At 61.6% G+C, this 57,022-nt stretch carries 53 protein-coding genes (2 of these 53 running past the window's edge); 24 read left to right on the plus strand and 29 right to left on the minus strand.

What is annotated here, in order from left to right:
- The 5 genes in view from V1273_RS13045 to V1273_RS13065 are tightly spaced (at most 48 nt apart) and all read right to left on the minus strand, a layout consistent with a single transcriptional unit that may run on beyond the window.
- Positions 1-35: the 5' portion of a hypothetical protein gene (locus V1273_RS13045; protein ID WP_028350821.1), read on the minus strand. Its footprint begins 310 nt before the window's first position; 35 of the gene's 345 nt are visible here — the first part of the coding sequence; it begins with the start codon at positions 33-35; its stop codon lies off the left edge, out of view.
- Between the two features lie 34 nt (positions 36-69).
- A complete protein-coding gene (locus V1273_RS13050; RefSeq protein WP_334368058.1) occupies positions 70-864 on the minus strand; it encodes a pentapeptide repeat-containing protein in 795 nt (264 codons plus the stop codon).
- A 48-nt stretch (positions 865-912) separates the two neighbouring features.
- Entirely contained in the window at positions 913-1,641 is a 729-nt protein-coding gene (locus V1273_RS13055) for an ABC transporter ATP-binding protein (RefSeq protein WP_334368059.1), read from the minus strand.
- A complete protein-coding gene (locus V1273_RS13060) occupies positions 1,631-2,368 on the minus strand; it encodes an ABC transporter permease (protein ID WP_334368060.1) in 738 nt (245 codons plus the stop codon). The genes V1273_RS13055 and V1273_RS13060 overlap by 11 nt, the downstream gene beginning before the upstream one ends.
- Position 2,369: 1 nt before the next feature.
- Entirely contained in the window at positions 2,370-3,344 is a 975-nt protein-coding gene (locus tag V1273_RS13065) for an ABC transporter substrate-binding protein (protein ID WP_334368061.1), read from the minus strand.
- An 86-nt stretch (positions 3,345-3,430) separates the two neighbouring features.
- Here V1273_RS13065 and V1273_RS13070 point away from each other — a divergent pair, with 86 nt between their 5' ends.
- Entirely contained in the window at positions 3,431-3,790 is a 360-nt protein-coding gene (locus tag V1273_RS13070) for a hypothetical protein (protein ID WP_334368062.1), read from the plus strand.
- A 163-nt stretch (positions 3,791-3,953) separates the two neighbouring features.
- On the opposite strand, the gene V1273_RS13075 is transcribed toward V1273_RS13070, so the two are convergent.
- A complete protein-coding gene (locus tag V1273_RS13075; RefSeq protein ID WP_334369239.1) occupies positions 3,954-4,772 on the minus strand; it encodes a quinoprotein dehydrogenase-associated SoxYZ-like carrier in 819 nt (272 codons plus the stop codon).
- Positions 4,773-4,828: 56 nt separating this feature from the next.
- Positions 4,829-5,755, minus strand: coding sequence for a quinoprotein relay system zinc metallohydrolase 2 (locus tag V1273_RS13080; RefSeq protein WP_334368063.1), 927 nt, complete (start codon positions 5,753-5,755; stop codon positions 4,829-4,831).
- 281 nt (positions 5,756-6,036) lie between these two features.
- On the opposite strand from V1273_RS13080, the gene V1273_RS13085 reads away from it, so the two are divergent.
- Both V1273_RS13085 and V1273_RS13090 read left to right on the plus strand, forming a co-directional pair.
- Positions 6,037-6,879, plus strand: a complete 843-nt coding sequence (locus V1273_RS13085; RefSeq protein ID WP_442894152.1) for a substrate-binding domain-containing protein — start codon at positions 6,037-6,039, stop codon at positions 6,877-6,879.
- Positions 6,876-7,451 carry a PQQ-dependent catabolism-associated CXXCW motif protein gene (locus V1273_RS13090; protein WP_334409844.1) on the plus strand — a complete coding sequence of 192 codons (576 nt, stop codon included), beginning with the start codon at positions 6,876-6,878 and terminating at the stop codon, positions 7,449-7,451. The genes V1273_RS13085 and V1273_RS13090 overlap by 4 nt, the downstream gene beginning before the upstream one ends.
- Before the next feature lie 3 nt (positions 7,452-7,454).
- Here the strand turns inward: V1273_RS13090 and V1273_RS13095 are convergent, their stop codons facing one another.
- The 7 genes from V1273_RS13095 to V1273_RS13125 all read right to left on the minus strand — a co-directional run bounded on the left by V1273_RS13095 (position 7,455) and on the right by V1273_RS13125 (position 13,507).
- Positions 7,455-8,066, minus strand: a complete 612-nt coding sequence (locus V1273_RS13095; RefSeq protein WP_442894085.1) for a hypothetical protein — start codon at positions 8,064-8,066, stop codon at positions 7,455-7,457.
- On the minus strand, positions 8,063-8,911 hold the full coding sequence (locus V1273_RS13100) for an ABC transporter permease (RefSeq protein ID WP_028350832.1): 849 nt from the start codon (positions 8,909-8,911) through the stop codon (positions 8,063-8,065). The genes V1273_RS13095 and V1273_RS13100 overlap by 4 nt, the downstream gene beginning before the upstream one ends.
- Positions 8,908-9,657, minus strand: a complete 750-nt coding sequence (locus tag V1273_RS13105) for an ABC transporter ATP-binding protein (protein ID WP_334369242.1) — start codon at positions 9,655-9,657, stop codon at positions 8,908-8,910. The genes V1273_RS13100 and V1273_RS13105 overlap by 4 nt, the downstream gene beginning before the upstream one ends.
- A gap of 68 nt (positions 9,658-9,725) precedes the next feature.
- Complete coding sequence (locus V1273_RS13110) at positions 9,726-10,730, minus strand: YVTN family beta-propeller repeat protein (RefSeq protein ID WP_442894086.1); 1,005 nt, start codon at positions 10,728-10,730, stop codon at positions 9,726-9,728.
- On the minus strand, positions 10,715-11,896 hold the full coding sequence (locus V1273_RS13115) for an ABC transporter substrate-binding protein (protein WP_334409845.1): 1,182 nt from the start codon (positions 11,894-11,896) through the stop codon (positions 10,715-10,717). Before V1273_RS13115 ends, V1273_RS13110 begins: the two co-directional genes overlap by 16 nt.
- Before the next feature lie 112 nt (positions 11,897-12,008).
- Positions 12,009-12,854, minus strand: coding sequence for an S-formylglutathione hydrolase (fghA, locus tag V1273_RS13120; RefSeq protein WP_334368067.1), 846 nt, complete (start codon positions 12,852-12,854; stop codon positions 12,009-12,011).
- Complete coding sequence (locus V1273_RS13125; protein ID WP_334382830.1) at positions 12,851-13,507, minus strand: response regulator transcription factor; 657 nt, start codon at positions 13,505-13,507, stop codon at positions 12,851-12,853. Before V1273_RS13125 ends, fghA begins: the two co-directional genes overlap by 4 nt.
- A 184-nt stretch (positions 13,508-13,691) precedes the next feature.
- Here V1273_RS13125 and V1273_RS13130 point away from each other — a divergent pair, with 184 nt between their 5' ends.
- Together V1273_RS13130 and V1273_RS13135 are read left to right on the plus strand one after the other, a co-directional pair.
- On the plus strand, positions 13,692-15,041 hold the full coding sequence (locus tag V1273_RS13130) for a histidine kinase (protein ID WP_334409846.1): 1,350 nt from the start codon (positions 13,692-13,694) through the stop codon (positions 15,039-15,041).
- A 162-nt stretch (positions 15,042-15,203) separates the two neighbouring features.
- Complete coding sequence (locus V1273_RS13135) at positions 15,204-17,651, plus strand: TonB-dependent receptor (protein ID WP_334409847.1); 2,448 nt, start codon at positions 15,204-15,206, stop codon at positions 17,649-17,651.
- 74 nt (positions 17,652-17,725) lie between these two features.
- Here V1273_RS13135 and V1273_RS13140 read toward each other — a convergent pair whose 3' ends face one another.
- On the minus strand, positions 17,726-18,694 hold the full coding sequence (locus V1273_RS13140; RefSeq protein ID WP_057847777.1) for a helix-turn-helix domain-containing protein: 969 nt from the start codon (positions 18,692-18,694) through the stop codon (positions 17,726-17,728).
- A gap of 355 nt (positions 18,695-19,049) precedes the next feature.
- On the opposite strand from V1273_RS13140, the gene V1273_RS13145 reads away from it, so the two are divergent.
- The 6 genes from V1273_RS13145 to V1273_RS13170 all read left to right on the plus strand — a co-directional run bounded on the left by V1273_RS13145 (position 19,050) and on the right by V1273_RS13170 (position 24,936).
- Positions 19,050-19,721, plus strand: a complete 672-nt coding sequence (locus V1273_RS13145) for an outer membrane protein assembly factor BamB family protein (protein ID WP_334409848.1) — start codon at positions 19,050-19,052, stop codon at positions 19,719-19,721.
- The gene (locus V1273_RS13150; protein ID WP_334409850.1) at positions 19,603-20,910 is read left to right on the plus strand and encodes a PQQ-dependent dehydrogenase, methanol/ethanol family; all 1,308 of its coding nucleotides are present in this window, start codon (positions 19,603-19,605) and stop codon (positions 20,908-20,910) included. Before V1273_RS13145 ends, V1273_RS13150 begins: the two co-directional genes overlap by 119 nt.
- A 113-nt stretch (positions 20,911-21,023) precedes the next feature.
- A complete protein-coding gene (locus tag V1273_RS13155) occupies positions 21,024-21,491 on the plus strand; it encodes a c-type cytochrome, methanol metabolism-related (RefSeq protein WP_334369244.1) in 468 nt (155 codons plus the stop codon).
- A gap of 97 nt (positions 21,492-21,588) precedes the next feature.
- Positions 21,589-22,695, plus strand: coding sequence for an S-(hydroxymethyl)glutathione dehydrogenase/class III alcohol dehydrogenase (locus V1273_RS13160; RefSeq protein ID WP_065748431.1), 1,107 nt, complete (start codon positions 21,589-21,591; stop codon positions 22,693-22,695).
- Between the two features lie 34 nt (positions 22,696-22,729).
- Complete coding sequence (gene gfa, locus V1273_RS13165) at positions 22,730-23,299, plus strand: S-(hydroxymethyl)glutathione synthase (protein ID WP_334409851.1); 570 nt, start codon at positions 22,730-22,732, stop codon at positions 23,297-23,299.
- 440 nt (positions 23,300-23,739) lie between these two features.
- Complete coding sequence (locus tag V1273_RS13170; protein WP_334368074.1) at positions 23,740-24,936, plus strand: fumarylacetoacetate hydrolase family protein; 1,197 nt, start codon at positions 23,740-23,742, stop codon at positions 24,934-24,936.
- A gap of 15 nt (positions 24,937-24,951) precedes the next feature.
- On the opposite strand, the gene V1273_RS13175 is transcribed toward V1273_RS13170, so the two are convergent.
- The 3 genes from V1273_RS13175 to V1273_RS13185 all read right to left on the minus strand — a co-directional run bounded on the left by V1273_RS13175 (position 24,952) and on the right by V1273_RS13185 (position 26,181).
- Positions 24,952-25,302 carry a hypothetical protein gene (locus V1273_RS13175; RefSeq protein ID WP_334409853.1) on the minus strand — a complete coding sequence of 117 codons (351 nt, stop codon included), beginning with the start codon at positions 25,300-25,302 and terminating at the stop codon, positions 24,952-24,954.
- A 226-nt stretch (positions 25,303-25,528) separates the two neighbouring features.
- A complete protein-coding gene (locus tag V1273_RS13180; RefSeq protein WP_334412205.1) occupies positions 25,529-25,969 on the minus strand; it encodes a cytochrome c oxidase assembly protein in 441 nt (146 codons plus the stop codon).
- Positions 25,897-26,181: a hypothetical protein gene (locus V1273_RS13185; RefSeq protein ID WP_334412319.1), complete on the minus strand. Its 285-nt coding sequence runs from the start codon at positions 26,179-26,181 to the stop codon at positions 25,897-25,899. The genes V1273_RS13180 and V1273_RS13185 overlap by 73 nt, the downstream gene beginning before the upstream one ends.
- Before the next feature lie 189 nt (positions 26,182-26,370).
- Between V1273_RS13185 and V1273_RS13190 the strand changes: the two genes are divergently transcribed.
- Together V1273_RS13190 and V1273_RS13195 are read left to right on the plus strand one after the other, a co-directional pair.
- Positions 26,371-26,793, plus strand: a complete 423-nt coding sequence (locus V1273_RS13190) for a DUF6766 family protein (RefSeq protein WP_334368077.1) — start codon at positions 26,371-26,373, stop codon at positions 26,791-26,793.
- A gap of 181 nt (positions 26,794-26,974) precedes the next feature.
- On the plus strand, positions 26,975-28,144 hold the full coding sequence (locus V1273_RS13195) for a Gfo/Idh/MocA family protein (RefSeq protein WP_334409854.1): 1,170 nt from the start codon (positions 26,975-26,977) through the stop codon (positions 28,142-28,144).
- A gap of 150 nt (positions 28,145-28,294) precedes the next feature.
- Here V1273_RS13195 and V1273_RS13200 read toward each other — a convergent pair whose 3' ends face one another.
- A complete protein-coding gene (locus V1273_RS13200) occupies positions 28,295-29,605 on the minus strand; it encodes an ABC transporter substrate-binding protein (RefSeq protein ID WP_334409855.1) in 1,311 nt (436 codons plus the stop codon).
- Between the two features lie 240 nt (positions 29,606-29,845).
- Here V1273_RS13200 and V1273_RS13205 point away from each other — a divergent pair, with 240 nt between their 5' ends.
- The 3 genes from V1273_RS13205 (at position 29,846) to V1273_RS13215 (ending at position 32,576) form a co-directional block, all read left to right on the plus strand.
- Positions 29,846-30,049: a hypothetical protein gene (locus tag V1273_RS13205; RefSeq protein WP_334409856.1), complete on the plus strand. Its 204-nt coding sequence runs from the start codon at positions 29,846-29,848 to the stop codon at positions 30,047-30,049.
- A gap of 135 nt (positions 30,050-30,184) precedes the next feature.
- A complete protein-coding gene (locus V1273_RS13210; RefSeq protein ID WP_334409857.1) occupies positions 30,185-30,778 on the plus strand; it encodes a QcrA and Rieske domain-containing protein in 594 nt (197 codons plus the stop codon).
- 67 nt (positions 30,779-30,845) lie between these two features.
- Entirely contained in the window at positions 30,846-32,576 is a 1,731-nt protein-coding gene (locus V1273_RS13215; RefSeq protein ID WP_334409858.1) for a methanol/ethanol family PQQ-dependent dehydrogenase, read from the plus strand.
- A gap of 71 nt (positions 32,577-32,647) precedes the next feature.
- On the opposite strand, the gene V1273_RS13220 is transcribed toward V1273_RS13215, so the two are convergent.
- The 9 genes from V1273_RS13220 to V1273_RS13260 all read right to left on the minus strand — a co-directional run bounded on the left by V1273_RS13220 (position 32,648) and on the right by V1273_RS13260 (position 43,322).
- A complete protein-coding gene (locus tag V1273_RS13220) occupies positions 32,648-34,966 on the minus strand; it encodes a xanthine dehydrogenase family protein molybdopterin-binding subunit (RefSeq protein WP_334409860.1) in 2,319 nt (772 codons plus the stop codon).
- A 2-nt stretch (positions 34,967-34,968) separates the two neighbouring features.
- Positions 34,969-35,421 (minus strand): (2Fe-2S)-binding protein, encoded by a 453-nt coding sequence (locus V1273_RS13225; protein ID WP_334409861.1) that lies wholly within the window; start codon positions 35,419-35,421, stop codon positions 34,969-34,971.
- Between the two features lie 421 nt (positions 35,422-35,842).
- On the minus strand, positions 35,843-36,931 hold the full coding sequence (locus tag V1273_RS13230) for a mandelate racemase/muconate lactonizing enzyme family protein (RefSeq protein ID WP_334409862.1): 1,089 nt from the start codon (positions 36,929-36,931) through the stop codon (positions 35,843-35,845).
- Between the two features lie 126 nt (positions 36,932-37,057).
- Positions 37,058-38,341, minus strand: coding sequence for a cystathionine gamma-synthase family protein (locus V1273_RS13235; RefSeq protein ID WP_334409863.1), 1,284 nt, complete (start codon positions 38,339-38,341; stop codon positions 37,058-37,060).
- A gap of 188 nt (positions 38,342-38,529) precedes the next feature.
- On the minus strand, positions 38,530-39,315 hold the full coding sequence (locus tag V1273_RS13240) for an ABC transporter ATP-binding protein (protein ID WP_028350860.1): 786 nt from the start codon (positions 39,313-39,315) through the stop codon (positions 38,530-38,532).
- Positions 39,312-40,085, minus strand: coding sequence for an ABC transporter permease (locus tag V1273_RS13245; protein ID WP_334369245.1), 774 nt, complete (start codon positions 40,083-40,085; stop codon positions 39,312-39,314). Before V1273_RS13245 ends, V1273_RS13240 begins: the two co-directional genes overlap by 4 nt.
- 86 nt (positions 40,086-40,171) lie before the next feature.
- A complete protein-coding gene (locus tag V1273_RS13250; RefSeq protein ID WP_334409864.1) occupies positions 40,172-41,116 on the minus strand; it encodes an ABC transporter substrate-binding protein in 945 nt (314 codons plus the stop codon).
- A gap of 98 nt (positions 41,117-41,214) precedes the next feature.
- On the minus strand, positions 41,215-41,967 hold the full coding sequence (gene hutC, locus V1273_RS13255; RefSeq protein WP_334409865.1) for a histidine utilization repressor: 753 nt from the start codon (positions 41,965-41,967) through the stop codon (positions 41,215-41,217).
- Positions 41,964-43,322: a formimidoylglutamate deiminase gene (locus tag V1273_RS13260; RefSeq protein ID WP_334409866.1), complete on the minus strand. Its 1,359-nt coding sequence runs from the start codon at positions 43,320-43,322 to the stop codon at positions 41,964-41,966. The genes hutC and V1273_RS13260 overlap by 4 nt, the downstream gene beginning before the upstream one ends.
- Positions 43,323-43,410: 88 nt before the next feature.
- Here V1273_RS13260 and hutI point away from each other — a divergent pair, with 88 nt between their 5' ends.
- From hutI to upp, 6 genes are all read left to right on the plus strand, one after another.
- Positions 43,411-44,625, plus strand: coding sequence for an imidazolonepropionase (gene hutI / locus V1273_RS13265; protein ID WP_334409867.1), 1,215 nt, complete (start codon positions 43,411-43,413; stop codon positions 44,623-44,625).
- Positions 44,622-46,199: a histidine ammonia-lyase gene (gene hutH, locus V1273_RS13270; RefSeq protein ID WP_334409869.1), complete on the plus strand. Its 1,578-nt coding sequence runs from the start codon at positions 44,622-44,624 to the stop codon at positions 46,197-46,199. The genes hutI and hutH overlap by 4 nt, the downstream gene beginning before the upstream one ends.
- The gene (hutU, locus tag V1273_RS13275; RefSeq protein ID WP_334409870.1) at positions 46,196-47,866 is read left to right on the plus strand and encodes a urocanate hydratase; all 1,671 of its coding nucleotides are present in this window, start codon (positions 46,196-46,198) and stop codon (positions 47,864-47,866) included. Before hutH ends, hutU begins: the two co-directional genes overlap by 4 nt.
- Positions 47,867-48,039: 173 nt before the next feature.
- Positions 48,040-49,290, plus strand: coding sequence for a GTP cyclohydrolase II (locus V1273_RS13280; RefSeq protein WP_334409871.1), 1,251 nt, complete (start codon positions 48,040-48,042; stop codon positions 49,288-49,290).
- 21 nt (positions 49,291-49,311) lie between these two features.
- Positions 49,312-50,550 carry a URC4/urg3 family protein gene (locus V1273_RS13285; protein WP_334412206.1) on the plus strand — a complete coding sequence of 413 codons (1,239 nt, stop codon included), beginning with the start codon at positions 49,312-49,314 and terminating at the stop codon, positions 50,548-50,550.
- Positions 50,551-50,644: 94 nt separating this feature from the next.
- Entirely contained in the window at positions 50,645-51,274 is a 630-nt protein-coding gene (gene upp / locus V1273_RS13290; RefSeq protein WP_028350870.1) for a uracil phosphoribosyltransferase, read from the plus strand.
- Between the two features lie 24 nt (positions 51,275-51,298).
- On the opposite strand, the gene V1273_RS13295 is transcribed toward upp, so the two are convergent.
- Positions 51,299-52,801 (minus strand): AMP nucleosidase, encoded by a 1,503-nt coding sequence (locus tag V1273_RS13295; RefSeq protein WP_334382806.1) that lies wholly within the window; start codon positions 52,799-52,801, stop codon positions 51,299-51,301.
- Between the two features lie 118 nt (positions 52,802-52,919).
- On the opposite strand from V1273_RS13295, the gene tenA reads away from it, so the two are divergent.
- Together tenA and V1273_RS13305 are read left to right on the plus strand one after the other, a co-directional pair.
- A complete protein-coding gene (gene tenA / locus V1273_RS13300) occupies positions 52,920-53,594 on the plus strand; it encodes a thiaminase II (protein ID WP_334409872.1) in 675 nt (224 codons plus the stop codon).
- Positions 53,595-54,179: 585 nt separating this feature from the next.
- Positions 54,180-57,022: the 5' portion of a DEAD/DEAH box helicase gene (locus V1273_RS13305; RefSeq protein ID WP_334409873.1), read on the plus strand. The gene runs 262 nt beyond the window's last position; the window shows 2,843 of its 3,105 coding nt (coding positions 1-2,843); the start codon lies at positions 54,180-54,182; the stop codon falls past the right edge of the window.

Consider the following 57,022-nt stretch of genomic DNA (forward strand, 5'->3'; position numbering starts at 1 on the left):
GACAGCAGTGCCACCAAAGCCAGTATCCATCGCATCGGTCATCCTTTCGTCGCGGGGCGCCCGGAGCCGTCATTGCCTGATCAGACGGTCTCGATTTTTGATTTTATCGAAGTTTCTTGCCCGATCGAGACCGATCGGGGCGATCAACCGGGCCGTATCGAGATCGGCACCCTCGAAATCGGTATCGACGACGGTGATGCCGGTCAGGTCGGCTCCGCCCAGTTGGGCACTCTTGAGAGAAGCGCCGGTGAGGTCGCCGCTCTTCAGCACCGCAAATTCGAGATCGACGCGAGACAGATCGGCGCCGCGCGCGTTCAGGCGTTCCAGATTGGCCGATTTCAGCACCGCGCGCATCAGGCCCATCGATTGGTTGCGCATGTCGGCACCGAGATTTGCGCCCGCGATCGAAGCGCCGACGAGGCTCGCACCGGTGAGGTCGGCAGCGACGCGTGCTCCCGAAAGGTCGGCGCCGTCGAGGCGGGCGCGAGCCATCTGCGAAGCGAACAGATTTGCGTTCCTGAGGCTTGCGCCGGTCAGGTCGGCTTCGACCAGCCATGCCTGGTCGAGGATTGCGCGGTCGAGCCTGGCGCCGGCGAGCTTTGTCTTGTTGAGCCGGGCCGCGCGGAAAGTTGCGCCGGACAGGTTGAGTCCCGACAGGTCCAGGCCGGATAATCTCTTCCCGGTGAAATCGGCGGGCGCGGCGATGGTCGCTGCGGCGAGCGCGGCCTCGACCTCTCCGCGGGTCAATTCGGCCGAGACCATATCGGGCGACGACAGGTCAATATGACGCATCATGTCCTGGGCTGTTGCCGTCATCGCGACAAGAGCAAGACCGAGTGCTGCAGTTCCGATCGAGCGTTTCATCGTCAACCCCAACCGATCACGCATCCTAGCACCGGCCTAAGGCACTGCCTATGACCCATCCTGCTTGGTGGGACAGCCATCGATCCGCCGCATGATTTCCGATTTGATTGCGGCGATCTCGACCTCTCCGCGTGCGCTTCGCGGCGTGCGGATAGGCAGGTCCGCGAGAACCCGGGCCGGGCGCGGCGACAGCAGGATCACGCGATCGCCGAGACGAACCGCGTCGTCTACATCATGGGTGACCAGCAGCGTTATCACGGAGCGACCGTCCATCAACATGGCGATCTCATCGCGCAGGCGGCTCGCAAGAGCGGCATCGAGCGAGGCTAGCGGTTCGTCGAGAATGAGCAACTCCGGCTCAATAGCGAACGCGCGGGCGAGCGCAACGCGCCGCGCGAGGCCGAGCGATAACTCGCCGGGAAAATGGTTGCGATGTGCCTTCAGCTCCAGAATTTCGAAGAGTGCTGAAAGCTTCGGTTCATCGGCAAGAGGCGCGGCAAGTCGCACATTCTCCTCGACCGACCGCCACGGCAGCAGCCGCGGCTCTTGGAACACGAAGCCGATCCGCGCGCCGGCGGGTCGAGAGACGCGCCCTTGAAAGTCGGGGTCGAGACCGGCGAGGATCCGAAGCATCGTACTCTTGCCGCAGCCGGACGGGCCGACCAATACACCAACCTCTCCTGCATTAAGCGCAAAGGCGACGCCCGCGATCACGTCGTGCTGTTCGCCCGCCGCGCTCTTGAACGTTTTGCTGGTGATTTCGACCTCAAGCCGCACGGGGACGCCACCGGGATGACCGGGCCTCGAACGGCTGCACCAACAAGGTTTCAATGAGGAGCACGACTGCGGCGAAGCTCAGCGAGTAGGCAAGCAACAGCGGAATGTCGAATAGCTGGAACGCCACGCCGATCTCGAAACCAACACCGTTTGGACGTCCAAGCAATTCCGCAACAAGTACGATCTTCCAGACCAGGGAAAGTCCTGATCGGGCGGCGGCTGCGATGTAGGGCGCCAGTTGCGGCAAAATGACGTGTCGAAACCTGCTCCAGTGGGGCAACGCGAACACCGTCGCCATTTCGTCCAGCGCCGCGTCGAGGGCACGTGCTCCCTCGCGCAGCGTAACGATGGCGGTCGGGAGCTTGTTGATGGCGATTGCCGCAATTGCAGCGACTTCAGTCAATCCGGCCCAGATGTAGGCGAGCACGATGACCACAAGCGCCGGCAGATTGAGCAGCAGGATCAGCCAGGGGTCTCCAAGCCGATCGGCAAGCCGCACCCGGCCCATCAGGTATCCAATGGCTGCGCCCAGCGCCATCGCCAGCGTGAAGGCGAGCGCAACGCGCGCTAATGTCGCGCCGAGATGGAAGAACAGGTTGCCCGACCTGGCTTCCGCGATCATGGCCGTGAGCACGGTGGGCGGAGGTGGCAGCTTCGCGTCACCGGCAAACAGCGAAGCGATCCACCAGATTGCGACGAACACGGCGAATGACAGCAGGCGAGCCACCTCAATCTCCCGGGATCGCGTGATAGAATGTTCCGGCATCCAGTTCAGGCGCTGGCCCGACAAGTTCACGACCGCCTATTTCAGCCAGCACGCGGTAGAGAACGCGTGCGTCGGCTTCCTCGTCGGCGATCGGGCGACGCGGAATTCCCTCTCGATAGCGATTACGATAGGCGCGCAACGTTGCGGCGTCGGGAGCGCCGGTCAGTGGCGCGATTTTCTCCCACTCGGCATCCGAGGTCGACAGAATCTCCTTCGCCGCGCGGGTCATGGCGATGAAGCGGGCAATTTTGTCCTGGTTTGTGTTCGCCCATGTTTCGTCGAAGACGTAGCCGAGCATCGCAGTGCGGCCTTTGGCGCCCAGTTTCGGCAGCAGGTCCTCGATGCCGGCGATGCGGCGGAAGCCTTTTGCTTCCAGTGCCGCACAGAAATTCCAGTAGTTCACGGTCGCATCCATTTCGCCGCTGAGCGTCTTGGCTGCCAATAGCGGCGGTGCGCCGTAAGCGATTGTTGCGTCGGACTTCAGGTCGATGCCGCCCTGTTTCAACCATGCCAAAAGCAGCAGCCAATTCTTGTCGATCGGCCCGCCCGCGACGGCGAGCTTTCGGCCTTTGAGATCGGCCAAGGTCTCGATCGGGGATGAGGCAGGGACCATCACGGCGCCGAGCGCGCTCGAATAGGGATAGAATGTCAGCTTGGCGCCAAGCCCGCGTTCGCGCGACACCCAAAGCCAGTCGGTGACCACAATGTCGGCATTCCCGGCGCGAAGCGCAATCTTGCCCGCCTCGGGGCTCGCCAGTTCGAGAACCTGGACCGAAAGGTTGGCCTGCTTGTCGAGGCCGTGCGCGCGGATCACTGCAAGTTCCCAGGCGAATGTTCCGGTCTTCTGTACCGCAACGCGTAAGGCCTCGGCGCCGCAGCACGTGCCGAGCGAGACCAAGACAATCGTAGCGAGCAGCGTGCGAACAAAATGCGTCATGGCGCCTTGAGCCGTATCCTTGAACGTCTGCTTTTCAGCGCGCCAGTCATAGCATAGCTTCCACGGTTAACAGCGGGAGGAAGACGATGACGCTTGTCGGATGGGTACGACGTATTGTCGCCACGTTGACAGCGCTGATGACGATTGCGGTGGTCGCGCACGCTCAGGACATCAATGATTATCCGACATCGGCGCGCGTCGAATATGTTTTCGGGTGCCTGAAGGCAAATGGCGAGACGCGGCAGGCGATCGAGCAATGTTCCTGTTCGGTCGACGTCGTGGCTTCACTCTTGCCCTACGAGCGCTATGTCACGGCCGAAACCGTGCTCAGTATGTCGCAGGTCCGGAGCGATCTGGGCGGCCCGTTCCGCACGTCGGAGCAGGCGGCAAGCGCACTCAACGAGCTTAGGCGAGCCCAGGCCGAAGCGGAGGTCCGTTGCTTCTGAATGCGAAGCGGCCGCCGCTTCGAAGACGCGTCCAGGGGCAGAGTGGCATCCGTGTCCCGGACGCGGTGCGCGCTGGTGACATGGGCCCCGCTCTGCAGCGCATCACTCCGTGTTGCGCTGCGTCCGGGGCACGAGAGAAACGGCTGACGCCTGATGGTCGGTATCAAGTCCCTGAATTATCTACCTTCCATTCGCGCTGGAAGACGTGCCCCTCGGTGTCCTTTGCCTCGGCGCGGAAACGTTTCGCACCATTGGAGACGTAGGTGAACCTGATATTGGGGTCTTCTGAAATGGAAATGCCGCCTTCCATCGTCAACACCAGGCTGTCGTCCTGCCAGAGCCGCAGTTCATTGATGAAGAAGGCCGGGACATAGAGGTGCGTGACCTGGTCCATCTGCAGGCCGGAATTGCTGGGATGGCCGATCATGATCTGGGCTTCGCGCGCGCCACCGGCCGGCCCTTCGCCGGCCTTTGCGAACTGCCGATAGCGCATCTGGCCCAGCCTGGCCTTGGCTTCGTCGGCGTTCTTGGCCGCAGGCGCCGAACAGCCGCCGGAGGCCTTCACATAGGTTTTAGTCATGTAAAGTTTGCCGTCGCTGAGTTCGGCCACCGCATGGACATCGGTGTAATTGTTGACGCGGACGCGGGTGGAGATTTCCGAGACGTTGGCGTCCGGTCCAAGCTGGAACTTCGCCGCCATCGGCGCGGGATTCTGGTCGATGACCAGCGTAATGCTCAGCACCTGCCGGCTATCGCCGGGCGAAAGCTTCGTTCGCAAAGTGACCGGGACGATTGCGGCATCCTCGGCACGCGACGGCATTTCGATGCCGATCACGTCGCTGCCATCGTTCATCGGACGATTGTTGAAGATGTCCTGCACCAGTCCGGGCCAGAGATCATTTGCCTCTGCCGCGAGCGCCATCGGTGCGCCGCAGAGTAGCAAACCAACGACGCCGAAGAGGCGGAACAGATATCCGGACATGGTCACGACCTTCGCGCGGATGGAAGCAACGCACGCAATATAGGGCAATGCGCATGCTATTCCCATTCAATTTCGGAGAATGCTGCAGTTGCGTTGCGGGCGTTGAAGTCGTCGAACAATTCCCACCGGGATCGCTCGGAGCTTGCTGCAGTACCCGCTGCTGCCCCTATCGGTTCGCCGCGGGTGATGAGCCCGCGTATATCCGAGGCCAGCGTTTCGAGATAACGACGCTGGTCGGCGAGGGCGGCCGGCCATCCGCTCACGGGACCGTGACCGGGAACCACGCGCTCCGCAGGCAAGGCGCCGAGCTCACCGATGACGGACAGCCAGCCGCGGATGCTGCCGTCCAGCACAGGCGTGTGGGTGAGAAACACGAGGTCGCCCGCGAACAGGGTGCCGGTCTTTTCATCCAGCACCGTGAGATCGCAATCGCTGTGCGCGGCAGGCCACGCCCGTACGGTGAGGATTCGTCCGCCGAGATTGAGCTGGAGCGTGCCGCTGACGAGCAGCGTCGGCGGCACGATGCGTATTTCGTCGATCAATTGATCACCCATCGTGCGGCGAAATGCGTCGAGATAGAATTGACCGCGCGCCGCCAGCGCGCGCGGCAGGTTCGCGTGGCCGACAAACGTTGTTCCGTCCTGCACGAAAGCGCCGTTGCCGAAGATGTGGTCGGGGTGGCCGTGCGTATTGATGACGTAGCGGATCGGCTTGTCTGTCCGGGCGCGAATGGCCGCCAGCAATTGCCGTCCCTCGCGAAGGCTGCCGCCCGTATCTATCACCGCGACGGCATCCTGGCCAACGATGAACCCGACATTGGCGATCGCGCCAGCGTTCTCGCGCGTCATCTGCGCGGTTTGGCCGTTGTGTACGAATACGCCATCCGCAATGGAGTTGACGGGCAGCTCCTGTTCCTGCGCGAAAGAAGCGGTGATTGTCGCGCTCATCGCGAGCGCGGCAAGGATCCATGCGGGCTGAGCCATAATTCGGCCTTCGTCTCTCCACCAAGCGCAGCCGGTAATTCAACGTTTCATTGCGGCTGCGTTTGCGTCGCAGCACGGGCGGCGATTTCGCCAGGATTATTCCTGTTGCGCGCCCCAATTGACAAGCATAGCATTTTGCTTGTCTGCGGCTTCAACGGAACTCTGTTCGTCGAGGTTGCCGATATCTTTTGCGAGTTGGCAACAATAGCGAGCCGGAAGTGCAGCAGCTTTCCATGACATGCGCCAGACAGAAGCGCTGGCTGGCGATCTCAACCTTGGTGATGCTCGCGGTTTTCTTCGGGCGCGATGCTGATGTTGCGCGCGCGCAGATCAAAGAAGGCGGCGATCTGTCGATTGAGCTCGTCGATCCCAAGGTGCTGCGCGTCTGCGCCGACCCGCACAATTTGCCGTTTTCCAACGACAAGGGCGAGGGATTCGAGAACAAGCTCGCCGAACTGTTCGCCGAGAAGCTGAACAAAAAGCTGGATTATATGTACTTCCCGCAGGCGACGGGCTTCGTCCGGATGACGCTTGGCGCCCATCGTTGCGATGTCATCATGGGCTTCCCACAGGGAGATGACCTGGTCCAGGGCACCAATCCCTATTACCGCACCGCCTACGCGCTGGTCGCCAAGAAGGGCAGCGGCCTCGACGAAGTGACCACGCTGGAAGACGAGCGTCTCAAGGGCAAGCATATCGGCATCGTGGCCGGAACACCGCCTGCCACGAATATGGCGGTCAACGGCCTGATGGCGAATGCCAGACCGTATCAGTTGATGGTCGATACCCGTTTGGATTCGTCAGCGGAGGCCATGATAGCCGACCTAAAGTCCGGTAAGATCGACGCCGGCATTCTCTGGGGGCCGATGGCGGGCTTCTATGCGAAGAGGGCGGACCCGCCGCTCCATGTCACGCCCCTCGTGAAGGAAAAGTCAGGCCCTCGATTGGCGTACCGTATCGGCATGGGAGTGCGTGCCGCCGACCAGAACTGGAAGCGGCAGCTCAATCGCCTGATCCAGGAAAACCAGCCGGCCGTCAACAAGATACTGCTGGACTTCGGCGTTCCCTTGCTCGACGAGAATGACCGGCCGATCGGCGCGGAGACGGCAACCAAAACGCCATGAGAGCAGCGCTCGCAGGCCTGATCCTTGCGACATTCCCATTCATCGTCTCGACCTTCGCGCAGGAGAGGCCTCCCGAGCCCGACGGGTATCGCATGGGAGACTACCGTGCGCCGGTTCCCGCGACCCTTGCCGGTGTGCGTGTGCTGACCACCGCAGAGGCCGAGGCGATCTGGCGCGCCAAGGCCGGCGCATTCATCGACGTCATGCCTCGCGCGCCGAAGCCGCAAAATCTTCCCGAAGGCACCATCTGGCGCGACAAGCCGCGGCTCAACATTCCCGGCAGCGTGTGGCTGCCGGACACCGGCTACGGAAGGCTCGCAGCCGTAACGGAAGACTATCTGCAGCGCGGGCTTGTCCGCGCGACGGCAGGCAACAATGCCGCGCTGGTGGTGGTCTACTGCGTTGCCGATTGCTGGATGTCCTGGAACGCGGCCAAGCGCATCCTCACTTACGGCTATTCCAACGTGGCGTGGTACCCTGACGGGACCGATGGCTGGGAACGGGCCGGTCTGGCGCTGGTGGAGTCGCAACCGGAGCCGCGGACAGGCGAGGAGATCGCATCGCCGCGTTAGCGACTACTCGATCTCCTGCTGAATCGTCCGCCCGAGGGCGAACAGCCGCTGGTCGATCGCCGTCGGGACCTCGCAGACGAATTTGATGACGTTCCGCCGGTCTTCGAAGATGCGCGTTTGCCAGACGAGCTGATTGCCGAGCTCGTCGATCTTCGCCTGGTCGGGCGGCGTTTCGCCCTGCAGCGCCTGCAAGGCCAGCGTGTCGGCGCGGATCTTATCTGCCGCTTCGCGCTGTTTGCGGGTGACGCGCTCCAAGCCGTTCATAACCTGGGAGCGTTGGGCATTGAGGGATTCGAACAGGCCGGCAAACAGCAGTTTCCCGCTTGCGGTCTTGTCGGCTGCACCGTTCAGATATTCCGTGATTGCCTTTTGTGCCTCCTCGAGCGGGGTCCGCCTTGCCGCGAGCTTCGCGACCAGCGCGCTGACCTTGGCATCGTCCTTCCACTTGCCGGAGACGTCGTCGAGCGGCGGACCTGCCCACACCGCGGCGACGGATATCTCGGGCACCTTGGCCTGCGTGCACGGCCAGTCCGGATAGCGCGGATCGGCGGCATGGCCGTGTCCGCTCATGGCCGTAATGGCGAGGAGCATGGCGATCGCGATCCGGTATTTCATGTCTCGCCTCCGGCCGGGCCGCGGCGGATCAGGCCGCGCGATGGATCGTACGCGAGGATGGCGCCGATCATGAAGGCGATCGTGCAGCCTCCGACCACCGCGAGTGCGATCCAGTTCATTTGCCCATACAGCGCAAAACGAATCAGCTCCACGGCATGCGTGAACGGATTGAACAGGCAGACATAGTAGAGCATCGGGCTGCTCTCCAGGATGCGCCACAGCGGATAGAGCGCCGAGGAAGCAAAGAACATCGGAAAGATGACAAAGTTCATCACGCCCGCAAAGTTCTCGAGCTGTTTGATGCCGGACGAGATCAGCATGCCCAACGCGCCGAGCATCAGGCCTGAGAGGACCAGCGCCGGCAGCACCGTAAGATAGCCGGTCGGGGGCGCTGCGATATCCCAGAACCAGGCGATCAGCAGGAAGGCATAGACCTGAAGCAGCGAGACCGCGGTTCCCGCCAGAAGCTTGCAGGACAGGAGGAACCATCGCGGCAGCGGGCTCACCAGCAAGGTCCGCATATTGCCCATTTCGCGGTCGTAAACCATGGAAAGCGAGGACTGCATGCCGTTGAAGAGCTGGATCATCGCCATCAGCCCGGGCGCGATATAGACCTCGTAAAGAATGTAGGTCTCATATGGGGGGATGATGGAGAGGCCGAGCACCTGACGGAAGCCGGCGGCGAAGATGAACAGCCACACCAGGGGGCGCACGAGCGCGGAGATGAAGCGTTCGCGCTGGTGCAGGAAGCGAAGCGCCTCGCGCCACACGATGCCGTTCAGGCAGATCAGATATTCGGCCGCCGAGAAGCCGCGCTGGATTGGCGTCATGGCTGCCGATGTCATGACGTTGAACTCCCGCTCTGAGCGGTGGAGCCGGTCAGCCGCATGAACGCCGTGTTGATATCGCTGCCGCCCGCATCGGCGATGACCCGCGCCACTTTGCCCTGGGCCAATACGCGGCCCTGATGCAGCACGACGAGATCGTCGTTCGAACCGATCTCGTCGAACAGATGTGTCGCCCAAAGCACGCTTATTCCCTGTTCGGCAACGAGCTGCCGAACGTGATTGAGGATGTCGGCGCGCGCCTTGACGTCGAGGCCGACGGTTGCCTCGTCGAGCAGGAGCAGGCGCGGGCGATGCAGCAGCGCCCGCGCGATTTCCAATCGTCGCATCTGGCCGCCGGAGAGATCGCGCACCTTGCTGCCGGCGCGGTCGGCAAGGCCGATGCGCGCCAGCACCTCACCGCTGCGCGCGCGGGCATCGCGCCTGCCGATGCCGTGCAAGGCGGCGTGATAAAGCAGATTCTGCGTCACCGAGAGGTCGAGATCGAGCGTGCGGGGCTGAAACACCACGCCGAGCAGCCGCAAGGCTTCGCCGGGTGTCTGCGCGACGTCATGGCCGAAAATCCCGATACGTCCGTGCTGGATTCCGAACAGCCGCGTGATCAGCGAGAACAGGGTGCTCTTGCCGGCGCCGTTCAGGCCGAGCAACGCGGTGAAACTTGCCGGCGCGACGGAAAAGCCGATCTCGATCAGCGCGCGCCGGGTGCCATAGGCATGGCTGACGCCTTCGATCGACAGCGCAGGCATCTCCACGGCATCGGGCCGGGGAGGGAAGCCTTGCGTGCTCTGACCGGCGGAAAAGGCGTCAGTGGCCGTCATGGTTGTGCAATCGTCATACCCCAGGGCAGTTCGCCGACCTGGATCGTCTTGATGACCTTTTGGGCTGCGACATCGATCACCGAGACGTCGTTCGATACGCCATTGGTGGTCAGTAGATATTTCTCGTCGGGCGTGAATGCGAGGTGCCAGACACGCTGACCTACCAGCAGATATTTGGTGACCTTGTGGCTAACGGCGTCGACGACGGCGACGCGATTGGCCGGGCCGAGTGCGACGAAAGCGGTCTTGCCGTCCTTGGTCATGCCGATGCCGACCGGCTGGATGGCTTCGCTTCGCAGGCCGGGAATTTCGAACGAAATCTTTTTCGTCACCTCCCGCTTGGCCGGGTCGATCACCGAAATGGTACCACCGATCTCCGACGATACCCACACCTCGGAATTGTCACGTTTGAACTCCGCGAAGCGCGGGCGCGCATCGACCAGAACGTTGGCGACGATCTCGCGCGTCGTGGTGTCGATGAAATGCGCCATGTTGGTCGTCTCGGACGTATTGATCAGGATTTTGCCGTCCGGGCTGATCGCCATGCCCTCCGGTTCTACGCCGACCTGGATCTCGCCGAGACGGGCGCGCTTCTCGACGTCGATGATGGTCACCGTATTGTCGTTCTCATTGGCGACATAGAGAATCTTGCCATCGGCATCCAAGGCGAACAGCTCGGGGTCCGGGCCGGAGGGCAGGGAATCGACGACTTCCTGCTTCGCAACGTCGATGACCTGAATGCTGTCATCGTCGCCGACCGCGACGAACACAAACTTGCCGTCCCTGGTGAACTCGATGCCGCGTGGCCGCTGGCCGACCTTGATGGTCTTGGTGACGGTCCAACTGTTCGTATCGATCACCGATACGGTGTTGCTCTTCTCGTTGGACACATAGGCGATGAAGGCCGATGCAGGCGTCGCCGCCGCGAGCCAGGCAGCCACCCCAAAAAACAGGCAATGACGCCACATATGCAATCCATCCTCCTTCAATTCAGCTTGCATTTGGTTTCCGGCCGATCGACGCCAAGCGTGTCGAGCTCCGACACCTGATGCAGGAATCCCTCCTGCGGAGAAACCGAGACCACCATGCGTCCATCGACCAAAAGGATCGGCTGGCGAAGCTGCAAATTCCAGTCCCGCAGCGTCAACCGCCGGCCTTTGAACGCTGCAACGGAAAAGTCTTTCCCTCTAAGAAAATCCGACACCACCTTTGGGTCGCCGGACTTGGTGCGCGACGCAGCTTCACCGACCATGCGTGCTGCCGTCCAGGCCTGCATGTCCAATGCGGTCATCTGTCGCGAGTTCAGTTTGGCGAACCGGTTCTGAATCTGGATCGCGCCCCACTGATCCTGCGCGGCGTGCCAGCTGGTCGGAACGAGGCCCGCCGAGCCGGCAACCGGGCGCGGATCCCAGGTGCGGTAGGGTAGGTAGGACGCGAACACCTCGCTTTCGTCGGCTGCCACGAGGACGTCATAGGCCGGTGCTTGCTGGGTGAATACCGGAATTTGCCGCTGGATCAGGGTGACGCCACTGTCTGTGCGGCGCGCGCCGCCGGTATCGTCAAAGGTTCGCTCCTGAACGATCTTGGCGCCAAAGCGCGTGGCCGCGCGCCGCAGTGCGTCGGCGTAGAGCTTGTCCTGATCATGCGAGCCGACCACGAGCAACCAGCGCTTCCATTGCTTCCACACCAGATATTGCGCGAGCGCATCCGCAAGCATCGAGCGCGTCGGCGCGACATGGATCACGTTGGCGCGGCAATCCTGCTCGCGCAGGCGGTCGTCGATTGCTCCGGCATTCAACAGCAACGTCCCACGTTCGCGAAGCGCGTTGGCGGCCTTCAGCAAGTCGTCTGCCGGAAGGTCGGCAATGATGAAGCCGGTGCGCTCGGCAAGCACCGCCGCCGCCTTCGCGACGTCTTCATCGTCCTTGAGTCGGACCTCTTCCAGCGTGAAGCGCTGATTGAGGAACTTGCCCGTGGTGTTGTTGTCCTCGATGGCGAGGCGTGCACCGGCAAGCCCATCATTCTCCGCCGGCAGTTCGACGAGGGACAATTTCGCCTTGATGCCGGCGCGGCCAAGATAGCCGACGCCGATCTCGATAGGGTCGGCCGCGAGCACCGAGGTAGCTGCAATGCTCAAGCCGATCGCAGCGACCAAGCATCGGATCATGGCTTCTCCCTGACAGGTCTTCTCGACTTGGTATGGAAGACCTTTGGCTTTGAACCATGACCGAATTGTCTAGGCTTGCAACTCAATTCTGTTGCGCCGACTACGTGTCGTTTCAGCCCTTCAGGCGTGCGGCGTGCCAACGCAGATGATCGGCCATGAATGTGGAGATGAAGTAGTAGCTGTGGTCGTAGCCAGGCTGTCGGCGCAAGGTGAGGGGGATTTTGGCTCTCTCGCAGGTGCCTTGCAGCAGCTCCGGGCGGAGCTGTTCGGTCAGAAACTGATCGGCATCGCCATAGTCGACCAGCAGATCGGGTAATCTGGCGCCGTCCTCGATCAGGGCTACCGCATCGTGCTTGCGCCATGCTTGCCGGTCGCTACCGAGATAACCGCCGAGCGCCTTGATGCCCCATGGCACCTGTGAGGGAGCGACAATCGGCGCAAAGGCACTGGCAGCGCGGTAGCGGCCGGGATGGCGCAGGGCGATCGTCAGTGCGCCGTGGCCGCCCATGGAATGGCCAAGAATGGATTGCCGGCTTGCGTCGACAGGAAAGCTTTCGGCGACCAGTTTGGGCAGTTCCTCCGTGACATAGCTCCACATGCGGTAATTGCGGGCGAACGGCTCCTGCGTCGCATCGACATAGAAGCCGGCGCCAAGCCCGAAATCGTAGGCATTGGCTGGATCGCCCGGCACGCCTTCGCCGCGCGGGCTGGTGTCGGGCGCAACGAAGATCAGGCCGAGTTCGGCGCAGGCGCTGCGGAATTCGCCCTTTTCCGTCACGTTGGCATGGGTGCAGGTCAGGCCTGAGAGATACCAGACGACCGGCAGCCTGGTGCCCGCGGCGTGCGGAGGCACATACACCGAGAACGTCATGTCGGTCCGGGTTTCGCGGCTGGCGTGCCGGTAGACGCCTTGCGTTCCGCCATATGCCTTGTTCAGTGAAACCGTCTGCATGCTCATGGCCTTGCTACTCCGGCGCTGTGCGGCAGGCTTACGCCAATGCCACTTTCGATTGCCAGCCGCACCAGTTCGGCGGAAGTTCGCACGCCGAGCTTTTGGCGCATGATCGAGGATGTGTTGGCAACGGTTTTGTACGAGGAATGAACCAGCCAAGCGATCTCGGAAAGACTCTTGCCCGCGCTGAGCAGGCGCAGGATCTCCATCTCCCGCGAGGTGAGTTTTGCAAGCGGACTGCGAGCGAAAGCCGGTCCGGCGAATGCGATGCTCCGCGCGATTGCGAAGGGCAGGTAGACCCCGCCCTTGCCGACTTCACGGATGGCCTCGACCAGATCCTGCGGATCGCCCGTTTTCGCGACATAGCCTTTGGCGCCGATCTCGATGGCGCGCGCGGCGAAGACAGGATCGTCGTTCATGCTGAACATGATGATTCGTGCCGACGCAGTTCGCGCAAGAATGCGCCGCGCCAGTTCAAACCCAGAGACGGTCGGAAGGTTGATATCGATCACGCAGATGTCGGGACGTTCGGCGACGAATACGCGTTCGCCGCTCTCCGCGTCGGCGGCCTCCAGCAGCACGACCTCCGGTTCGTCGGCAAACACGGTGCGGCAGCCCGAAGCAACGATGGGATGATCGTCGACGATCAGTACTCGCATGGCATCGATCCCCGATAGCTGCTTCGATTGCGTTGCTGCATCGCGTCAAGCTGCATCGACATCGGCGAGCCCGGTCATGCAACGCCGACACGATTGCTGTACGCTTCAATCTGATCGTCGGTTTTTCGACTGTCAACGGTCCTCTCGACGGGGAACGGATTGCGACGCGATTGGGGCAAACCTCATGTGGCAAAAATTATCGTTGCGCGGGCGGATCAATTTGCTGCTGGCGCTGGGGCTCACGCTTGGCCTGGCGATCAATATCGCGCGGCTGGTGGTCGAAGCGGCGCCCCGTGTCCGGGCCGAAGATCAAAGCGTCATCCGGCTGGCACGCGAATTCGTGGAGACGATCGTTCCCGGCCTGAACGAGGCGGCAGATCCGGAGGCGCGGCTGAACCAGATCGTCCACGACCTCAGCAGGCTCCGTCACGTCAGTATCACACGGCAAGGCGATGCGACCGTGGCCGAGCGCTCGGGCGATGGCGGCGACGAACGATCGCCGCCGGCATGGTTCATCGCGCTCGTGCATCCGGAAACGACCACCGTAAGCGTACCGATCACGATCCACGGAAAGCCGCAGTCGCTCCTGATCACCTCGCATCCAAACGACGAAATGGCCGAAATCTGGGACGGAATCGTCACCCAGCTGGCGGTTAGTTCCGCGCTCGCCATCGCGCTCTTTCTGGTTACGATAGTCGTGGTTGGCCGCGCGCTGGCGCCGCTGCAGGCGCTTTCGCAGACCATGGCAAACATCGAGGCCGGGCACTATGGATCACGCGTCGAGCCCGGCGGCACGCCCGAACTGGCGGCGATCTGTGCCAAGCTGAACCACCTCGCGGGCGCCCTTGGCGAAGCTGTCGAGGACAAGCGGCGGCTCGCCGAGCGCACGGTCTCGCTGCAGGATATGGAACGCAAGGAGATTGCGCGCGAGCTGCATGACGAGTTTGGGCCCTATCTCTTTACGCTGCGTGCCCACGCCGGCGCCCTGATGCGGCTAGCGGAGGATGGGCGCGCGCCGAGCGCGGATGCGTTACGCAAGCATGGCACCGCAATCATGGAGCAGATCAACGCGCTCCAGCAGTTCAACCGCAGGGTACTGGAAAAGCTGAAGCCCGTTGGGCTTGCAGAGCTTGGATTGCGCGAGGCGCTCGGCGTGCTCTTGCGTTTGTGGCGTGAATCCCGTCCCGACGTAACCATCGACGCGAACATCGCCTGCGCTCCAGGCGAGACCGGAGAAGTCGCGGACTTGACGGTTTACCGCATCGTCCAGGAAGCATTGACGAATGCCTTCCGCCACGCTGAGGCGACCGCCGTCAGCGTCACGGTGGAACACGCTGCAGGAATGCAGGGAAATCGCGCCTGCGCCTTGGTGCGCGTCAGCGACAACGGCCGCGGTTTGGCGCCGGATCACAAACTCGGTTTCGGCTTGATCGGCATGCGCGAGAGAATACTGGCGCTGGGCGGTACGCTGAATGTCGTCTCCGGCAACGGAGGCCTCACGGTAGAGGCGGTCGTTCCCCACGGATCGCACTGAGGCGGCGAAGCGATGGGCGGGAATTTTTCCCGGTTTCTTCGGGAAGGAGGACATTTGGGAAGCCCGACCTTTTGCGGCTAGCGCGTGTCGATGTCTTCTCACTAGTATCGTCCGCATCGAGCCGGCATCGCCAATGCGCCGGAATGTAAGTGGGGTGGGGATATGGGGGTACGCGTACTGGTGATCGGGACAATCTCACTGTGCCTGGTTCCCGGGATCGACCGTGCCGAGGCCCAAACCGCATCTGGCGAGAGTGAGGTCTTGCCCGCCATCGAGGTAGTCGCCCCGCCGACATCAGCCAGACCAGCGGCTAGACCAGCCCGCGGCAGTACCGCACCTCGAGCCACCCGAAATGTGCGCAGGGTCTATGTTTACCCGACCGCGCCTACGCCGACGGCGCGATCGGGAATGGATGTCGATAAGGTACCGGCAGCGATCAACGCCGTAGGCGCCGGGCAAATCGCGCGTACTGACTCGCTGAACATCGCGGATGCATTACAGCAACGGGTGCCGGGCATCGTCCTCAGCGATTCGACCGGAAATCCGTTTATGCCCGACGTACAATTTCGAGGTTTCGTTGCATCTCCGGTCTCCGGTACGCCTCAGGGGCTTGCGGTGTACCAGAACGGGATGCGCATCAATGAAGCGTTCGGCGACACCGTCAATTGGGACTTGATCCCGACCGCTGCGATCAGGTCGGTCACCGTCGTAACCAACAACCCCGCGTTCGGCCTCAACGCGCTCGGCGGAGCTGTCAACGTATTGATGAAGGATGGCTTCAATTATCAAGGCGCTGAAATCAATACGATGGGCGGATCTTTCGGACGGATCCAGAGCTCGGCACAGTATGGCAAGCAGATCGACAATTTTTCCGTCTATGGCGCGCTCGAGGGCGTGCGTGACAATGGCTATCGCAATTTTTCGGAGTCGGCGATTCGCCGGTTTTACGGCGATGTCGGTTATCGGACCGACGGCAGTGAGTTTCACCTCAACGTGGGCGTCGCCAAGAACAATTTCGGCGCGGCGGCGGCTGTTCCAGTTGAGCTGCTCCAGAGATATTGGGGGGCGACCTATACGACGCCGCAGACTACCGACAACCGCGTTGCCTACGCCAATCTGACCGGAAAGGTCGAGGTGACGCCGACCTGGACGATCGAAGGCTCGGCGCGCGTCCGGGCATTCCGGCAGAAGACGGTGGACGGAAACCCGACCGAGACGGCGCCGTGTGACGCCGATCCAATGCTGCTTTGCTTCAACGAGGACAACACCACGCCGGGAGCGCCGGCGAACGGCCTCAACGGAGTCCAGCTTGCAAATCCATTCCCCGCTGACTCGGTACTGGGCCAGATCGACCGTACAACGACCCGTTCGACGACGACTGGCGCAACGCTGCAGGCAACCAACACCGACCAGTTGTTCGAACATAACAACCAGTTCATGGTTGGCGCCAGTTTCGACTCCGGCGTTACCCGCTTCGGGGCCAGCGCGGAACTGGGCACGATCGGCTCGAACTACGTCGTCAGCGGCAGCGGCATATTTCTCGGGCGGTCTGGCGAGCCTGTATCCATCGGCCCGGTCTCGCTCCGCGCCACCAACCGGTACACCGGCCTCTATGCGCTCGACACATTCGACGTGACGGACGCGTTCTCTGTCTCGGGCGGCGGCCGGTTCAACTATGCAAACATCGTCCTTCAGGATCTGATCGGCACTGACCTCAACGGCAATCACACGTTCAGTCGCTTCAATCCGATGATTGGCGGCACCTACAAGATCACGCCGGGCTTGACGGCCTATGCTGGATATTCCGAAGCTAATCGCGCGCCGACGCCCTTGGAGCTCGCATGCGCCGACCCTTCGCGCCCCTGTATCGCTGCGGCATTCCTGATCGCGGACCCGCCGCTGAAACAGGTCGTCTCCCGCACCATAGAGGCAGGTTTCCGCGGAACGAAGGAGCTGAATATCGGAACACTCGGGTGGAAAGTCGGCGCGTTCCGCGCCACCAATGCCGATGACATCCTGGCGATTCCGAGCCCGGACTTGCAGGGATTTGGCTATTTCCAGAACGTGGGGAGCACGCGGCGCCAAGGTATCGAGGCTCAGGTCAATCTGACGTCGAAGACGCTGCAACTTTATGCCAGTTATGCCCTCGTGGATGCGCGCTTCCTCGATCCCCTGACGCTCAACTCCCACAGCCCGTTCGCCGATGCCGACGGGAATATCCAGGTTCTGCCGGGCAATCGCATTCCGGCGATACCACGCAACCGGGTCAAGGTTGGCATCGACTATTCGGTCACGGACGCCTTCAAGGTCGGTGGCGATGCATTGTTCGTCGGCAGCCAGTATTTTGTCGGCGATGAATCCAACCAGGCAGCCCGGCTGCCAGGGTATTCCGTTTTCAACGTGCACGCCTCGTATCAGATCAACAAGACGTTCCAGCTCTATGCCCGCGTCGACAACATCTTGGACCACCGCTATGCGGTTTACGGGACGTTCTTCGAGACCGGTGATGTGCCCAATTTCACCAACGGCGGCCAGGACTTTACCGACGCCCGCTCGGTCAGTCCGGCCCGGCCGCGCGCCTTTTACGCGGGCCTGAAGGCAACCTTCTAGAGAGCGGGAGGCGCAAAGGCGGCTCAGCGAAGATGCGCGGCTGTTCAGCTTGCCGCGCCACCGGGATGTTCTCGTCAGGAAACATCCGGCGACGGATCGACGCAGTGCGCCTTGTGGATCGCGGACGGAACGAAGCCAAAATGCTTCCGGAACACACGGCTGAAGTGCGACGAACTCGAAAAGCCCCACGAAAATGCGACATCGGTGATCGTCTTGCCGTGTTGGGTCTCCAGCTCCTGCCGGCAGTGCAGCAGTCTCGCCCGCCAGATGTAATCGCTGACGGTCATGCCCTTGTCGCTGAACAGCATGTGCAGATAGCGCTTGGTGCAGCCCAATGCCGCGGAGATCTGGTCGATGCAAAGATCCGGGTCGCGCAAATGTTCGCGGATGAAGGCTTGCGCGCGAATGTACATCGCTTCGGGACCGACGCGATCGAACATCGTGTCGGCCTCGCGCAGCGGTAACAGCAAGAGATCGATGAGCGAATCGGCGACGCCGATGGCGTTGTGAGGCGACAGTCGCTTTGCTTCATCAAACGCGGTGTGCACGAAGTCATAGGCGATGCGGCCGGTGCCGTTTCGCGCGGAGAGCTTGCAAGGCAACATCTTCGCCGTGCGGAAGCCGCGCTCGTGGAGCAGCTCCTTCGGGACAATCACAACCTCGTGCCGGGTCAATGAGGGGCTCACGATCGTGTGCGGACAGGAGACGTCATAGGCAAGACAATCGCCGGGCATGATGTCGATGCGGCGGCCGTTCTGTTCGAAATGCGAGATGCCGTAGGTCTGGAACAGTATCTTGACGTAGGGATGTTCGCTCAGCTTTGTGCCCGAGATCGTATGCGCGATACGATGCTGGCTCGCCTCGATCTGACAGAGTTTGAGCTGCGAGACGGTCGTGTAATTTATCCGTCCCTCCAGCGAGGAACCTTCCAGCGGATCGACATCAAACTGGCCGCATAGATCGGTCAGTGCGTCTGACCAAGTTTGGATCTGCTTCTTCGGCGCCAACCCGGAAGTGCTGAGTGAACGAACTGTATCAGGCATTGCCCAGCCACCGATTTGAGAACAGACTGCTACCTCCGCCGAGGCGTCGGTCAGATGGTCGCGACATTTGGCCCCAATTTAGGCAGTCGTCAGGAAGCGCGCAGATTCTTCCCAATATCCCTTTGACAATCCTCCAACTTAGTTTCGGCGGCGTCAAGGGAAACCTAGACCGAGAGTCGCGCAGGGAAGGCCATGGGAACACGCCCACGGCATCATGCTTCGCAGCATCACGAGAGCCGAAACAGCGCGTCCAGCGCGAAATTAAAAAATTCAGTTGGGTTTCGCTATTGAGCAAACCCGCTTCGCTCTTGGGCAAGTTTCCCATCTCCGGGCGGGATAGGAATAGGGACCAATAATGGAAGAATGGGCCGTTTCGGCGGAAACCCAAAACTCGTATCCTGGAGGAAACACTATGCGCAAGGTGCTATCCGCAGCCTGTCTTGGCGCTATGGCGACATTCGTTGTCGGCGTCGCATACGCCAACGAAGAACTGATCAAGATGTCGCAGAACCCAAAGGACTGGGTGCAGCCGGCCGGCGACTACGCCAACACACGTTACTCGAAGCTTAACCAGATCAACGCATCCAACGTCGGCAAGCTTCAGGTCGCCTGGACCTTCTCGACCGGCGTGCTGCGCGGCCACGAAGGCGGCCCGCTCATCATCGGCAACATGATGTACGTCCATACGCCGTTCCCGAACAAGGTCTATGCTCTTGACCTTTCGCAGGACAACAAGATCGTCTGGAAGTACGAGCCGAAGCAGGATCCGAACGTCATTCCGGTGATGTGCTGCGACACGGTGAATCGCGGCGTGGCCTATGGCGACGGCAAGATCTTCCTGCATCAGGCCGACACCACCTTGGTCGCCCTCGATGCCAAGACCGGGCAGGTCGCTTGGAGCGTCAAGAATGGAGATCCGGGTAAAGGCGCTACCGGTACCCTCCTCGCCGCTGGTCGTCAAGGACAAGGTTCTGATCGGCATTTCAGGCGGCGAGTTTGGCGTGCAGTGTCACGTCACGGCCTATGACCTCAAGAGCGGCAAGCAGGTATGGCGCGCCTTCTCTGAGGGGCCGGACGATCAGATCATGTTCGATGAGAAGACCACCGAGCACGGCAAGCCGGTCGGCAAGGACTCGAGCATCAAGACCTGGCAGGGCGATCAGTGGAAGATCGGCGGCGGCTGCACATGGGGCTGGATGTCCTATGATCCAAGTCTGAACCTCGTCTATTACGGTTCGGGCAACCCCTCGACCTGGAACCCGAAGCAGCGTCCGGGTGACAACAAATGGTCGATGACCGTTTTCGCCCGCAATGCAGATACTGGCGTTGCGCGCTGGGTCTATCAGATGACGCCCCATGACGAGTGGGACTATGACGGCGTCAACGAAATGATTCTCAGCGACCAGAACGTCAACGGCCAGGAGCGCAAGCTGCTGACCCATTTCGATCGCAACGGTTTGGCTTACACGATGGACCGTGCCACCGGCGAACTTCTGGTAGCCGAGAAGTACGATCCCAAAGTGAACTGGACCACCGGCGTCGACATGAACAAGAGCTCGCCGACTTATGGTCGTCCCAAGGTCGTCGATCAGTATTCGACGGAGAAGGGTGGCGAGGACAAGAACACCAAGGGTATCTGCCCGGCCGCGCTCGGCACCAAGGACCAACAGCCGGCAGCCTATTCGCCCGATACGCAACTGTTCTATGTTCCGACCAACCACGTCTGTATGGACTATGAGCCGTTCAAGGTGAGCTACACCGCGGGTCAGCCCTATGTTGGGGCAACGCTCTCGATGTATCCGCCCCAAGGCGAAAGCCATATGGGCAACTTCATCGCCTGGGACAACAAGACCGGCAAGATCGTGTGGTCGAACAAGGAGCCGTTCTCGGTGTGGTCAGGTGCGCTCGCTACCGCTGGCGGCGTGGTGTTCTACGGAACGCTCGAAGGTTACCTCAAGGCGGTCGATGCCAAGACGGGCAAGGAGCTCTACAAGTTCAAGACCCCGTCCGGTATCATCGGTAACATCAACACCTATGAGCAGGGCGGCAGGCAGTATGTTGCAGTGCTGTCCGGTGTTGGCGGCTGGGCGGGTATCGGCCTTGCCGCAGGTCTGACCGAGCCAACTGAAGGCCTCGGCGCAGTCGGTGGCTACGCCGCGCTGGCCAACTACACCGCGCTCGGCGGCACGCTCACGGTGTTCGCGCTGCCGCAGTAAGTGCTAACTTCGTTCCGACGCGTGGCTCGTGCCACGCGTCGGTTCGTCTGCCATCGAATATTGAGGACAATCTCTTGCGTATAATCTGGTTGTTGGCGGCCACTCTCGTTTTGATGGCCTCCGGAAAGCTCGTTCTAGCCGATGACGCGGTCGATCCGAAGGCCGTCAAGTCCGAGGACGGAAAGTATCTCGACAAGGAAGGCAGTCCTACCTTCAATGTCGGAGCCGACGGTACCGTCGATTGGTACACTTATTCGGGATTTCGTCGCTATCATTCGGAATGCCATGTCTGCCATGGCCCTGACGGGATGGGGTCGACCTACGCGCCGGCGCTAAAGGATTCGCTGAAGACGATGAGCTACGGCGACTTTGTCGGGGTCGTCGCGAGCGGCCGCAAGAACGGCAACTCCGTCATGCCAGCCCTCGGCGACAACCCCAATGTCGCCTGCTACATGGACGACTTTTATGTGTATCTGCGCGCCCGCGCCCATGATGCCGTCGGGCGCGTTCGTCCCGCCAAGAAGGAAGACAAGCCCGACGCGTACACCGAGACAGAAAAGTCCTGCATGGGAAGCAAGTGATCATGCCGAACATGCGAGGTTCACGTCCTGGTACGTCCGTGCAGCGATTTGAAAAGCAAATGTGGAGCTTAAGATAAAAGCAAATGTGGAGCTTAAGATGAAGACCCGCGCCGCTGTCGCGTTCGAAGCCAAAAAGCCTCTTGAAATCGTTGAGGTTGATCTTGAGGGCCCAAAAGCTGGCGAGGTTCTCGTCGAGATCAAGGCGACTGGAATCTGTCATACCGACGCTTACACGCTTGATGGGTTCGACAGCGAAGGAATCTTTCCTTCGATACTCGGTCATGAGGGCGCGGGCATCGTCCGCGAAGTCGGGCCGGGCGTGACGTCGGTCAAGGCCGGCGATCACGTGATTCCGCTCTACACGCCGGAATGTCGCCAGTGCAAAAGCTGCCTGAGCGGCAAGACCAATCTCTGTACTGCCATTCGCGCCACCCAGGGCAAGGGGCTGATGCCTGACGGCACCTCGCGCTTCAGCTATCAGGGCAAGCCGATCTTCCATTACATGGGCTGCTCGACGTTTTCGAACTTTACCGTGCTGCCGGAAATCGCGGTGGCAAAGATCCGCGAGGACGCGCCCTTCGACAAGAGCTGCTACATCGGTTGTGGGGTGACGACGGGCGTTGGCGCCGTGGTTAATACCGCCAAAGTGACACCGGGCGCCAACGTCGTCGTTTTCGGTCTCGGCGGCATCGGCCTCAACGTCATCCAGGGCGCGAAGATGGTAGGCGCCGACAAGATCGTCGGCGTCGACATCAACGATTCCAAGGAGGACTGGGGCCGCCGTTTCGGCATGACGCATTTCGTCAACCCGACCAAGGTCAGTGACATCGTCCAGCATCTGGTCGGGCTCACCGACGGCGGCGCCGATTACACCTTCGATTGCACCGGCAACACCACCGTGATGCGGCAGGCGCTCGAAGCGTGCCATCGCGGCTGGGGCGTCTCGGTCGTGATCGGGGTCGCTGAGTCCGGCAAGGAGATCGCCACCCGGCCATTCCAGCTCGTGACCGGCCGTGTCTGGAAAGGCACGGCCTTTGGCGGCGCGCGCGGCCGCACGGACGTGCCGAAAATCGTCGACTGGTACATGAACGGAAAGATCGAGATCGATCCGATGATCACGCATGTCCTCAAGCTTGAGGAGATCAACAAGGGATTCGACCTCATGCACGAAGGCAAGTCGATCCGTTCGGTTGTCGTATTCTGAATCGGGGAACTTCAAGCACAAGGAGGATAGGCCTATGACTGTTCATATCCACCCATCGATTGACAGCGGCGTAAAGCAGGGGACTGGCAACTTCGCCGGCGGCACCCTGGTCTGCAAATGCCAAGACAAGCCGGTCAAGGTCGCCATCAAGGGCGACGTGGCCCACAACCACGCCTGCGGCTGTACCAAATGCTGGAAGCCCGAGGGGGCGATCTTCTCCGTCGTCGCCGTCGTCCCGCGCGACAATGTGAATGTAGTCGAGAACGGCGACAAGCTGCAGATCGTCGACCAGGCGGCGGCAATTCAGCGTTATGCCTGCAGGGCCTGCGGTACGCATATGTACGGTCGGATCGAGAACACGGGGCATCCGTTCTATGGGCTCGACTTCATCCATCCCGAACTGTTCCAGGAAGGCGGATGGGCAGCTCCTGGGTTTGCCGCGTTCGTGTCGTCCGTGCTGGAGTCCGGTGTTCAGCCCGGTGAGATGGATGGCATCAGGGCCCGGCTGAAGGAACTTGGACTGGAGCCGTATGATTGTCTGTCGCCGCCCTTGATGGATGCGATCTCGAGCCACGTAGCCAAGTCCAAGGCCAGGGCTGCTTGAATAAGGCAGCTTGAACAGGGCGGCTTGGACGGGCGCCAGCCTGAGCTCGCGCGATACCAAACAAAGTTGCGCTGATGGCGGTCGCCGTCGGCGCAACCGCGCTCTGAGAGTACGGCGGGGCGGTCCCATGCCTTTCCGTTGGGCCGACAGGTGAGCAGGCCTGCCGGCCTCTAGTCGCTCGGCGATCGGGCCGGCGGTGCGTCCCGCGCCTAATTCCCAGACATCGAAGTCTTCGCGCAGTCGCCATGCGACATGGTTGTTGCAGGGCGTGCAATCGGCTGCACTTGACCGATCGTCTGATTTTGCATGCTGCGGTGCGGTGGCCTTGTCATGGCGGCCGCGATGCTGGAGACGGACATTCCCCGGGAGGTGTTGACCCATTGAGCGGTTCCCTTCTATGGACGGTGCTGACCGCATAGATGCTCGCGAGGATTCCCACGATGCCAATCGTCACAGACGCCGCCTTCATTCTGCCCGACGATTTCGCCGGTGCCGCGCTGATGGGGCGCGTCTGGCGTCCCGATCTTGCCGGCCCGTCGGTGGTCGCGATCCGCCAGGACGGCGTGTTCGACATCACCGAGGACTTCCCCACCGCCAGCGAGCTTGCCGCTGCTGCCGATCCGGCCGGGGCGCTGCGCGCCGCGCGTGGCGAGCGCCTTGGCGCACTGCAGGATCTCCTAGACAACACGCCGCCCGACACCCGCGATCCGACCAGGCCATGGCTGCTCGCCCCGATCGATTTGCAGGTGATCAAGGCTGCCGGCGTCACGTTCGCCGTGTCGATGCTGGAGCGAGTGATCGAGGAGCGGGCACGCGGCAATCCGGATTCGGCCGAGGCGATCCGGGCCGAGGTGACGCGGATCGTCGGCACCGACCTGTCGCAACTGAAGCCGGGCTCGGCCGAAGCGCAGCATGTGAAGGACGTGCTGGTTTCCCAGAACGCCTGGAGCCAGTATCTCGAGGTCGGCATCGGGCCAGACGCCGAGGTGTTTACCAAGGCGCCCGTGCTGTCGGCGGTCGGTACATGCGTGGATGCGGGCCTGCATCCGAAATCGACCTGGAATAATCCGGAGCCGGAGGTCGTGCTGGTGGTGGCGAGCGATGGGCGCATCGTTGGCGCCACGCTCGGCAACGATGTCAATCTGCGCGACTTCGAGGGGCGTTCGGCGCTGCTCCTGTCCAAGGCAAAGGACAACAACGCCTCCTGCGCCATCGGGCCGTTCGTGCGGTTCTTCGACGCGAGCTTCACGCTCGATGACGTGCGGAGAATGGAAATTTCGCTGGAGGTGAAGGGGCCGGAAGGCTTCGTCCTGCACGGCGCATCCTCGCTGACTCAGATCAGCCGCGACCCGGCCGACATCGTCGGGCAGACGATTAACGAGAACCATCAATATCCCGATGGCTTTGTGCTGTTCCTCGGCACGATGTTCGCGCCGATCCAGGATCGTGCCGCGAAGGGACAGGGGTTCACCCATGTCGAAGGCGATTTGGTGACGGTCGCCACGCCGAAACTAGGCCGGCTGACCAACCGGATGCGTCACAGCGGCGATTGCGAGCCCTGGCAGTTCGGCTTGGCCGATCTCTTCGCCGCATTGATGCGCCGTAAGGGCGCCGCCCGAAGCAGCAATAGCAGATAGAAACGGACTGGGAATCTATGCGCAAGTGGGCAGGAAGATAGTCGGCAGGATCGTCCACGCGATCCCAAGAAGCGAAAGCAGGATCAGAAGGTGTGATACGCCACGCAGGAACCGAGAGCTGCCGAGGCTCTGGGTGGGCCGGGCACTACCGCGATGGAGCGTCCATGCCGTCAGGAGGAGGGCGGTTAAAGCTGCGGCAGTGGCAAGAGTAATCGTCCAGGCCATCATGGTAGCCGCTGCGGCCACTGGTCCAATGCAGATCAGCGCTTCGGTGGCGTAGACGGTCGTCAGATGCAGAAACCAGATAAGGGGCGGAGCAAGCACCTGCAGAAGATTGCCAAGGGATGGCTTGATAGTGTCGCTCATCCTGCAAGCCTCGGAAATCCGTGCACGAGGAGAAGCCCCAGCAGGCCGGAATTGCGCATTCCGAATGTAAGAATGGCGTTGGTCAGCGCGAAGTGGCCCCGACTTGCCGCAACGCTGTAAAGACCGGACCATGCGAAGAGAAAGCCGCCGAGCGCGATTGCGATCAGGCCATAGAGAATGAAACGGATGGTTCGTATCAGGCGTGGGCGTGAAACAAGGGGCATCGCTAGCGGCCGATGGGGAGCCTGCCGTCCGGCATGGGAGCCGCGGATACTTCCGCGCGTGTTATTAACTGCACGGTGATGATCACGGCCGCGACCAGATAGCTGAGTGGACAGGCTATGATCATGAGCAGGCCGGCTAGATGTTGATCCTCCAGCGCGTGATGCAATGAGACATGTCCAGGAGCGTCAGCAAGATGGCCTGAGAACCTATAGAGTGTTCTCGGCGCGAAGATGAGCAGCGCCGCAAGCAGACATGTCAGTTTTCCAGTAATCAGGAGCGCCGGAATTGTCTGCCACCGCGATGCGGCGGAAGTGGTCAGCAGGGACAACCAGAAGAAGAGCGCGGCCAGCAATAGAGTTGCGTGGAACGTCAAACCAGCTGGCGGAGACCGGAGGAGAAGGTGATGGACCGCGGGCGAATGCCACGTCCAGAGCAGAACAATCTGAAGGAAAGTCGCAGTCCAGAGCCAGAACGGTCGGGTGCCGCCGATAGCCGGCGGGTAACGATCAACGCGGCGACCGAGGGCGCGATGATATTCATCGATGCGATATGCAGCACCATATGGGTCGAGAAATGACTGAGATCGTAAACCAAAAGCACCGCCGCCCCAGTCAAGAGAACGGCAGTAGCGCTCGCGATGGCGGGACTGGTCATCCGGACGTTCAATGTCCTGGCTTATCGCCCTCAACGGGCATCAAAGCATCAAGTCCAAGTTCCCAAAGATGTTCCCCCCATCGCGCGGCGCCGCTTGGCGCAGCAGCACCACCTAAAGGAACTTACGGAACAAAACGGCATTGAAGATGCGGCGTTCATGGCTCGCAAAACGCGAAGCAGGAGCATGATATGGCTCGGAGATCGATCTGGACGCGGTACGGGTTCGCCTGGGTTACTGGGGCTTTATTTCTGATTACGCTGACCGGTCACTGGATATTCGGTTGGTATGCCTACGCGAACGAGCAGCTTGCTCTCAAGCAGCCAGTTGAAATCAGCGACTACACCATGCAGATGATGCGTGACATGCTGGAGAACTGGCAATCTGAGTTTTTGCAGTTGCTTTGGCAGGTTGCCGGTCTGGCCATTCTGCTGCACGTCGGCTCGCCGCAATCCAAGGAGGGCGAGGACCGGATCGAGGCCAAGATCGACGCTATATTGCTTGCTGTGGAGCCGAAGAAAGGCGACAGCCTCCTGAAGGAAATCGATGACGAATATGAAGGGCGTCATACGGACTCCGGCTTTGTACGGAAGCTGGAGCGTCTACATAGCTGAGCCCACCGTCGGGCGGCCGCACGTTTGGTGCATGTCGAGCTCGCAAGCGGTATGATGTCCGCGAGCCTATCAAGCCAGCCGCGGGCCGGCACATGTGAGCGGCATCGCTGTCGGCGAGAGTGACGTGCCCTGATTCCCTGTTGTACGATCCCGATCAACGACAACCTGGGATGTATCTGCAATGGCGAAAATCAGGATCGGTCTGGCCGGCTGCGGCTTCGTGTCCGAGCTGCACATGCATGCCTATCGGCGCGTTTATGGCGTGGATGTCGAGGTCAGGGCTGTTGCAGCGAGGGGCAGTTATGTCCTCGAGTTTGCCAATCGTCACCAGATCCCGGCGGTGTACCGCAGCTTTGGCGATCTGATCGCCGACAGCGATCTCGATGTGATCGACATCTGCACGCCGCCCAACTTGCACACTTCAATGATTGTCGATGCGATGCAGGCCGGCAAACACGTTATCTGCGAAAAGCCGTTCGCCGGCTATTTCGGCCGGGATGGTGACAAGGCGCCGATCGGCAAGCACGTGCCGAAGGCATTAATGTATGAGCGCGTGCTGGACGAAATGGCGGAGACCCGCGCGGCGATCAACAGGACCGGCAAGCTCTTCATGTATGCGGAGGACTGGATTTACGCGCCGGCGGTGACCAAGACCGCCGAGATCCTCAAGGCCACGAAAGACAAGATCCTGTTCATGAAGGGGGAGGAGAGCCACTCCGGCTCGCATGCGGCGCACGCCGCGCAGTGGGCGCTGACCGGCGGAGGCTCGCTGATCCGGATGGGATGTCATCCGCTTTCGGCGGTGCTTTATCTCAAGCAGGTTGAGGCGAAGGCGCGCGGAGAGACGATCAGCGTTGCGAGCGTGACGTGTGACGTCGGCAATGTCACGGCTATCCTCAAACCGGAGGAGCGCACCTACATCAAGGCCAATCCGGTCGACGTCGAGGATTGGGGCACGCTCACGGTGACCTTCTCCGACGGCACCAAGGCGACGGTGTTTTCCGGCGACATGATCATGGGAGGCGTCCGCAACCTGATCGAGACCTATATCAGCGGCGGCTCGCTGTTCGCCAACATCACGCCGAACACGCACATGATGAGTTACCAGACCAGTGAGGAGAAGCTCGCCGGCGTCTATATCACCGAAAAGGTCGACCGCAAGACCGGCTGGCAATATGTCTGCCTCGAGGAGGAATGGACGCGCGGCTATACGCAGGAAATCCAGGACTTCATGGAGTGCGTCGCCAGCGGCCGGCAACCGCTCTCCGATCTGGCGCTGGCCTTCGAGACGATCAAGGTCAACTACGCCGGCTATTGGGCGGCTGAGGAGGGACGGCGCGTCACGTTGTGAGCCCGCTGGCGAATGATCCGATCGTGGCGCGCCCGCCACATGGTGCGAGACGCCGCTTCGCGGCTCCTCACCATTAGGGTCTGGGAGCTTGCGCGATGCGATACCTCATCCTGAGGAGCGCGCGTCTCGAAGGATGAAGCCCCGAACGTTCTACGCCGCGTAGACCGATGACTTCGGCAGCGGGAACACTGGATCCCGCGTCCTGATATTGGTGGGCCAGACCACCGAGATATGCTCGCCGGCATTTTGCATCACGACCGGGGTCGAGCGCTCGTTCTGGCCGGAAAGCGGCGTGCCGGGCCGATAGAATTTCACGCCGTAGCCCTGGATAGTGCCGCCCGGCGGGATGTCCACGTCGAGCGCCGCCTTGCGAACCGCTTCGGGATCGAAGCCGCCATATTTCTCCTTTGCCACGGGCAGTACGTTGTTGAGCAGGATCCAGGTCTGGTTGAAACCCATCGAGCAATGCGGCGGAACGTCGGTCGCGCTGGTTTTTTCCTTGTAGCGGGCGACCATGACCTTGGTGAGATCGCCGATCCCGGGCGCGAGTTTCGCGGGATCGAGCAATTGGGCCGGCACCGGATCGATGTTGCAGAAGTTGTCGATGTCCGCACCGAAGGTCGCGCGCAACTTGTCGAGCTGGCTGTAGCCTGCGCCGGCGCCGAACAGCATCTTGAACTTGAGGCCGTTCTCGCGCGCTTGCCGCAGGAACAGAGTGATGTCCGGATTGTATCCGGCATGGGAAATCACATCAGCCCTGGCGCGCTTGATCTTGGTCACCAGCACCGAGAGGTCGGGGGCGGACGCAGAATAGCCTTCCTTGAGCACGACTTGCAGGCCGGCCTCCTTCGCATAGGCTTCGTCGGCCACGGCGACGCCGACCCCGTAAGGGCCGTCCTCGTGAATCAGCGCGACCTTGACGTCCTTGGGCTCCATGCCGAGCTTGGTTTTGGCGTGCTCGCTGATGAAGCTCGCAAAGGCCTGGCCATACTGATCGGAATGAATCTGTGCGCGGAAGACGTATTGCAGGTTCTTGTCCTTGAAGACGGCAGTCGAAACCGCAGTCGTGATCCAGAGAATCTTTTTCTGCTGCTCGACCTTGGCCGAGAGCGGAACCGCGTGCGAACTCGCATAGACACCGTTGATGATGTCGATCTTCTCCTGGTCGATCAGGCGATTGGCCTCATTGATCGCCACATCCGGCTTGCTCTGGGAATCGGCAGCGACAGGGACAACCTTGTACTTGCCGCCGATGCCGCCCTTTTCGTTGACGAGATCGATGGCAATCTGCGCGCCGATCGAGGAGGCGACCGACCCGCCCGCGGCAAAAGGCCCGGTCAAGTCGTAGATCAGGCCGATGCGTACCGTCTCGGCTTGTGCCTGCGCGCGGGTCCAATCGAAGCTGAATGCAGCGGCGGCCGCCGCAGAAGTCTTCAGCAGTGTTCTGCGTGAAGTCGGCATCGTGTCCTCCCACTGAATTATTATTATCGCCGGGACTGGTTCTTCCGGGTTTTCAGTCAAGTATTTGGAGAATACGGCGAGAAGTCAACCTGCGCGCATGCTCGTCATGGGGCGCTTGTGGCAGTGCAAACGTGTGGTTGGGCAAGCGCAGGGCAGGGCTCGCCGACTAAAGTCTGGTAGAGGATGGATGTGGAGCAAGGAGATCGCGCCGCGTGCATTTTCGTGTATCGGGAGAATCCGATGTTGATGATGACCAGCACGGGCGCGGCGATCACAGGCGACTGCATTGAACGCCATGTCGAAGGCGATCGGGGTGAACTGACCGAGGTTGCGTTCGAACTGACTGCCCGCTTTCGGGCGAAGGCTTGCCGATCTCGCGCAGCGCCTGGAGCGCAGCAAAATGCAATTTGCTGCGGTTGGGTCAGACAAACCGAGTGGTGTTGAAAACAGGAAGGCTGCACGTGACAATTTGTCCGCTGCCTCTTTTTGGCCGGGTTCGCCCTTTCAGTTTGTGATATCTGAATCCACTTACGCATTACACCATCGCCCGATGGCATCAATGCAGAACGCGAGACGAAAATGTCATCGCCTTCAGATCAGACCCGGCGCACGATTATCCTGACCGCTCTTGCCACCGCGGTGCACGCAGCGGCGCCTAGACCGGCCGCGGCCGAGGAGGACCAGCCCGGCAGCGACCTGCGACCCCAAAAAGCCGACGTCCTGGTCTTCGCCGAGGGGGATCATGCGGGTGAGGTCATCAAGCCGCAGGACCTGAAGGTTGGCGAACCGTTCGTTCGCGCCTGGCCAAAGGATCCCAAAACTTCGGTGGTCCGAAAAGGTTCGCGGTTGAATGAGGTGGTGGTCGTAAAACTTGATCCGGCCGAACTTGATGACGACACGCGCGCGAGGTCGGCTGACGGCATCGTTGGGTATTCGGTGATTTGTACCCACGCCGGGTGCCCTATCACTGCCTGGGGCAAGGCGGCGCAGGGCGAAAAAGACGTGCTCAAATGCGTTTGCCATAATTCCGAGTTCGACCCCCGGCAAAACGCGCAAGTGGTGTTTGGACCGGCGCCTCGACGCCTTGCGGCACTTCCGTTGGCGATAGCTGACGGTTCGCTCACCGTCGCTGGAACATTCGTTGGAAAGGTAGGAGCACAGCAAGGAGGGTGATCGCAGTCCGCATCAAATGCCGCACAACCACCAAGAAAGATGAAGAAACAAACGGGAGGTAGCGTCTATGACCATGAAGCAATGGCTATTGTCGAGCTTTGTCGCGTCCACGTGCCTGTTTCCAATCGGTGCCTTTGCCGGCCCGATTGAGAAATACACTCCGGTGACAGCCGATCGCCTGAAGAACCCGGAACCCGGCAACTGGATGCTCTATCGCCGAACCTATGACGGCCAGGGATACAGCCCGCTCGACCAGATCAATACCTCGAACGTGAAAGACCTGGTACCGGCGTGGACCTTCTCCACCGGCGTGGTTGAAGGGCACGAGGCTCCCCCGATCGTGAATAACGGCGTGATGTTCGTCGCGACTCCGATGGGCCAAGTGATCGCCCTCAACGCCAAGACAGGCGAAGAGTACTGGCGTTACAAACGCCAGCTCCCCGACGATCTCTTCCAATTGCACCCGACCAACCGCGGGGTGGGATTGTGGCAAGACAAGCTGTACCTGGCTACAACGGATGACCATGTGGTCGCGCTCGATGCCAAAACGGGCAAGGTCCTCTGGGATACCAAAGTCCAGGACTACAAGAAGGGTCAGTACCTGACTCTGATGCCGCTGATTGTCGACGGAAAGGTTATCGTCGGTGCTGCCGGCGGTGAATTCGGCGTGCGGGGCTATGTCGTCGCGTATGATGCCAATGACGGCAAAGAGTTGTGGCGGACCTTCACCATTCCCGGAAAAGGCGAGCCTGGCAACGAAACGTGGAGCGGCGACGACTGGAAAACGGGTGGCGGCTCTGCGTGGATGACGGGCAACTACGATCCCGACACCAGGACCATTTACTGGGGCGTTGGCAACGCCGCACCGTGGCCGGGAGATACTCACCCCGGCGACAATCTTTACACAACCTCGGTGCTAGCGCTCGACCCGGATAGCGGCAAGATCAAAACCTATTTCCAGTACCATCAAAACGATTCCTGGGATTGGGACGAGGTGGAAGCACCAATGCTGGTCGACGTGCAGAGGGATGGACGCATCTTCAAGGGCCTCATCCATCCGGGACGCAACGCGATCTTCTGGGTACTCGAGCGCAAGCCGGACAGCATCAAGTATGTAGCCGGCTGGCCTTATGTCTATACCGACGTCTGGAAGGGCATTGAGCCCGAGACCGGCAAGCCGATTGTCGATCCGGCTCACAAGCCAGTTATGGGCAAGCGGGTTGACTTCTGTCCGTCATTATGGGGCGGCAAGGATTGGCCGTCGGCGGCCTATAGTCCGAAGACCCGCTTTGTCTATGTTCCGGCCAACGAGAATTTCTGCGGCGGCTTTACCGGCGAGAAGGTGCCGTTGGTTCCCGGTCAGCTTTGGCTCGGGACCAAGCCCGAAGATATCGGCCTGAAGGTTCGCTCCGGCGCCACTCATTTTGGCGAGCTGCAGGCCTGGGATCCGGGCACGGGAAAGAAGGTCTGGTCGCACAATTTCCCCAGATCGCAGCTGTTTGGTTCGGTGACGGCGACCGCGGGCGATCTCGTCTTTGTGGGCGGTACCAATGACCGGATGTTCCGCGCCTTTCATGCCAAGACAGGCGAACTGCTTTGGGAGCAGAAGACCAACTCCGGCATCGTGGGTATGCCGGTCGCGTATGAAGTCGATGGGACGCAATATATCGCTGTCCAGTCGGGCTGGGGCGTAGACGCGCAGCGCATCCAGGACTCATTGGTGACTCAGAACAATGTCGGTCTTGAGAATAACGTGCCCCAGGGCGGCGTTGTCTGGGTATTCGCCGTCAAGAAGTAACTGGCGATAATCTAAAGAAGAGCGGCGGACGAGATGCCCGCCGCTCTTTTGCTGCAACCGGCTAACCCGCCTCAGGCTTCAAGTTGCTTGCCGATCGGCAGCGCGCGGATGCGCTTGCCGGTCGCGGCGAAGATCGCGTTGATCAGCGCCGGCGCAACGGGCGGCAGCCCTGGCTCGCCAACGCCACTGGGCGGCGTGTCGGGGTCGGCAGGCGCGATATAGACGTTGGTCACGGCAGGGGATTCGTCGATCCGAATTACCGGGAAATCGTCGAAATTGCCCTGTTGCACCTTGCCGTCCTTGAAAGTGATCTCGCCATACTTGGCGAAGCTCATGCCCATGATTACAGCGCCTTCCATCTGCGCCTGGATTCGCTCCGGATTGACGTGGGTTCCGCAATCGATCGCGGTATCCACCCGGGGCACGGTGAGCTTGCCCTTGTCGTCGAAAGCTACCTCGACAATGGTCGCGATGTAGCTGACGAAACTGCGGTGCGCGGCAATGCCAAGCCCGTGGCCCTTGGGCACAGACCGTCCCCAACCGCCCTTGTCCGCGACCAGCTCAACGACCTTGCGAAGACGTGCCGTGTCGATCGGATAGCTGTCATAGGGTTCGCCGTAGTTCCAGAGGTCTTTTACCGAATCGAGCTTGACGATCCGGGGCGAGCCGATCAGCTCCAGCAGCATGGTCTTTTGATCGCGGTTGGTGGCATGGGCGAGTTCGCCCACCATCGATTGCACCGCAAAGGCGCGCGGGATATTCGACACCGAGCGGAACCAGCCGATCCGGGTACGCGCGGCCGCTTCCGGATTCTCGCACTGGACGTTGGCGATCTCAAAGGGCATGTCGACCAGCCCCATGCCGAGTTCGAACGGCGCCTGATGCAGCGCACCGGCGGCAAATGTCGAGGCGATGCTCGGCGCGACGCTGCGATGCCGCCAAGCCGTCACCTTGCCGTTCTTGTCGAGGCCAGCCTCAATGCGTTCGACCGAGACGGTGTGCAGGAAGCCATTGCGAATGTCGTCTTCCCGCGTCCATTGCACCTTGACGGGGGCCCCGAGCTCCTTTGAAAGCAGTGCCGCCTCGAGGGCGAAATCGCACTTCGACTTGCGCCCGAAGCCGCCGCCGAGCAGCGTGACGTTGACGGTGACATTCTCCTGGGGAATGCCGAGCGTTTTGGCGACGTCTTCGCGCGTTCCGCCCGCGCTTTGCACTGGTGCCCAGATCTCCGCCTTGTCGCCCTTGACGTCCGCGACCGCGACCGGCGGTTCCATGCTGGCATGGGCATGATGCGGCACGTAATACTCACCGACGATCACCTTGTCGGCGCCCTTCAAGGCGGCCTCGACGTCGCCCTCCTTGCGTACCACCAGGCCGGGTTTCCGTGCGGCTTGCTCCAGTTCGGCGCGGTAGGCGACCGACTCGTATTTGCCGTTGGCGCCATCGTCCCAGACGATCTTCAACGCGTTGCGGCCCTTGATGGCCGCGCCGGTGTTGCGCGCGATCACAGCGATCCCGCCGAGCGGCTGGAATTTTGAAGGCCACGGCCAGCCCCTGACTTCCATGACCTTCTCGACGCCGGAAACCTTCATCGCTTCCGCCCCATCGAACGACGCGACCTTGCCGCCGGTCACCGGCGGCCGGGCGATGACGGCATATTTCATGCCGGGCAGGCGGACGTCGGCGCCGTAGCGCGCGGTGCCCACCGTGATGTCGCGACCGTCGACGATGCCGATCTGGCCTTTGCCCAGATAACGAAAATCCTTTGGGTCTTTCAGCCTCAGGCCTTCGACACTCGGCACCGACTCCCTGGCGGCATCGGCTGCCAGCTCGCCGAAGCCGATGCGGCGTCCGCTCGCATTGTGGACGACCTCGTGATTGATCGCCTTCACTTCGGTCGCTGGCACGCCCCAACGTTTCGCCGCTGCGGTTTCGAGCATCGTGCGGGCCGAAGCGCCGATCTGGCGCATCGGCATCAGATAGTGCCGCGTGCTGCGCGATCCGTCGGTATCCTGGTTGCCAAATTTGACCTCGTCGCCAGGCGCCTGCTGGACGCGAACGCGCGACCAGTCGGCTTCCATCTCTTCGGCGACGATCATCGGCAGGCTGGTGCGGACACCCGTTCCCATCTCGGCGCGGTGCGCGACGATCGTCACCGTTCCGTCGGATGCGATAGAAACGAAAACGCGCGGGTTCACCACGGTACCGTGCGGCATCTTGTCCGCACCGGTCTGGTACGCAGCAAAGCCGGGGCGTGACATCACGGGAGCGGCGAGCACAAAACCGCCGGCCAGCCCGAGGCCCTTCAAGATACTGCGGCGTGAAACGTTGTCGACCTTGATGTGCCGTTCGAAGCCACGGAGCTTGTTGGGATTGGTGAGGATATTCATGGTTACACCCCCGTCGATGCGAGATGCACGGCCTTCTCGATGCGTTGATAAGTGCCGCAACGGCAGATGTTGCCCGCCATCGCTTCGCGTATCTGGTCGTGATTGGGCTTTGGATTTTCCATCAACAGGGCCGCGGCCTGCATGATCTGGCCGGCCTGGCAAAAGCCGCATTGCGGGACATTAAGCTGACGCCAGGCCTTCTGGACCGCGTGATCTCCGGTCGGATGCAAGCCTTCGATGGTCGTGACCTCGCGGCCGACCACGTCGGAAACCGAGGTGATGCAGGCGCGGACGGCCTGTTTGTCGACGATAACCGTGCAGGCACCGCATAGCGCCTGGCCGCACCCGTATTTCGTGCCCATCAAGCCGGCCTCATCGCGCAGAAACCAGAGTAATGGAAGGTCCGGGTCGCCGTCCCAGCTGTGCTCTTGGCTATTGATCTTCACCTTGATCATGATCGTTCCTCGCTCTTCATAAGCTGCTGATGTTTGTTCGACGTGAGCGAGAACATATTTCCCAACCGCTCAACGCCGTTGCTTTACGAGTTTGATCGCGTGGCCGGAGAGCCGGCCTTGCTTGGCAACCGCTGGCTGAATTGTACGATTTGCTTTGAATTTTGGTGGGCCATCCTCCTGCTTAAACATTTATCCGTGTTTACAGGACGGCGCGGCGAGACAGGCGCCTAGCGGACGCTATCAGAAAGCACGCCAGATCGAATTCACAACGTGTTGTCTTTGCACTCAATTTTGGACGAAAGCGGGGCCGCCCCTCACGGACTGCCAATTTTTCCTGCCGGCCGTCATGCAGAACCCGCTTTGCAAGGGTTCGCGGGCAGACCGGTGCGATCAGCACCGCGTCGCCGGCTAGCCTGACCCGTTACGTTGCGAGCTGCGCCAACCCTTTCCAGTCGAATGCGATTCCATGGCCGGGCCGCGTCGGCGCCAATGCCATGCCTTCCTGGAGGGCAAGCTGGTGCTCGATGTAACTATCGAGCCCAAATCCGTGGACTTCGAGATAGGAGCGGTTCGGACACGCCGCGAGCAAATGCACGGTGACGTCATGTGCGCCGTGGCTGGTCACCGGTAGATTGAACGCTTCCGCCAGCCGCGCGATCTTCATAAAGGCAGTAACCCCGCCGCAATTGGTGACGTCGGGCTCGGGGTAGGACACCGCGCCGGCCGCGATGTAGTTCTTGAACTCCCAGAGCGTACGCAGGTTTTCGCCGGCCGCGATCGGGACGCCGCCGGCAGCCATGATGCGGGCGTGACCGGCAATATCGTCGGGAATGATCGGCTCTTCGAGCCAGGTGAGATCGTATGGTTGCAGCGCACGTGCCGCGCGGATGGCTTCCTCGACCGTCCATTTCATGTTGGCATCCGCCATCAGCGGAAAGCCGTTGCCAAGATGTTGGCGCATCGCCTGCACGCGCGCGACGTCGGATGCGAGATCGGGGCGGCCTACCTTCATCTTGATGGCGCGAAAGCCCTTGGCGAGATTGTCGTCGGTTTGCTTCAGAAGCTGTTCGATGGACAAATCGAGATCGATGCCGCCGGCGTAGCAGGGTACGCGGGCGTCGAAGCCGCCTAACATGCGAAACAGTGGCAGGTTGGCGCGGCGCGACTTCAGGTCCCACAGGGCGATATCGAGCGCCGAGAGCGCAAGCACCGGCGGGCCGCCGCGCCCGCCGTAATGCAGGCTCCACCAGACGTGATGCCAGATGGCTTCGGTGTCATCGGCCTCGCGGCCCTCGATCAGTTCGGGGATCTCCCGCCGGAGGATGTCGGCAATCGCGCCGCCATTGCGGCCGACGGTGTATGTATAGCCGACCCCTTCGGCCCCGTCCGAATCGCGGACACGGCATGTCACCAGTTCGAAGGCTTTGAGTTCGCCGTGCGTGCTGTCGGAGAGGGTAACGGGCAGGGGGATCCGGTAGAGTCCGGCCTCGGTTGTCTTGATACGCGCCATTGTTTCCACCCGATCTTTTTCATTGCACGCTAAATCGATCTTGTCGGCAGAGCAATTGCTTACAGCGCTCCCGGATGGGAACCACCTCGCAGTCGTTCGTCCGCTGTTTTCGAAGCGGGCGTGCGGCTAAGTCGCGTTCAAGGCCTGGGCGATATCAGCGATCAGATCGGATGGGTGCTCGATGCCGATCGACAGCCGGATCGTGCAATCGAGAACGCCTATTTTTTGGCGGATGCCAGCCGGAACGCCGGAGTGGGTCATGCTTGCAGGCAGGCTGGCAAGCGATTCGGTGCCGCCCAGGCTCACGGCCAGCTTGAAGATCTGCAGCGCGTTCAGGAATTTGAATGCGGCGGCTTGGCCGCCGACGATGTCGAAGGAAAATGTTGAGCCGGCACCAGTGCATTGCCTCGCAAACAGGCGGCCGGCAGGGGATGCCTCATCGTGGTGACCGAGGTAATGGACCTTTGCCACTTTTGGGTGGTCGCGCAGGTAGTCTGCGACGAGGCGCGCGTTTGCGTCAGCCTTCTCCATGCGGATGCCCAATGTTTCAAGCGACCGGCTGATCATCCAGCACGAATGGGGGTCTAGTTGGGTGCCAATCGCGCCGCGCAACGCTTTGACTTCCTTCATGAGCGCCTTTGAGCCAAGCGCAGCGCCTGCGATCAAGTCGGAATGACCGCCGATATATTTGGTCAGCGAGTACAGCGAAAGATCTGCGCCGTGTTCGATCGGTCGCTGAAACACCGGTCCGAGCAACGTATTATCGCATGCGATGATCGGCGTACTCCCCTGGGTTTGGCCGATCATCTCGGCGATCCGGCGGACCATTGCTACGTCGACCAGGCCATTGGTTGGATTGGCCGGTGTCTCAATGAAAATCATCGCAAGCCGGCCTTTGCGCATGGCGTCACCCGCTGCCGCTCTGACCGCCGCTTCGTCAATGCCGTCGGAGAAGCCCACCGCGCCGATGGAGAGGTTCGCAAGCGTCTTCGCAAACAGGGTCTCCGTCCCGCCATACAGTGGCTGGGAGTGCAGAATGACGTCGCCAGGGCGGACGAAGGCCAGGATTGTGGTCGAAATCGCGGCCATGCCCGAAGAGAACAGCGCGCAATTCTCGGCGCGCTCGTACACCGACAACCTGTCCTCGACGATCTCACTGTTAGGGTGATTGAACCGCGAGTAGACCAGACCAGCGCCCATCCCCTCGGGCGGCTCGCGCCGGCCCGCAACGTAATCGAAGAAGTCCTGTCCGTCTTCGGCGGTCCTGAAGACGAAGGTCGAGGTCAGGAAGACCGGTGGTTTGACGGCTCCTTCCGACAGTTGCGGATCGTAGCCGTAGTTCAGCATCAGCGTTTCCGGATGCAGCATGTGGTTGCCGATGTGGGTTTTCGACGGAAACGGTTTCACCATGGGCTGTCTCCCTGTCGGGGATGCGGAACGTCGCACTGCGTTGGAAGTGCGCAATCGCGAGGGCGATCAGGAGTAATGGATGCGATCGCATCCAGCGGCTCCAGTTGACGTTGTTAAGCTGGGATCAGCGTAGCAAAATTCGGGACTGATTTCACCGCATCCGGAGCGGATTTCGCAGTGCTCGATCGTCAGGCATGAACCGCAACCTTCAACGCCTCGGCGCGGATCTCTTCGACAAGCCGTTCCTTCAGGCTGACGAATTCGGGTGTGGTCTTGATCTTGTAGGATCGCGGGTGGGGTAGATCGACCGCGATCTCGGCCTTGATACGGCCCGGACGGGCGCTCATGACGATCACGCGGCTGCCAAGGAAGATCGCCTCCTCGATATCATGGGTGACGAACAGCACGGTTTTCTGCTCGCGCTCCCAGATGCCGAGCAGCATTTCCTGCATCAGCACGCGGGTTTGATTATCGAGCGCGCCGAACGGCTCGTCGAGCAACAGGATTTTTGGATCGTTGGCCAGCGCCCGCGCGATCGCCGTCCGTTGCTGCATGCCGCCGGAGAGTTGCTTCGGCCAATGATTCTCAAAGCCCGACAGGCCGACCCGTTGGATGAAGCCGTCGGCGATCTTGCCGCGATCCGCTTCGGAAATCCCGCGCTCGCGCAGGCCAAACGCGATGTTTTCGCGCACGGTCAGCCATGGAAACAGCGTGTAGGACTGAAACACCATGCCGCGATCGGCGCCAGGGCCAGCCACCTCTTGCCCATCAAGAATGACCCGGCCGCTGGTCGGCCGGTCAAGCCCGGCGACGATGCGCAGCAACGTCGATTTTCCGCAGCCCGACGGGCCGAGGATGGTGACGAAATCATTGTTGCCGACGTTGAGGTCGATCGGCTCCAGCGCGCGTGTCGGCGCATGCCCCTGGCGCGCGGGGAAGGTGCGGGCGACCTGATCGATTTTCAGCTCGGTCATGCCAGTTTCCACGGAAACAGCCAGGCGTTGAATGCCTTGAACAGGAAGTCCGACACCAGCCCGATCAGACCGATGACGATGATGCCGAAGATTATCTGGCCGGTGTTGAGCAGGGCCTGGCTGTCCGTGATCATATGGCCGATGCCCGACGATGAGCCGATCAACTCGGCTACGATGACGTAGGTCCACGCCCAGCCGAGTACGAGCCTAAGGATCTCCGCGACCTCGGGCGCGGAGGAGGGCAGCAGCACCCGGTTGATGATGCCGCGGTCGCTGGCGCCCAGTGTGTAGGCGGCTTCAACGAGGTCGCGCCTGGTGTTTCCGACCGTCACGGTGACCATCAGGATGATCTGGAAAACCGAACCGATGAAAATGACCAGGAGCTTCTGCAGTTCGCCGATGCCCGCCCACAGGATCAACAGCGGGATAAAGGCCGAGGCGGGCAGGTAACGTGCGAACGAGACGAACGGCTCCAGTAAAGCTTCGATCGGCTTGTAGGCCCCCATCAGAACGCCGAGCGGCACGGCGATGATGGCCGCCAGCACAAAGCCGCCGACGACACGCCAGATCGTCATGCCGATGTCGAACAGGAAGCCGTGCTTTGTCAGCAGCTCCCAACCTTCCTGCAGCATCGTCAGCGGGTTGGCGAGAAACGTCTTCGAGACGTAGCCGCCGAAGGTTGCCCAAGCCCACACGGCAACGAAAAGCACGAAGAACGCCAGGCCATAGGCCGCACGCTGCCTCGATGTCACGGGATCCAGGGGACGTATCACAGGCATATCCTAAAAAGCTGTGCGGTGATCGCCGTCGTCCCGCTCTCATGACCGAAAGCGGGACTGGCGCAGCACGCACAAAACTACTTGATGAAGCTCGCGTCGTAGAGGTCGTCGATCTTCGGAACCGATTTGATGATGCCGATCTCGAGCAACAGCTCTGCAGCTTCCTTGTTGAAGGTCAGGAATTCACCCGCGAAGAATTTCTGGTTCGCGGCTTTGTCCTGCCAGCGCAGGAATTTGGCTGAGTTGCCGAATTGCTCGCCGGACTGTTTTACGTCGGCACCCATGATCTCATACGACTTGGCCTGATCCTTTTCGATCAAGGCGATCGCCTCAAAATAGCTGTCGGTCAGCGCTTTGGCGGCTTTCGGGTTTTCAGTCAGGAATTTCGGCGTGCAGCCGAACGTGTCCATCACCATCGGATAGTCGAGCGTGGTGGCGATGATCTTGCCCTTGTCGGGTGCTGCGCGCACCGTCGAGAGGTAAGGCTCATAGGTCATGGCCGCATCGTTCTGGCCCGAGACGAATGCCTGCGCTGCCGCCGCCGGCTCCAGATTCACGATCGTGACATCCTTGACCGAAAGCCCGTTCTTCTTGAGCATCCAGGCCAAAGCAAAATAGGGCGAGGTGCCGGGCGCGGACGCGGCAACCGTCTTGCCCTTGAGGTCCTTGATCGAGGCGATATTGTTTCGCGTTGCCATGCCGTCGGCGCCGTAGCTCTTGTCGAGCTGGAAGATCTGCTTGGTGGCGACGCCATTGGCATTCCAGGATATCCAGGTCTCGACAGTGGTCGCCGCGCATTGGATGTCGCCCGACGCGATGGCGAGATGGCGGTCTTTCTGCGGGATCTTCTTGATCGTCACATCGAGGCCGTTCTTCTTGAAGATGCCCGCCTGATTTGCGAGCGTGAGCGGGGCAAAACCGGTCCATCCGGAAATGCCGATGCCGACCTTAACGTCCTGGGCGGCGGCCGGTGCGGCCACCAGGAGAGCGGCCGTTGCCGCGAAAATTCCAAAATTACGCATGGCTGTATCCCTTTTGCTGGTTCATGGTCTTCATGCTGGTTGCGGCGAAGCTGTAGCCAAAACTGCTGCATAGCTTGTGCCAGATCTTGCGTGCATCGCTATCCCTCCACGCCGCCTTTGAAGCGAGCAATCAGTTTATGGGACTCGCCCGGATAGAGCAGGCGCACGGTCGTCAGCGGCCGGGCGCTGCGCCAGGTATGCCGGTCGATCACCAGGCAGGGGGCTCCGATCGCGATATCCAGCGCCGCCGCAGCCTGTTCGTCAGCCACGATGGCACTGATCGAATGCTCGGCTTCCGTCCATGGCACATGGTGCAGCAGCCACGAGCCGGGCGGCTCGGCCGCAAAATCCGCCGCAGCCGCTTCGGGCACGGCGTCGAGATCGATCAGCCTGTCCTCGATGGCGAATGGCACGCCGTCGGCGCTGTGACGGCATGCAATCGCGATCACCTTTCCGGCTTTCCCCGCGCCAAGGCGGGCGCGGTCGGTGGCGTTTGCAGTGCGCCGCGAGCACTGGATCAACTCATAGCCGTAACTGCGGCCAAGCGCGTTTATCTCGGCGCGGATGTCGGCGATCTTGAGCACCGCTGACAGAAATGTGGGGCGGCGGACGAAACTGCCGGCCTTGCGCCGCCGCTCGATGAGATCGGCTTGCGCAAGTTCCGACAGCGCCTTGCTCACCGTCATGCGCGAGCAGCCATAGCGCAACATCAGCTCGTGCTCGAACGGGATGCGGTGACCGGGCGGCCATTCTCCGGTGAGGATGCGGCGCTCGATGTCGATCCGGATCTGCTTGTACAGTGTCGGCTTGTAGGCCGATTGGAGTTTACCGCGATCGGTAGCGAGGCTCATGCCACTAGCCTCCGCACCGCTGCGTTGAACGTGTCGCGCGCGCTCTCGCGGAGTCGGTGAAGTCCTTTCTCGACGACTTTGGCGCCGCCGGCCCAGACAGTGTCGACGGCACTTGCGCCTGCTGCAAAAATCCAGCCGTCGAGGACGGCATCCCCGCGACGCCCGGCGAGCGAGGGATGGGTAGTGTCGAGAGTCACGATGTCGGCGCGTGCACCGGCCTGGAGGCCAGCAGTTGGCTGTGCGAGCGCCTGGGCGCCGCCGGTGAGCGCGGCGTCGAACAGCGCTCGGCCGGTCGACAGGCCAGGACCGCCGGACAGCACATTGCGCTCACGGTGTTTCAAGCGCTGGCCATATTCGAGCTGACGCAGTTCGTCGGTGACGCCGACCAGCACGTTGGAGTCCGTCCCGATGCCGAACCGCCCGCCGGCATCGAGGAATTCGCGAGCCGGAAAAATGCCGTCGCCAAGACTGGCTTCGGTGACCGGGCAAAGTCCGGCGACCGCACCGCTTATTGCCAGCGCGGTGGTTTCCGCTTCGGTCATATGGGTCGCATGGATCAGGCACCAGCGCTGATCGACGGGCGCATGTTCGAGCAGCCACTCAACCGGCCGCCGGCCCGACCAGGCGATGCATTCCTCGACTTCCCTGGTCTGTTCGGCGGCATGGATATGCATCGGCCCGGCTTCGGCCAATGGCGCGATGGCCGCTAATTCGTTAGGCGTCACGGCGCGCAGGCTGTGCGGGGCGATGCCGATATTGGCTCCGGGCAGCGTGCGGACGGCTGTCCGTGTGGCGTCAGTTAGTTTAGCAAACTGATCGACCGAGCAGATGAACCGGCGCTGGCCGGCATGTGGCGCCGCCCCGCCGAACGAGCTGTGTGCATAGAAACTCGGCAGCAGCGTCAGTCCGATGCCGGAGATTTCGGCGGCCCACGCAATTCGCGTCGCCATCTCCGCAGGGTTGGCGTAGGGCGCGCCGTTGTGGTCGTGATGGAGATAGTGGAATTCGCCGACGCGCGTATAGCCTTGCTCGAGCATCTCGACATAGAGCAGCGTGGCGACGGCTTCGACGTCTTCTGGCGTCATTTCGAGTGCGAAGCGATACATCGTCTCGCGCCATGTCCAGAACGTATCCGCGGAATTGCCGCGCGTTTCGGCGAGCCCCGCCATGCCACGCTGGAACGCATGGCTATGCAGGCTCGCTATGCCCGGAATCGCCAGCTTGTAGCGCTCGTCCTGCGGTCCCGGCGCCACGCCGGCCGTAACCTTGGTGATGGTCTGGTCCGTCACCACCACCTGCACGTCATCGGCCCACCCCGAAGGGAGCAGCGCTGATGCGAAATGCAGTGTCGACATGTTTCGAAACCGGCTGGACAGAACACTCACGCGATTTTATGTATAGACATATAGATACGTCAAGCTCCTGCCGCTGAAGGAGAGCTGCATGGCCGACCGCTTCGATCGAATCTGGCTCAACGCCCGGCTCGCCACGGTCCGGGAGGATATGCCCGGGCTCGGTGTGATCGAGGACGGCTTGGTCGCGGCGCGCGACGGACGCATCGCGTTCGCCGGTAGCCGTTCCGACTTTCCATTGGACGCTGATGCGGCCGAGCGGATCGATTGCGCGGGGCGCTGGATCACGCCGGGATTGGTGGATTGTCACACCCATCTGGTTTTTGGCGGAAACCGCGCCCACGAGTTCGAGCTGCGGCTGCAGGGAGCGAGCTATGAAGAGATCGCGCGCGCAGGCGGCGGCATTGTATCCACGGTCGCGGCGACGCGGGCGTCCAGTGAGGCCGAGCTTGTTGCCGACGCGCTGCCAAGGCTCGATGCCCTGATCGGCGAGGGCGTAACGACGCTGGAGATCAAATCCGGCTACGGGCTCGATACCGAAACCGAGATGCGTCAGCTCTCAGCGGCGCGCGCGCTCGGTGACAAGCGTCCGGTCGCCATCAAGACGACATTTCTCGGCGCGCACGCGACGCCTCCGGAAGCTGACGGTGACAAGGATCGGTATATCGATCTTATCTGCCGCGAGATGTTGCCAGCGGTGGCGCAGGCCGGATTGGCCGATGCCGTCGATGCTTTCATGGAAGGCATTGCGTTCTCGGGAGAGCAAACGGCACGGGTGTTCCGCGCGGCAAAGGGGCTTGGATTGCCGGTCAAGCTGCATGCGGATCAGTTGTCGAACCTCGGCGGCGCCGCGCTTGCCGCGGAATTCGCGGCCTTGTCGGCAGATCATCTGGAGCACACCGATGATGCCGGCGCCGCGGCAATGGCGCGAGCAGGGACGGTGGCGGTACTGCTGCCGGGCGCATTCTATTTTATTCGCGAGACGACGAGGCCGCCGATCGAACTATTCCGCGCCCACGGCGTCAACATGGCACTTGCGACTGACTGCAATCCCGGCAGTTCGCCGCTGACGTCGCTTCTCCTGGCAATGAATATGGGCGCAACGCTGTTCCGGCTGACCGTTGCCGAATGCCTCGCTGGCGTAACGCGGGAAGGTGCGCGCGCACTCGGAATTCTCGGTGAGACAGGAACGCTTCAGGCGGGCAAATGGTGTGATCTTGCGATCTGGGAGATCGAGCAGCCGGCCGAGCTCGTTTACCGAATCGGCTTTAATCCGTTGCACAGCCGGGTGTGGAGGGGACAGTGAGCCGCCCCGACGCCCCCATTGTGGTTTCGCCTGGAAGGGTCAGCCTCGACGATCTGGCGCAAGTCCTGGCCGGGGCTCCGGTCGTGCTCGATCCGTCGTTCTGGTCGCGCGTTGAAGCTGCATCTTCGATTGTCGCCGCGGCCGCGCGTGCGGAAGCCCCAGCGTACGGCATCAATACCGGATTTGGAAAACTGGCGTCGAAACGGATTGCTGCCGACCAGACGGCGCTGCTGCAGCACAATCTCATTGTGTCGCATTGCTGCGGGGTAGGGCCGCCGACGCCGGAGCCGATCGTTCGTCTGATGATGGCGCTGAAGATCGTCTCGCTCGGACGAGGCGCATCGGGCGTGCGCCGCGAAATCATCGAGCAGCTTCAGGCCATGCTGGCGAAGGGCATTTGTCCGCTGGTGCCGCAGCAGGGATCGGTCGGAGCCTCCGGCGATCTGGCGCCGCTCGCGCATATGACGGCGGTCATGATCGGCGAGGGGCAGGCGCTGGTCGGCGGAAGCGTTGTGCCGGCCCGCGATGCACTGGCCGCCGCCGATCTTGCGCCGGTGGCGCTCGGTCCGAAGGAAGGCCTTGCGCTGATCAATGGTACGCAGTTTTCGACCGCCTACGCCATTTCCGGATTGCTGCGCGCCCATGGCCTGGCCAGTGCGGCGTTAGTGACGGGCGCGTTGTCGGTCGACGCCGCGATGGCGTCGACGGCGCCGTTTCGTCCCGAGATCCAGCAACTGCGCGGACATGCCGGGCAAATCGCCGCCGGCTCAACCCTGACCGCACTGCTGGACGGCAGCGACATCAGGAAGTCGCATCTCGAAGGCGACGAGCGCGTGCAGGATCCCTACTGCCTGCGCTGCCAGCCCCAGGTCGCCGGCGCCGCGCTCGATTTGCTGACGCAGGCCGCCCGCACGCTGACGATCGAAGCCAACGCCGTCACCGATAACCCGCTGGTCCTGGTCGAGACGGCAGAGATCGTCTCGGGTGGCAATTTCCATGCAGAGCCGGTCGCCTTTGCCGCCGACCAGATTGCGCTGGCGCTGTCCGAGATTGGCGCGATCAGCGAGCGGCGCATCGCTACCCTGGTCGATCCCGCGCTCAACTTCGGCTTGCCACCGTTCCTGACTCCCGATCCCGGCCTCAACTCCGGATTCATGATCGCTGAAGTGACGGCAGCCGCGCTCTATGCGGAGAATAAACAGCGCGCCGCGGCCTGTTCGATCGACTCGACGCCGACCAGCGCCAACCAGGAAGATCACGTGTCGATGGCCGCACACGCGGCGCGCCGCTTGTCCGACATGGCGGACAATCTCGCCACCATCCTCGGCATCGAGCTATTGGTTGCGGTGCAAGGCATTGGGCTGCGCGCACCGCATTCGACCAGTCCCGCACTGGCTGCCGTGATTGCTGTATTGCGCGAGCAGGTGCCGGCGCTCGGCAGCGATCGCTACATGGCCGACGATCTCGCGAAGGCAACGGCGCTGGTTGAGGCCGGCGCGTTGCCGACGGCCGCTATGTCGGTGCTTGAGAGTAACCCGTTTCCAATCCTTGCCGAGAGAGGCTCTTTGTCATGAACCGCCGACTGGACAACGACCGCATCATCCGGGCGCCCCGCGGGCCCGAGATCAGCGCCAAGAGCTGGTTGACGGAAGCGCCGCTTCGAATGCTGATGAACAATCTCGATCCCGACGTTGCCGAACGGCCGAGCGAACTCGTCGTCTATGGCGGAATCGGCCGGGCCGCCCGCGACTGGGACAGCTTTGACCGAATCGTCGCCTCGCTGCGCAAGCTCGAAGGCGATCAGACGCTGGTGGTGCAGTCGGGCAAGCCGGTCGGAATTTTCCGCACCCATGCCGATGCGCCGCGCGTGCTGATCGCGAACTCGAATCTGGTGCCGCACTGGGCGACGCTCGATCACTTCAATGAACTCGACAAGCAGGGGCTGATGATGTTCGGCCAGATGACGGCGGGATCGTGGATCTACATCGGCAGCCAGGGCATCGTGCAGGGGACGTACGAAACGTTTGTCGAGGTCGGGCGGCGTCACTACGGCGGCAACCTCGCGGGCAAGTGGATCTTGACGGCGGGTCTCGGCGGCATGGGCGGCGCGCAGCCGCTCGCCGCAACCATGGCCGGGGCGTCGATGCTCGCGATCGAATGCCAACCGAGCCGCATCGAGATGCGGTTGCGCACGGGTTACCTCGACCGACAGGCAAGCTCGCTTGACGAGGCGCTCGCGATCATGACGGAGGCGAAGCAGAACAAGAAGCCGGTTTCCGTCGGCCTGCTTGGCAATGCCGCCGAGCTCTTTCCAGAGCTGGTGCGTCGCGGCGTCAGGCCGGACATCGTTACCGACCAGACCAGCGCGCACGATCCGATCAACGGCTATTTGCCGAAGGGATGGACGCTTGCCGAGTGGGAATCGAAACGCGAGGCCGATCCGAAAGCGGTTGAAGTCGCGGCCAAGACCTCCATGGTCGGTCATGTCCAGGCCATGCTGGATTTTCACGCGCAAGGTATTCCCACGCTCGACTATGGCAACAACATCCGCCAGATGGCGAAGGACATGGGATTGAAGAACGCGTTCGATTTCCCGGGCTTCGTACCGGCCTACATCCGTCCGCTGTTTTGCCGCGGCGTCGGCCCGTTCCGGTGGGCGGCGCTATCAGGAGATCCCGAAGATATTTTTCGGACCGACGCCAAAGTCAAGGAGCTGATGCCGGACGATAGGCATCTCCATAACTGGCTCGACATGGCGAAAGCACGGATCAAGTTCCAGGGGCTGCCGGCACGAATCTGCTGGGTCGGTCTGGGTGATCGCCACCGGCTCGGCATGGCGTTCAATGACATGGTGGCGCGCGGCGAACTGAAGGCGCCGATCGTCATCGGCCGCGATCATCTCGACAGCGGCTCGGTTGCGAGCCCGAACCGCGAAACCGAAGCTATGCTCGACGGCTCGGATGCAGTGTCGGACTGGCCGCTGCTCAATGCGCTGCTCAATTGTGCCAGCGGAGCCACCTGGGTCTCGATACATCATGGCGGCGGCGTCGGGATCGGCTATTCGCAGCACGCCGGCATGGTCATTGTCGCCGACGGAACGCAAGAGGCGGCGCGTCGACTTGAACGCGTGTTGTGGAACGATCCGGCATCGGGCGTCATGCGTCATGCCGACGCCGGCTATGAAAGCGCGATTGCATGTGCCCGCGCCAACGGGCTCGATCTGCCCGGTCTGACGTTGTAGCTCCGGACTTTCTTGCGCCGGTGCTTCCAGAGGGGAGGATTTCCTTCCTTGTTGTAAATGCACACAGTTTACCTATATAGTACTGCAGGGGTCACTGACCCGCATAATTCATTTGGTTCTCCGGTCAGGCCCGTCATTAAGGCGGGCCGTTGCCGTTTTGGGACTACCGAACGATGAGCAATTCCAATCGTATCGACCATATTCGCCTGACATCGCATCCGGTGCCTGGTGCAACACATGAATTCCCGATCGTGTGGGGAGCGCCGACCGCGCGTGAACGTGGTCCCATCATCGGGACGGTATCGCGCCCGCAGGATCGCAACGTGATTGGCACTCACGGGGGCTCCTATGCGGTCTACCGCGCGCTTGCCGTTTCTTCGGGTGCGCTGGATCCGATCCGTCGTCCCGACCTGACCAACACACACCCGGCCGCGACCGTTGGGCCGTTCTCGCAATGGATAGATCCGGAACGCATTGTTGCGCTCGATCCGTGGGGACATCTCGTCGCGGAGAACTTTCGCGCCGAAATCACGGAAGGCATCGATATCCGGCCGAGCATCGCGATCACGCGGGCCAGGCTCGACCTGCCGGAAATTCAGGCGGCTCTGACCGCCAAGCGGCTGGTGCCCGATGGCGAGTTCGTTCACGCCAGCGGTTCCGTCTCCGTTGTCAAGATTGCGATCGATCCGGTCTGGCACTTGCCCGGGATCGCGCGGCGCTTCGGCACGAGCGTGACCAATCTGCGGCGTGCGCTGTTCGAACAGACCGCGGGCATGTTTCCCGAGCTTGTCACGCGCCCCGATCTGCAAGTCTTTCTTCCGCCGATCGGCGGAACGACCGTCTATCTGTTCGGCGATGTCACGAAGCTTCCGGACCATCGGACCAAAATCACCTGTCGCGTCCATGACGAGTGCAACGGTTCGGATGTTTTCGGCTCGGACATTTGCACCTGCCGTCCATATCTCATTCAGGGCATCGAGGAATGCGCGCGCGCCGGACAATCGGGGGGGCTGGGCGTTATCGTCTACAATCGCAAGGAAGGCCGGGCGCTCGGCGAGGTCACGAAGTTTCTGGTCTACAATGCGCGCAAGCGCCAGGAAGATGGCGACGATGCATCCGCCTATTTCGAACGAACGGAATGCGTTGCCGGGGTGCAGGATGCGCGTTTCCAGCAACTGATGCCGGATGTCATTCACTGGCTGGGATTGAAGCGCATCGACCGCTTCATCTCGATGAGCGACATGAAATATGATGCGCTGACGGGGCAGGGTATCGACATTGTCGAGCGCGTCGCCATTCCCGATTACATGATTCCCGCCGACGCCCATGTGGAAATCGCCGCCAAGAAAGCCGCGGGATATTTTTCACCTGACACAAAGCCTGAGGACCTGATCGCCTCCGGTCGGCCGCTCGAAAAATACTAGGGCGAGCCAGGGCCATTGATCGTGACAGCAGACGCGACGGCAGACGGCTTATCTCCCTTAAGTGCGGAAGCGGTGCGCAGTCGCGCGCACCGGATGCTGGAAATCGGCTTGAACGACCAGCTTCAGCATTTCAAGGTCGATCTTGGCCGGCTCGACGAGGCGGTTGATCTCGTGCTTGCGACAACGCGCAAGGCCTATCCGACGTTCGATATTCCCTTTCATTCGCGCTGGCGCCATTTTGTCGTCGGCGGCATCGATCGCTGGGCGGTCCTTGCCGACGCCAAGAACTGGCGCGGCAGGAAAGAGCGCGCGCGCGCCGAGTTTGACCTTGCCATGATCAGTGTGCTGCTCGATGCTGGAGCAGGCCCGTCGTGGCGCTATCGCGATCCCTTGACGGGCGCAAGTATCGGCCGTTCGGAGGGGCTGGCGCTTGCCAGTCTGGACATGTTTGCGCGTGGTGTCTTCTCAGCGAAGGCTGACGAACCGTTGCGAGCGGATGTCGCTGTGCTTCAGCGGCTGACTGTTGCCGATCTGCAGACTGGCTTTCAGGTTGCGGACGAGAATCCGCTGGTTGGCCTCGAGGGCCGTATCAGCCTTCTTCGCCGGCTCGGCGACGTAGCATCGGCGTCGCCGCAGATATTCGCCCGCGACGACACGGCTCGGCCGGGTGGATTATTTGATCACCTCACAGCGACGGCCGACGCGGGGGTGATCGCTGCCTCGACGATTTTGTCAGAACTTTTGCGCCAATTGGGGCCGATCTGGCCGTCGCGCATAACGTTCGGCGGAATTCCGTTAGGAGATTGCTGGCATCATCCGGCGCTGAAGACCGAGGATGCGACCAGCGGGCTGGTGCCGCTGCACAAATTGTCGCAGTGGCTATCGTATTCGCTGATCGAGCCGATACAGCGGGCGGGGCTGCAGGTGACGGATATCGACGGCCTGACGGGCCTCGCGGAATACCGCAACGGTGGATTGTTCGTCGACGCCGGGGTACTGGTGCTGCGCGACCCCATGGACGCGCAACGCGAACATGATGTCGCGTCTCTGCTCGTGGTCGAGTGGAGGGCGCTGACCGTCGCGCTGCTGGACAGGCTGGCGGATCTGCTGCGGCAACGCGTTGGTCTTGACGCGGTCTCTCTTCCACTGGCGAAGATTCTGGAAGGCGGCACCTGGGCGGCGGGCAGGGCGCTGGCGTTCGCGCGCCGGCCTGATGGTTCGCCGCCCGTCAAGGTCATTAGCGACGGTACGGTTTTCTAGTATCTGTTGACGCGTTTTCTTCATGCGAACAGACTATCCGGTTCGCTCAAAAATGCTATGGAACGCGATTCGATTACCCGCAGGGAGCAAAAGCATGGAAGGCGTTACGATCGTGGATCACCCGTTGGTCCAGCACAAGCTTACGCTGATCCGCGACAAGACGATTTCGACCAAGTCTTTTCGCGAGCTCCTCAAGGAAATCGGAATGCTGCTTTGTTACGAGGTGACGCGCGACCTGCCGCTAACCGATGTGGAGGTCGAGACTCCGCTTGCACGAATGCACTCCGCCAAGATCGCGGGTAAGAAACTGGTTTTCGTGCCGGTGTTGCGGGCAGGGGTGACCTTTGTCGACGGAATGCTGGACCTCGTTCCGACCGCTCGCGTCGCGCATATCGGGCTCTACCGCGAACCGCATTCGTTCGTGGCGGTCGAATATTTCTTCAAATCGCCGTCCGATCTTCACGAGCGACTGGCAATCGTGGTGTCGCCGGTTCTTGCGACGGCGAACACGGCGGTGGCGGCGGTGGATCGGCTGAAGGAACGCGGCGCGAAGGATATTCGGCTGGTATGCCTGCTTGCCGCGCCGGAAGGTGTAGAGCGCTTCCGGGGCCTGCATCCCGACGTGCGATTGTGGACGGCCGGTATCGACGAGGGGCTCGATGCAAACGCCTTTATCCTGCCTGGCCTTGGTGATGCCGGGGATCGCGCCTACGGAACGCGGTAAGGTCCCGACAGGTCTCGGCGCGCCTTACTGGAAGGCCGTTTCCGAGAAGTTTCTGAGCTTGCGCGAGTGCAGCCGTTCCAATGGCATGTCCGCCAACTTCTCCATCGTGCGGATGCCGATGGTCAGATGCTGGGCGACCTGCCGCTTATAGAATTCGGTGGCCATGCCGGGCAGCTTCAGTTCTCCGTGCAACGGCTTGTCGGACACGCATAGCAAGGTGCCGTAGGGTACGCGGAAGCGGAATCCGTTGGCGGCGATGGTCGCCGATTCCATATCGAGCGCAATGGCGCGCGACTGCGAGAGCCGCTGGATCGGACCACGCCGGTCGCGCAATTCCCAATTGCGATTGTCGATGGAAGCAACGGTGCCGGTGCGCATGACGCGCTTCAGGTCATATCCGGATAGCCCGGTCACTTCCGCCACGGCCTCCTCGAGCGCGACCTGGATTTCGGCCAGCGCAGGAAGGGGCACCCATAGCGGGAGGTCGTCGTCGAGAACATGGTCCTCCCGCATGTAAGCATGCGCCAGCACGTAGTCGCCAAGCGCCTGGGTGTCGCGCAATCCGGCACAGTGCCCGAGCATGAGCCACGCATGCGGCCTGAGTACGGCGATATGGTCGGTGATCGTCTTGGCGTTCGCGGGCCCGACACCGATATTGACCATGGTGATGCCTGCGTTGTCCGGCCTCTTCAGGTGATATGCCGGCATCTGCGGCAGACGCGCCGTTGTCACGCCGGCGGCCGGTCGCTGTTCCCCGCGTCTGATGATGACATTGCCGGGCTCGACGAATTCGGCATAGCCGGTATCGCCGTTCGCCATCAGGTCCCTGGCGCGAGCACAGAACTCGTCGATGTAGAATTGGTAGTTGGTGAACAGCACGAAGTTCTGAAAGTGGTTGGGGCTGGTGGCCGTGTAGTGCTGCAGGCGATGCAGGGAATAGTCGACGCGCTGCGCGGTGAATTGCGACAGCGGCCTCGGCCGGCCGACCGGTGCTTCGTATGTGCCATTGGCGATCTGATCGTCGGTTCCATCAAGATCTGGAACGTCGAACAGGTCTCGGATCGGTCGCTTGATGTTCCTGGCAGCGGCGCCGTCAACGTAGGTGCCTTCCTGAAAAGCAAAATGCAGCGGGATGGGGGTTTCCGATTCCGACACGACGACCGGAACGCCATGGTTGCGCATGATCAAATCGAGCTGCTCGATGAGATAGGTTTCGAACAGGTCGGGCTGGGTGATCGTGGTCGAATACTGCCCGGGCGTCGGCATGTGGCCATAGGACTGACGAGAATCGACCTGGGTGTATGAGCTCGTGGTGACGCTGATTTCCGGGTAGAACGCCCGGTATCGCCGGTTACTGTCGCTGCCAGCCGCGAGCGCGGCGAAGGAATCGCGCAGAAACTGGGTATTTCGGGCATAAAGTGATCGCAAAGCCGCGACCGCCTTGCGCGCGTCGTCGAAGCTTTGCCGCACGAAGGGCTCTGGTGTGGCTATTGGCCCGATGGCTTGGGGACGGCCGTGATTCTTCATGACCCTAACCTAGTATCTTGGACCCGCCTTGGGGAGGCTTGGCAAGGGAACCTTCCCGGCCCGCGGCGCGTCAGCAGTAGCGACAAGACTTCCCTGGAAGCAAACCCGGTAAGAAATCATGAGTTTCTTCGAGCGCCTAAAGACAGCAGCATCCGCCGAGTGGCGGGCCTACACCGAACATCCCTTCACGAACGGGTTGGCGGACGGTTCGCTCGCCGAGGGGGCGTTTCGTCACTACCTCGTCCAGGACTACCTTTTTCTCATCGAGTTTGCCCGCGCCTGCGCGCTCGCCGTCTACAAGTCGCCCAAGCTTGCCGACATGCGTGAAGCGGCCGCTGGCCTCTCGGCCATCCTCGACGTCGAGATGAACCTGCATGTAAAGCTGTGCGCCGGCTGGGGCCTGTCGCCCGGCGATCTCGAACAGGCCCCGCCTGCCGTCGAGATGCTGGCCTATACACGCTACGTACTTGACGCTGGAATGCGCGGCGATCTGTTGGCACTCAAGGTGGCGCTTGCGCCTTGCGTGATCGGCTACGCGGAGATTGCGACGCGGCTTGCGTCGCGACCCGATGCGCTCGCTGCAACGAACCCATATCGGGTTTGGATCGCCGAGTATGCCGGCGCGCCATATCAGGAGGTCGCGGCGAAAGCGCGGGCTCATTTGGAGAATCTCGCCGATCTCTACGCCACGCCCGCCCGCGAGGCCGAGCTGATCGCGATCTTCAAGGAAGCTACGCGACTCGAGTCGGACTTCTGGGAAATGGGCTGGCGCGCGGGCCAGCGTGCACAATAGTCAGTGACAGCGGACTGCGTTTGGCTTCCAAGTTGAGCGAGTACGACGGTCGTCGAAAGCGGGCCGCCCTCCCGATCCTGCACTCCACTTGCCGGGATCTGCAGCGTTCTGAGGCTATTTCAGCCTAATACTTGTGCGACCGGATCAATTCGTCGCGTGGACGTCCAACAATGGCGAAGTCGATCCGGAAGCAGTTCTCAAGCGAGTGACAGCTTGGGAGCAATGACGGTCCTGGCTGCCGAGGCCTAGGCTGAGGCGAGCGGGCAATCGTCAGGAATCGGGAACCTACTATCGGGCGGAGAAGGGGACGATCGAGACGTCTCCGCTCCCAAACGACGTCTCACTGGACGACTAGATTGGATACGTGCGTCCGCGATCAAATTCGCATATGTACGCAGCCCGAGGCGTAGCTCTCGCATCAGAGCGGGCCTGTTCGAAGCAACACTCGCCATCAGCCACAGTTGGTGGCGAATCAACGACGGGTTCAAGGTGGGCCATTCCAGCAAAGCGCGTGTTGCCAGCCGGGCAACGAAGCGAACGAATTCTTCATCGCGGACTGCGATCTCTTCTTCGTCGCCCCTAGGCATGGTGGCCCTCCATCTGCTCGCACAGTGGAGGAAGTCGGGTCGCAAAGGCGTCGTCTTTCTTGCTGAAAGCGAGAATAGGGCCGAGCGGCTGGGTGCCGTCATTCATGCCCTCGCGCCTTCGTGCGATGTGCTTGTTTTTCCAAGACTGAATACGCTGCCGTTCGATCAGCTGGAGCCGTCGCACGAAATCGCGGGTAGACGAAGCTCGGTCTTGAGGCGCCTTGCCAAGCCTGAGAAGCCGATCCTGCTCGTATCCACGGCAGAGGCCGTGATGGAGCGCCTTCCCACTGTGGCGAGTTGGTCCCGGGTCATCCTCCGTTTGAAAGTCGGTGCCGCGTTCTCTGAACAAGATCTCCGGGCGCGGCTTGAGGCCCTCGGATACGACGTCGATGACGAGGCGGACTATCCCGGCGGCGCGCTGTTTCACGGGAAGACATTCGAGATTTTTCCCGCCGGCGCGCTCGGTCCGTTCAGAGTAGAGCATTCCGGCGGGCTGATACGTCGGATCGTGGCGTTCGATCCGATAGAACATGACATCGTTTTTGAGACGAAAGAGCTTCTCATCGACCCGATGTCGGAGCGGCTGGCGTTCGGGAACATACGCGGAAAGCGCTCGACCCTATTCGACTATTGTGGTCGAGCCAAGTGGATCGCGGATGCCGGCGTTTCAGCGCACGCTGATAGCTGGCTCAGCACGATCGAGGAGGCGGCGGGTCGCACGGACAGGGGCGGAGAATACCTCGGAAGACGCGAATGGAAGCAGGCGACCAGGCGTATGAACGTGCTGTCGCAAAAGGCACGTTTCGCTCCCTCACCGGACTTTTCGCAGGTTGCATCGCCCAGGAAGGCGCTTCGTGCGTTCGTCGACGATACGCGGCGCGCCGGTTCGCGCCTGGTTTTCGTCGCAGCGCATGAGGACGATCTGCGCGTGCTGGAACGGATGAGCGGAGTCAAGGCTGAGCACTTTGCGGATTGGAACGAGGCGACGGCCGGACGCGACCGTGAGGCGGCGCTTCTGGCCGACTTCGATAGGGGTTTTGTCTTGCCTGGTCGGAAACCTCTCGTCGTTGTGACGGCTTCCGATGTGCTCGGCAGCAGGGCTCATCATCCGCAGCCCCTGGCCAGAAGCTGGAGTGCGGCTTTCGACCACGCAGATGTGCCGGAGCAAGGGACAGCGGTCGTTCATTTGCAGCGGGGACTGGCCTTGCTCGACGGCTTGCAGACCGTGGCAACGGGGGGCGGGTCGTCGCGCGAAATGATCAGGCTGGTATTTGCTGGAGACGATGCCGTTCTCGTTCCGCCCGCCGACCTCGCACTGATCTGGCCATACGCGTCGGAGCGCGGCGAACTCGCCCTCGACAAAGCGGATGGTAGTACATGGTGGAGCCGGCGTACCGAGGCGGAGCACGAAATTCAAATCGCCGGCAAGCAGCTCGCCAAGCACATCAGCCAGCGGCGCCGCCGGCGGGCTCCGAAACTTGTACCTCCTGGTCCCATCTATGAGAGGTTTGTCGCGCGTTTTCCGTATTTCACGACAGTCGACCAAGCGAAAGCCATTCGGGACGTTTTGAATGATCTTGCGTCGGGCCACCCCATGGACAGGATCATTTGCGGCGACGTCGGATTCGGCAAAACCGAGGTGGCGTTGCGAGCCACGGCTGCCGTCGTATTGTCAGGGAAGCAGGTGGCGATAGCGGTGCCGACGACCGTCCTGGCAAGACAGCATGTCGCGACTTTCCGCAAACGCTTCGCTCCGTTTGGCATCGAAGTGGGCAGTTTGTCGCGAACCGGTTCGGGCGCAGAGACAAGAGGGGTGAAGGAGGGACTGAAGAGTGGCAAATTGAAGGTCGTGATCGGAACGCAGGCCCTCGCCTCGAAGGACGTGAAGTTCGCCCGCCTCGGCCTTGTCGTCATCGATGAGGAACAGCATTTTGGGGCGGCGGAGAAGGCGAGACTTTCCGGGCTGGCCAAGAGTATTCATGCCCTTTGGATGAGCGCCACGCCGATTCCGCGGACTCTCGCGGGCGGTCTTGCTGGCTTCAGGGATCTTAGCGTAATTGCCTCTCCGCCCATTCATCGACTCCCGGTCGTCACAAAGGTCGCTCCTCTTTCGGATGCTGCTATTGCCTCCGCATTGCTGCGCGAGCAAAGGCGCCACGGGCAAAGCTTCTTGATCTGTCCGCGAATTCAAGATCTCGATCCGATGCTGGCGCGCGTTCAATCGATGGCCCCGGATCTCCGCATCGTCTGTCTGCATGGCAAGTTGCCCGCCGACGACATAGACGACCGAATGATGAGCTTCGTCGAAGGCGCGGCGGACGTGCTGCTGGCGACCAACATCGTGGAGAGCGGTCTCGATATCCCGCGTGCAAACACGATCGTGGTTTGTTGGCCCGAAAAGTTCGGTCTTGCGCAACTTCATCAACTCAGAGGAAGGGTGGGTCGCAGCGGGATACGGGCGTTTGCGCATTTGCTGACCGATTCGGGCTCGGAGCGATCTGAGAAGCGGTTGGCCGTTTTGGAAGAGTTTAACAGACCGGGCGCGGGTTTCGCGATCAGTGCGCGGGATCTGGATCTCAGGGGAGCGGGGGATGTGCTTTCAGAGCGACAGTCGGGTCATGTGCAGGTGTTCGGACCCGTGCTCTACAGTCACCTTCTGAAGTTGGCCTCGGAGAAAGCCGACGACAGAACAGCCGACCTGTGGGTGCCTGACCTGAATCTGCCGGTAGGGGACATGTTGCCCGCAGGCTACGTGCAATCGGAGGCGGTTCGGCTGGAAATCTACGGCCGCGTCGCCAGATGCCGAAGCGAAGATGAACTGGACGATCTCGAGGAGGAGAC

The sequence above is a fragment of the Bradyrhizobium sp. AZCC 1721 genome (genome assembly GCF_036924715.1).
Classification (GTDB): Bacteria; Pseudomonadota; Alphaproteobacteria; order Rhizobiales; family Xanthobacteraceae; genus Bradyrhizobium.

Excerpts from the sequence above, each read along its gene's own strand:
- V1273_RS13050 (WP_334368058.1), bottom strand. The coding sequence starts at position 864 with ATGAAACGCTCGATCGGAACTGCAGCACTCGGTCTTGCTCTTGTCGCG.
- V1273_RS13065 (WP_334368061.1), bottom strand. The coding sequence starts at position 3,344 with ATGACGCATTTTGTTCGCACGCTGCTCGCTACGATTGTCTTGGTCTCG.
- V1273_RS13070 (WP_334368062.1), top strand. The coding sequence starts at position 3,431 with ATGACGCTTGTCGGATGGGTACGACGTATTGTCGCCACGTTGACAGCG.
- V1273_RS13075 (WP_334369239.1), bottom strand. The coding sequence starts at position 4,772 with ATGTCCGGATATCTGTTCCGCCTCTTCGGCGTCGTTGGTTTGCTACTC.
- V1273_RS13080 (WP_334368063.1), bottom strand. The coding sequence starts at position 5,755 with ATGGCTCAGCCCGCATGGATCCTTGCCGCGCTCGCGATGAGCGCGACA.
- V1273_RS13085 (WP_442894152.1), top strand. The coding sequence starts at position 6,037 with ATGCTCGCGGTTTTCTTCGGGCGCGATGCTGATGTTGCGCGCGCGCAG.
- V1273_RS13090 (WP_334409844.1), top strand. The coding sequence starts at position 6,876 with ATGAGAGCAGCGCTCGCAGGCCTGATCCTTGCGACATTCCCATTCATC.
- V1273_RS13095 (WP_442894085.1), bottom strand. The coding sequence starts at position 8,066 with ATGAAATACCGGATCGCGATCGCCATGCTCCTCGCCATTACGGCCATG.
- V1273_RS13100 (WP_028350832.1), bottom strand. The coding sequence starts at position 8,911 with ATGACATCGGCAGCCATGACGCCAATCCAGCGCGGCTTCTCGGCGGCC.
- V1273_RS13105 (WP_334369242.1), bottom strand. The coding sequence starts at position 9,657 with ATGCCTGCGCTGTCGATCGAAGGCGTCAGCCATGCCTATGGCACCCGG.
- V1273_RS13110 (WP_442894086.1), bottom strand. The coding sequence starts at position 10,730 with ATGCAAGCTGAATTGAAGGAGGATGGATTGCATATGTGGCGTCATTGC.
- V1273_RS13115 (WP_334409845.1), bottom strand. The coding sequence starts at position 11,896 with ATGATCCGATGCTTGGTCGCTGCGATCGGCTTGAGCATTGCAGCTACC.
- fghA (WP_334368067.1), bottom strand. The coding sequence starts at position 12,854 with ATGAGCATGCAGACGGTTTCACTGAACAAGGCATATGGCGGAACGCAA.
- V1273_RS13125 (WP_334382830.1), bottom strand. The coding sequence starts at position 13,507 with ATGCGAGTACTGATCGTCGACGATCATCCCATCGTTGCTTCGGGCTGC.
- V1273_RS13130 (WP_334409846.1), top strand. The coding sequence starts at position 13,692 with ATGTGGCAAAAATTATCGTTGCGCGGGCGGATCAATTTGCTGCTGGCG.
- V1273_RS13135 (WP_334409847.1), top strand. The coding sequence starts at position 15,204 with ATGGGGGTACGCGTACTGGTGATCGGGACAATCTCACTGTGCCTGGTT.
- V1273_RS13140 (WP_057847777.1), bottom strand. The coding sequence starts at position 18,694 with ATGCCTGATACAGTTCGTTCACTCAGCACTTCCGGGTTGGCGCCGAAG.
- V1273_RS13145 (WP_334409848.1), top strand. The coding sequence starts at position 19,050 with ATGGAAGAATGGGCCGTTTCGGCGGAAACCCAAAACTCGTATCCTGGA.
- V1273_RS13150 (WP_334409850.1), top strand. The coding sequence starts at position 19,603 with ATGGAGATCCGGGTAAAGGCGCTACCGGTACCCTCCTCGCCGCTGGTC.
- V1273_RS13155 (WP_334369244.1), top strand. The coding sequence starts at position 21,024 with ATGGCCTCCGGAAAGCTCGTTCTAGCCGATGACGCGGTCGATCCGAAG.
- V1273_RS13160 (WP_065748431.1), top strand. The coding sequence starts at position 21,589 with ATGAAGACCCGCGCCGCTGTCGCGTTCGAAGCCAAAAAGCCTCTTGAA.
- gfa (WP_334409851.1), top strand. The coding sequence starts at position 22,730 with ATGACTGTTCATATCCACCCATCGATTGACAGCGGCGTAAAGCAGGGG.
- V1273_RS13170 (WP_334368074.1), top strand. The coding sequence starts at position 23,740 with ATGCCAATCGTCACAGACGCCGCCTTCATTCTGCCCGACGATTTCGCC.
- V1273_RS13175 (WP_334409853.1), bottom strand. The coding sequence starts at position 25,302 with ATGAGCGACACTATCAAGCCATCCCTTGGCAATCTTCTGCAGGTGCTT.
- V1273_RS13185 (WP_334412319.1), bottom strand. The coding sequence starts at position 26,181 with ATGACCAGTCCCGCCATCGCGAGCGCTACTGCCGTTCTCTTGACTGGG.
- V1273_RS13190 (WP_334368077.1), top strand. The coding sequence starts at position 26,371 with ATGGCTCGGAGATCGATCTGGACGCGGTACGGGTTCGCCTGGGTTACT.
- V1273_RS13195 (WP_334409854.1), top strand. The coding sequence starts at position 26,975 with ATGGCGAAAATCAGGATCGGTCTGGCCGGCTGCGGCTTCGTGTCCGAG.
- V1273_RS13200 (WP_334409855.1), bottom strand. The coding sequence starts at position 29,605 with ATGCCGACTTCACGCAGAACACTGCTGAAGACTTCTGCGGCGGCCGCC.
- V1273_RS13205 (WP_334409856.1), top strand. The coding sequence starts at position 29,846 with ATGTTGATGATGACCAGCACGGGCGCGGCGATCACAGGCGACTGCATT.
- V1273_RS13210 (WP_334409857.1), top strand. The coding sequence starts at position 30,185 with ATGTCATCGCCTTCAGATCAGACCCGGCGCACGATTATCCTGACCGCT.
- V1273_RS13215 (WP_334409858.1), top strand. The coding sequence starts at position 30,846 with ATGACCATGAAGCAATGGCTATTGTCGAGCTTTGTCGCGTCCACGTGC.
- V1273_RS13220 (WP_334409860.1), bottom strand. The coding sequence starts at position 34,966 with ATGAATATCCTCACCAATCCCAACAAGCTCCGTGGCTTCGAACGGCAC.
- V1273_RS13225 (WP_334409861.1), bottom strand. The coding sequence starts at position 35,421 with ATGATCAAGGTGAAGATCAATAGCCAAGAGCACAGCTGGGACGGCGAC.
- V1273_RS13230 (WP_334409862.1), bottom strand. The coding sequence starts at position 36,931 with ATGGCGCGTATCAAGACAACCGAGGCCGGACTCTACCGGATCCCCCTG.
- V1273_RS13235 (WP_334409863.1), bottom strand. The coding sequence starts at position 38,341 with ATGGTGAAACCGTTTCCGTCGAAAACCCACATCGGCAACCACATGCTG.
- V1273_RS13240 (WP_028350860.1), bottom strand. The coding sequence starts at position 39,315 with ATGACCGAGCTGAAAATCGATCAGGTCGCCCGCACCTTCCCCGCGCGC.
- V1273_RS13250 (WP_334409864.1), bottom strand. The coding sequence starts at position 41,116 with ATGCGTAATTTTGGAATTTTCGCGGCAACGGCCGCTCTCCTGGTGGCC.
- hutC (WP_334409865.1), bottom strand. The coding sequence starts at position 41,967 with ATGAGCCTCGCTACCGATCGCGGTAAACTCCAATCGGCCTACAAGCCG.
- V1273_RS13260 (WP_334409866.1), bottom strand. The coding sequence starts at position 43,322 with ATGTCGACACTGCATTTCGCATCAGCGCTGCTCCCTTCGGGGTGGGCC.
- hutI (WP_334409867.1), top strand. The coding sequence starts at position 43,411 with ATGGCCGACCGCTTCGATCGAATCTGGCTCAACGCCCGGCTCGCCACG.
- hutU (WP_334409870.1), top strand. The coding sequence starts at position 46,196 with ATGAACCGCCGACTGGACAACGACCGCATCATCCGGGCGCCCCGCGGG.
- V1273_RS13280 (WP_334409871.1), top strand. The coding sequence starts at position 48,040 with ATGAGCAATTCCAATCGTATCGACCATATTCGCCTGACATCGCATCCG.
- upp (WP_028350870.1), top strand. The coding sequence starts at position 50,645 with ATGGAAGGCGTTACGATCGTGGATCACCCGTTGGTCCAGCACAAGCTT.
- V1273_RS13295 (WP_334382806.1), bottom strand. The coding sequence starts at position 52,801 with ATGAAGAATCACGGCCGTCCCCAAGCCATCGGGCCAATAGCCACACCA.
- tenA (WP_334409872.1), top strand. The coding sequence starts at position 52,920 with ATGAGTTTCTTCGAGCGCCTAAAGACAGCAGCATCCGCCGAGTGGCGG.